This is a genomic window from Dyella sp. S184, from assembly GCF_009766065.1.
In the GTDB taxonomy this organism is placed as follows: domain Bacteria; phylum Pseudomonadota; class Gammaproteobacteria; order Xanthomonadales; family Rhodanobacteraceae; genus Rhodanobacter.
The window spans coordinates 361,731-419,401 of record NZ_LMUE01000002.1 but is presented as its reverse complement, the minus strand read 5'-3'; the positions used below and the strand labels follow the sequence as shown (position 1 = coordinate 419,401).

Sequence of the window (57,671 nt, the reverse complement as noted above, 5' to 3'; positions counted from 1 at the left end):
GATGGTACATGCGTGATTCGCACGAATGCTGCGGCGCGGCCTGCCTAAGTCTCGCATCCCTGTGTACAGTAGCGGCATGTACAGCATTGTTCTGGTCGATGACCACGCCATCGTTCGTGAAGGTTTCAAGCGGCTGATCGAAATGGAGCCTGATCTCGATGTGGTGGCTGAATGCCGCAACGCCGATGATGCGGTGGAGGCTGTTGGTCAGTGGCACCCCGACCTGGTGGCACTGGATCTGTCCCTGCCTGATGGCAGTGGATTGCCATTGATCGAACATCTGCTCAGCGTGTCGGCAGAGACGCGCATCGTGGTGTTGAGCATGCATGACGGCGAGCCGTATGTATCAGAGGCACTCCGCCGTGGTGCCAGTGGTTACGTCACCAAGGGCGTGGCGCCGGAAGAGCTGGTAGCTGGCCTGCGCGCGGTGATGCATGGGGAGTGCTTTCTCAGCTCGGACTTGCGCCAGCGCCGGGCCGAACGGCCGAACGCAGCGCTGGATCCGATCAATCGGCTGACCACGCGCGAACGCGAGGTGTTCCTGCTGCTGGCCGGTGGTCGCGCCCCCAAGCAGGTGGCGGCCGAGCTGGGGATTGGTCAGAAGACCGTCTATATCCATCGCGCCAGCCTGATGGGCAAGCTGGGTGCGGGTTCGGAACTGGATCTGTACCGGATGGCGAGCGAGCGCGGGTTGTTGCCGGTCAAAGGTTGAGCCGTGCATGAGCGCAATGCGCTCATGCCGATCAAGCGGTCTGTGCCCGTTCCAGCATCTGTTTTGCATGCGCGCGGGTTTCGCGGGTGATCTCGACGCCGCCCAGCATGCGCGCCAGTTCGTCACGACGGCCGCCGGCATCGAGCCGATCGATGCGCGTGTGGGTGGAGTCGCCATCGCTGTGCTTGCTCACCAGCAGATGGGCGTGACCTTGCGCAGCCACCTGCGGCAGATGGGTGACGCATAGCACCTGGCGTTGGCCGCCCAGCGCACGGAGCTTCTGTCCGACCACTTCGGCCACGGCGCCGCCGATGCCGGTGTCCACCTCGTCGAAGATCATGCTGCCGACGGTGTCCTTGCCCAGCGTGGCGACCTCGATCGCAAGGCTGATACGCGCCAGTTCGCCACCGGAGGCTACCTTGCGCAATGGCCGCGGAGGTTGGCCCGGATTGGCGCTGACCAGCAGTTCGCACCGCTCGCGGCCCTGCGGGTCCGGTTCGTCGCTGGCAACCGTCTCCAGCTCAATCTTCAACTGGCCACCAGCCATGCCCAGCTCGGCCATCAGGATGCTGACCTCGGTGTCCAATCGACTGGCGGCGGTCGCACGCGCCACGCTGAGCTCGGCCGCCGCGCTCGCGTGGTCGTGCTGCAGGCGCTGGCGTTGTGCGGCCAGTTGATCCAGTGCATCGCCAGCGCCCTCCAGTTCGGCCAGCTCCGTACGCAGCCCGGCCAACTTGTCGTGCAGTTCGGCAACCGGCAGCCGATGCCGGCGCGACAGCTCGTGCAGGCGGCCCAGGTGGTTGTCCACTTCCGTATAGCGTTCCGGGTCGAGGTCGACATCCTGCGCATAGCGGCCCAGGCCGTCCGCCGCTTCGCCAAGTTCGATGGTGGCGTTATCGAGGAGCTCCAATAGTGGCGACAGCTTGTCATCCAGCGCAGCGAGCTTGCCCAGCTCGGAGTGGGCGCGACCGAGTGCGCGCCGCAGTGCGAATTCGCTGTCGCCGTCGAGCAGTTCGACCACGCCGGCAGCTCCTTCGGCCAGTCGTCCGGCATTGGCGAGGCGCCGGTGGTTTGCCTCGAGCTCAGTCAGTTCGGTTGCCGGCAGCACCCATTTTTCGAGTTCGCCCAGTTCGTGGCGCAGCAGCTCGATGCGTTGTTCGCGATCCTCGCCACCGCTCAATTTGCGCATGCGTGCACCGAGCTCACGCCATTGCAGCGCACTGTCGCGCACCTGGGCCAGCAGCACTTCGTGGCCTGCATAGGCGTCGAGCAGGCTCATCTGGTGCGAACGCGACAGCAGCGCCTGATGCTCGTGCTGGCCGTGGATCTCGACCAGCAGCGAAGCCAGCTCACCGAGCTGACGGGTGTTCGCCGGGCGGCCGTTGATCCATGCCTTGGAACTGCCTTCGGTACGGATCACCCGCCGCAGCTGACACACACCATCCTCGTCCAGCTCCTCGCGTTGCAACCAGTCGCGGGCTTCAGGCAGCTCGGCCAGGTCAAACTCGGCGGCAAGCTCGGCCCGGTCGCTGCCGGCGCGCACCATGCCACTGTCGGCGCGAGCCCCAGCCAGCAGCATCAAGGCGTCGACCAGCAGTGATTTGCCGGCGCCGGTTTCGCCGCTGACCACGGTCAGGCCCGGGCCGAACGCGATCTCGGCGGCTTCGACGACGGCAAAATGACGAACGTAGAGCGAAGTGAGCATGGGCAGGCAGGTGGTGGGGTCGAGGGATTGTAACGGCAGGCCGGTGGCGCAAAACACAGCTTCCACTTGCAAGCCGCGCGCGCAGACCTTATTTCTGTCGGGTCTCAAGGATTGCAACACATGGATCACCGCAGCGCATGATCAACCCGCTTGGCCACGATCTCGATGCCCGTACGCGGCGCCTGTTGCGTACGCTGATCGCCCAGTATCTGGTCGACGGTGAGCCGGTAGGCTCACGCACGCTGTCGCGTTCGTCGGGGCTGGATGTCAGCCCGGCCACCATCCGCAACATCATGGCTGACCTCGAAGATGCTGGCCTGGTTTCCTCGCCGCATACCTCGGCCGGGCGCGTGCCGACACCGCGCGGGCTGCGTCTGTTCGTCGACAGCCTGCTCGAATTGAAACCATTGCCGCATGAGGAAATGGCGCGACTGCAGCGTGAACTGCCGCCGGGGCCGACCACCACGCTCGACCTGCTCGGCAATGCTTCAGCCCTGCTGTCGGCGATGACCCGCTTTGCCGGCGTGGTCACGGTGCCGCGTCAGGTCGATTTTCCGCTGCGTCACATCGATTTTGTGCCACTGCCGGATGCCCGAGTGCTGGTGATCCTGGTGTTTACCGACAACCAGGTGCAGAACCGTATCGTGCAACTGGCCAAGCCGCTGCACAGCCATGAGCTGGAGCAGGCCGCGAATTACCTCAACAGCCAGTTTGCCGGCTTGCGCGTGGATGACATCCGCGCCCACCTGCTGGCCGAATTGCGCGAGGCCGGCAGCGAGCTCAACCGGTTGCTTGCCAGCACGATGGAGCTGGCCACCGCCTCATTTGCACCGCAGGCAGGCGGCACGGACGTGCTGGTCAGTGGCCAGACCAACCTGATGGCCTATTCGGAACTGGCCGACCTGCAACGCTTGCGCGAACTGTTCGATGCGTTCCAGCAGAAGAATGAGCTGCTGCAATTGATGGAGGTCTGTGCCAAGGCGCCCGGCGTCAGGCTGTTCATCGGCGAGGAGTCCGGTTTCACGGCGCTCGATGGCTGTAGCGTGGTCACCGCCAGTTACGGCGCGCAGGGGCGTGTGCTGGGCGCGGTGGGGGTGATCGGACCGACCCGGATGGCTTATGAACGGGTGATCCCGGTGGTCCAGGCGACTGCCGGATTGCTCAGCGACGCCTTGAATCGCGCCGCCACGACCCTATAACCGCAACGGGAAGCGGGATTCTCGCAAAAAATGTAAGGCCGGCATTCGTGTTGGCCACGGACTTTCGTTTGGAGTGATGCATGCATAACAACGATCCTCAGTCGCACGAAGAGGCACACGATCAGGGTTCTTCGGCGGAATCTTCGACGAGCGAACTCAGCAGCTTGCAGGCTCGCGTGGCCGAGCTGGAAGCAGGCAATGCCGAGTTGCGTGAGACCGTGCTGCGCGAGAAGGCCGAGATCGAGAACCAGCGCCGTCGGCTGCATCGCGATGTGGAACAGGCGCGCCGCTTCGCCAATGAGAAGCTGCTGAATGAGTTGCTGCCGGTCTACGACGGGCTGGAGAGCGGCCTCGCAGTGGAGGGTGGCGATATCGCCTCGATGCGCGAGGGCATCAGCCTGACCTTGAAGTCGTTGCTGAAAGTGGCCGAGAACAACGGCATGTCGCAGATCGACCCGCTCGGCCAGCCGCTCGACCCGGACCGTCATCACGCCGTGAGCATGGTCGACGCACCAGGCAAGGCAGCGGGCACGGTGGTCAGCGTGCTGCAGAAAGGCTACGTGCTGAACGACCGGTTGCTGCGTCCAGCTCTGGTCGCGGTGGCCAAGGACTGAAATTTTCTTGCTGGCGCCAGCCTGAACGGGGCGCCGGTAAACACCACGAAATCGCATCCGGGGCCTGGTCGGCATTGAATCGGCAGACCAGACCCCCATCTGAAAACCATCGCGGCCACGGGGGCCGCAAAGACTTGGAGCTTACACATGGGCAAGATCATCGGTATCGACCTGGGCACCACCAACTCCTGCGTGTCCGTGATGGACGGCAGCACGGCGAAGGTCATTGAGAATTCGGAAGGCGATCGCACCACGCCGTCCATCGTCGCCTTCAACAAAGACGGTGAAGTCCTGGTGGGCGCCTCGGCCAAGCGCCAGAGCGTGACCAACCCCAAGAACACCTTTTATGCGGTGAAGCGCCTGATCGGCCGCAAGTTCACCGATGCCGAGGTGCAGAAAGACCTGCACATCGTTCCGTACAAGATCGTCGCGCACGACAACGGCGACGCCTGGGTCGAGACCTCCGACGGCAAGAAGATGGCGCCGCAGGAGATCGCCGCCAAGGTGCTGATGAAGATGAAGAAAACCGCCGAGGACTATCTCGGCGAGCCGGTCACCGAGGCGGTGATCACGGTGCCGGCGTACTTCAACGACAGCCAGCGCCAGGCGACCAAGGACGCCGGCAAGATTGCCGGCCTCGACGTCAAGCGCATCATCAACGAGCCGACCGCGGCCGCGCTGGCCTATGGCATGGACAAGAAGGGTGGCGACCGCAAGATCGCGGTGTACGACCTTGGCGGCGGCACGTTCGACGTGTCGATCATCGAGATCGCGGAAGTCGACGGCGAGAAGCAGTTCGAAGTGCTGGCGACGAACGGCGATACGTTCCTCGGTGGCGAAGACTTCGACATGCGCGTCATCGACTACCTCGTCGATGAATTCAACAAGGAGCAGGGCATCGACCTGCGCAAGGATCCGTTGGCACTGCAGCGCCTGAAGGATGCGGCCGAGCGCGCGAAGATCGAGCTGTCCTCCAATCATCAGACCGACGTGAACCTGCCGTACGTGACAGCGGACGCTTCCGGTCCGAAGCATCTGAACATCAAGCTGACCCGCGCCAAGCTGGAATCGCTGGTGGACGAGCTGATCAAGCGCACCATCGAGCCGTGCCGTACGGCACTCAACGATGCCGGTCTGCGTGTATCCGATATCAATGAGGTGATCCTCGTCGGTGGCCAGACCCGCATGCCGAAGGTGCAGGAGTCGGTGAAGGACTTCTTTGGGAAGGAGCCGCGCAAGGACGTCAATCCGGACGAAGCTGTCGCCGTCGGCGCAGCGATCCAGGGCGGTGTGCTGGGCGGTACCGTCAAGGACGTGCTGCTGCTCGACGTCACCCCACTGTCGCTCGGTATCGAGACGATGGGTGGTGTGATGACCAAGCTGATCGAGAAGAACACCACGGTGCCGACCAAGGCCGCGCAGACGTTTTCCACCGCCGATGACAACCAGACCGCGGTGACCGTGCACGTGCTGCAGGGTGAGCGCGAGCGCGCCAGCGCGAACAAGTCGCTGGGCAAGTTCGACCTGTCCGGCATCGACGCCGCACCGCGTGGCCAGCCGCAGATCGAAGTGACCTTCGACATCGACGCCAACGGTATCCTGCATGTGTCGGCCAAGGACAAGAAGACCGGCAAGGAACAGAAGATCGAGATCAAGGCCGGTTCGGGCCTGTCCGAGGACGAGATCCAGCGGATGGTTGCCGATGCCGAGGCGAACAAGGAAGAGGACAAGAAGTTCCATGAACTGGTAGCCACCCGCAACAAGGCCGATCAGTTGGTGCATGCCACCCGCAGCGCGCTGAAAGAGCATGGTGGCAAGGTGCCGCCCGATCAGCTCTCGGTGATCGAAGGCGCGTTGTCCGATCTGGAAAAGGTCAAGGACAGCGACGACAAGACTGCGATCGAGGCCAAGGTCGAGAAGTTGGAGCAGGCCGCGCAGGCACTTCAGGCGGCGGCACAGGGCGGCGGCCAGGCTGATGCCGGTCCGCAGGCAGGGCCGCATGGTTCGGCTCAACCGGACGATGTGGTCGACGCCGAGTTCACCGAGGTTAAGGACGACAAGAAGTAATCGATAGCGTTATTGACATGGTCGATTCGGCAGCCCGCGTCCGGAATTCCAGGCGTGGGCTGTTTGTTGAGAGAATGCAGGACATGGAACGACTGGTTCCATGCAGGGGCGTGACAAGCAGTGTGGATAGGTGAATGAGCAAGCGTGACTATTACGAAGTACTGGGTGTCGAACGTACCGTCACCGAGATCGAGCTGAAGAAGTCCTTCCGTCGGTTGGCGATGAAGTACCACCCGGACCGCTGCCCGGACGATCCGCACGCGCAGGAGAAATTCAAGGAGGCCAAGGAGGCCTACGAGGTGCTGTCCGACGCGCAGAAACGCCAGATGTACGACCAGCATGGCCACGCTGCGTTCGAACACGGCATGGGCGGCCGCGGTGGTGCCGGTTTCGGCGACGTTGGCGATATTTTTGGCGATATTTTTGGTGACATCTTCGGCAGGAACGGCGGCGGTCGCGGTCGCCCGCGGCGTGGTGCCGACCTGCGCTACATCATGGAGCTGGACCTGGAAGAAGCGGTCTTCGGCGTCAGCCGGCAGATCGAGATACCGACCCAGGTCAATTGCCACCATTGCAATGGCAGTGGCTCGGAAGACGGCAAAGTCAGCAAGTGCAAGACCTGCCACGGTCACGGCCAGGTGCGCATGCAGAACGGCATCTTCTCGATCCAGCAGGCTTGCCCGCATTGCGGTGGCACCGGCCAGGCGATCGAGAAGCCGTGCAAAAAGTGCCATGGCGAAGGTCGGATCGAGGAAACCCGTACGCTGTCGGTGCAGATTCCCGAAGGTGTCGACAACGGCGATCGCATCCGTCTGACCGGGCAGGGCGAAGCTGGCCCATCCGGTACCCCGGCTGGCGACCTGTATGTGGAAGTGCAGGTGCGCGAGCACGCGATCTTCCAGCGCGAAGGCAATGATCTGTACTGCGAACTGCCGATCCGTTTCTCCCAGGCTGCCCTGGGTGCCGAGCTTCCGGTGCCGACGCTGGAAGGCGAGGTACCCATCAGCATTCCGTCCGAAACACAGACTGGCACCCAGTTCCGCCTGCGCGGTCGTGGAGTCAAGTCGGTGCGCAGCAGCCGTCATGGTGATCTGATCTGTCGCGTGGTGGTGGAAACCCCAGTGCGGCTGACCAAGCAGCAGCGCGAGCTGCTCGAATCGCTGGAAGCCACCTTCGGCGGCAGCGATGCCGACAAGCACACCCCGCGCGCGAAAGGCTGGGTCGATGGCGTGAAGCAGTTCTGGTCCAAAGTTACTGCGTGATGCCAGCGGCGCACGCGGTAGCATGATGTGCCGATCGACGTTTCCGACTGGAGTTTGCTGATGTCCCGACCTCTTCGCCTCGCCATCAGTGGCGCCTCTGGCCGCATGGGGCGTGCGTTGCTGAGCCTGCTCGGTGACGACACGCGCTTCGAGCTGGTGCATGCGATGGTGGCGCCCGGTTCGGCCCACACGGGTCAGCCCGTGTTTGTGGGCCGTGCCGATTCATTGCGTTACGCGCATGACTGGATGCATGCGCCGGCGCCGGATGTCGTCATCGACTTCAGCGGACCGGCAGCTCTTGCGACGGCGCTGGACTATTGCCTGATGCACGGCACCGCCCTGGTGAGCGGCACCACGGGTATCGACGCTGCACTGGAAACGCGACTTGCCGACGCCAGCAAGCGGATAGCGATCCTGCGTGCGGCAAATTTCAGTCTCGGCGTGGTGCTGCTGAAGCGGCTGCTGCGTGAAGCTGCTGCCGCGCTGCCAGGTTGGGATCTGGAGATCGTCGAGGCACATCATGGCCGCAAGCAGGACGCGCCGTCCGGTACCGCGCTGGCGCTCGGCCATGCCGCTGCTGCTGCGCGCCACACCACGCTGGAAGCGGCGGCGGTGTACAGCCGCGAAGGCCAGACGGGCAAACGCGTCGATGGCAGCATCGGTTTCGCGGTGGTACGTGGCGGCGATATCGTTGGCGAGCATATGGCCATGTTGATCGGTCAGGGCGAACGGCTGGAGCTGGGCCATCGTGCCACTGACCGTTCGATTTTCGCGCGAGGCGCCTTGCAGGCGGCGCATTGGCTGGTGGGTCGTGCGCCTGGGCAATGGCAGCTGGATGACGTGATCGCCACGCCGCACTGAGTCACGGTTCGCCAGCATCAGCTTGTATCGCACCGTTGCTGCCGTTAGCATCGACGCGTTGTCATTGGGGAGTAGCCTGCCTCGTCCCCAGAGGCGTTCGCATCAACATACTTGGTCGCCAGCTGTTTCCGGTGCCATGGTGCGAACAGCAGTCGTCGCCGTCAGGCGGCGGTTCTGCCCGGCGAGACCTTTGGCCATCGACATGCTTACCCGGCCGGGCGAGCGGTGTCGTTGAGCCATCGGTTATCCCGCTCGCCCGGCCCGCGTGCATTCCATGTTGATTACCCTGTGTCTGTTCATCGGCTCCGCTGGCGCGATCTATCTCGCCTGCGAGTACTTCGTCAACGGGGTCGAATGGTTTGGGCAGAAGCTCAAGCTGGGTGCAACCGCGACCGGTACGGTGCTGGCTGCGTTCGGTACGGCACTCCCGGAAAGCGCGGTGACCTTTGTCGCGGTGATCTTCGGCAAAACGCCCGAAGCTCGCGATATCGGCGTAGGCGCAGCACTGGGTGGTCCCTTGGTGCTGGCGACGATCGCCTATGCGGTAGTAGGTGCGGCGCTATGGTTCAACTTGAGAAGACTCAAGCGCCCAGATCGCATCATTCGTGTCGATCATCGGCGACTGGCGCGTGACCAATCGTGGTTCCTCGCGATTTTCGTGGTCAAGATGGGTCTGGGGCTGGTCGTATTTGCGATCAAGCCGTGGTTTGGCGTGCTGTTTCTGGCCGCCTATGCGATGTACGTGTGGCGCGAGGTGCGCAGCAGCGACAGCGTGCCTGAAGAAGAGATACTCGAGCCGCTGAAGTTTCGCCCACAGGATGCTGATCCCGCACTGCGCTGGGTGGCGGGGCAGACCGTGGCAGCCTTGCTGGTGATTGCAGCTGCGTCGCGGTTGTTTGTCAGCCAGCTCGAGGCGATTGGCGTTGCATTCGCGCTGCCACCGCATCTGGTGGCGCTCGTACTGAGTCCCGTCGCGACGGAATTGCCGGAAACCATCAACGCGTTGATCTGGGTGCGCCAGGGCAAGGAGCGCCTCGCACTGGCGAATATTTCCGGTGCGATGATGATCCAGGCCACCATCCCCAGCTCGCTGGCCCTGTTCGCCACGCCATGGCTGTTCGATGCGCCATTGATCGTGGCTGGCGTGACGACTGCGATCGCCATCGTATATCTGTGGTGGCTGTTCCAGCGCGGCCGGGTCGATGCGCGCTGGTTGCTGCCGGTCGGCTTGCTGTATGGCGTGTTTGCCGCATTTGTCGGCTGGCATTTTGCCAGCCAGTGAAATCAGGCGCCGTATTCAGTCTCGATGCGAGGCGTTGCGGTCGCGCTTGGCTCCCAGCTTGGTGTCCAGATTGCCGAACAACTTCTTGAATGCCCGCGAGAACTTGCCGCGTTTCGTCTTGCGCAGCTTCTCTTCTTCGCTGGTGAGCCACGCGACCTGGATGACCCGCCGTTCACCCTCGTAGGGCAAGTGACCATGGAAAGAGTTTTCGCAGCGCTTGAAGACAGCAAACTCGCCGTAGAGCGGGATCAGTTCTGGCGTCACGATGCTGTCGATGTCGTCGATCTTGTGCAGGAAGCGCAGGCAGCCATCGCTGGTGTCAGGCCATTGCGTGTTCAGATAGATCAGCGCCGTGGCCACCTTGGACTTGCTGTCGGTATGGATGGTGCCGTGCCGCTTGTTGAGCAGGCGGCACAAGGTGACCAGGGTCGGATACTGGGCGAGGTTGTCGATGCCCAGGTGCTGGCCGACAGCACTGGCGAATGCCGGTGAAGTCATGCCATCGATCAGAGCATTGACCGACGGGCCGCAATCGCTCGGGTCGTAGGGGAAGAAGCCGGCGCTGCTGTAGCGTGGGAAATCGCGATCAAGGTCGCTGCGTGCCTCGTCCGGCAGCTGGCCGTGGGCAACCATGAACGGGAAGGGGTGTTGCTGTACCGTCGTGTCCGGGCGATCGAGCCTGGCGGGATCGAGCAGGACGGCGGCACTCATGACAGCAGCACTCATGGCGCATTCAACTCCATTGAAATGTTGCTTAGTGTAACGCCGGCAGATCGGCGTGTACTGGCGTTGAAACGCACGATTCATACTCCGTGAGGTGGACAGAAACGGCGCCGCCACTTATCATTTCCACCCGCCCTGATCCTTTCCTTTCCAAGCTCCACAAGCCAGCAATCGTGCGGCTTGCGGACTCTGCTGCATCTAAAAGGCGGTTACTGTATGCCTATTCCTGCTCTGCTCGCCCTCGAAGACGGCAGCCTGTTCCATGGTCATGCCGTTGGCGCGACTGGCGAAACCGTTGGCGAAGTGGTCTTCAACACCGCAATGACCGGTTACCAGGAGATCCTCACGGATCCTTCCTATTCGCGCCAGATCGTCACGCTGACCTATCCACATATCGGCAATACCGGCGTCAACGCCGAGGATGTCGAATCCACGGCCGTGCATGCCGCCGGACTGATCGTGCGTGATGTCCCGCGCCGGGCCAGCAGCTGGCGCAGCAACGAAAGCCTGCCCGATTACCTGAAGCGCCACGGCACAGTCGCCATTGCCGGCATCGATACCCGCCGGCTGACCCGTATCCTGCGCGACAAGGGTGCGCTGGCCGGCTGCATCGTGGCGGGCGAGCAGATCGACGCCGAAGCTGCATTCGCCAAGGCACGCGCCTTCCCTGGCTTGAACGGGATGGATCTGGCCAAGGTGGTCAGCACGGTCAAGCCGTATGTGTGGAAGCAGGGCGTTTATGACCTGGACCGCACCGAATTCAATCAACCGGCGACGCGTTTCAAAGTGGTTGCCTACGACTTCGGTACCAAACTCAACATCCTGCGCTTGCTGGCCGAACAGGGTTGCGAGGTCACCGTGGTGCCGGCGCAGACACCTGCGGCCCAAGTGCTGGCGATGAAGCCGGATGGGGTATTCCTGTCCAACGGTCCGGGTGATCCGGCGGCCTGTGATTACGCGATCGTTGCCACACGCGAGCTGCTGGACGCGAAGATTCCGCTGTTTGGCATCTGCCTCGGTCATCAGTTGATGGGTCTGGCGCTGGGCGCGAAGACGCTGAAGATGAAATTCGGCCATCACGGCGCCAACCATCCAGTGAAGGATCACGATGACGGCCGCGTGCTGATCACTTCGCAGAATCATGGCTTTGCGGTTGACCCGGTGACATTGCCGCCAAATGTGCGGGTGACGCATACCTCGTTGTTCGATGGCTCGCTGCAGGGCTTCGCGCTGACCGACCGTCCGGCGTTCTGCTTCCAGGGTCATCCGGAAGCGAGTCCCGGCCCGCTCGACATTGGCTACCTGTTCAAACGTTTCGCCGCACTCATGCAGGAGGCCCGCTGAGATGGCCAAGCGTACCGATATCAAGAGCATCCTCATCATCGGCGCTGGCCCGATCGTGATCGGCCAGGCCTGCGAGTTTGACTACTCCGGCGCACAGGCCTGCAAGGCGCTGAAGGAAGAGGGCTACCGGGTGATCCTGGTGAACTCCAATCCCGCCACGATCATGACCGACCCGGAGACCGCCGACGCGGTCTATATCGAGCCGATCAACTGGCAGACGGTGGAGCGCATCATCGCGAAGGAGCGCCCGGATGCGGTGTTGCCGACGATGGGCGGTCAGACCGGCCTGAACTGCGTGCTCGATCTGGCCGACCACGGTGTGCTGGAGAAGTACAACGTCGAGCTGATCGGCGCCTCGCGCGAAGCGATCCGCATGGCCGAGGACCGCGAGTTGTTCCGTGTGGCGATGGCCGAGATCGGGCTGGATTGCCCGAAAGCCGAAGTCGTGCGCACGTTCGAACAGGCGCTGGTGACACAGGCCAAGGTCGGTTTCCCGACTGTCATCCGCCCGAGCTTCACGCTCGGTGGCTCCGGTGGCGGCATCGCTTACAACAAGGAAGAGTTCGAGGAGATCGTCAAGCGCGGTCTGGAACTCTCACCGGTGGGTGAGGTGCTGGTCGAAGAGTCCGTACTGGGCTGGAAAGAATTCGAGATGGAAGTGGTTCGCGACACCGCGGACAACTGCATCATCGTCTGCTCGATCGAGAACCTCGATCCGATGGGCGTGCACACGGGCGACTCGATCACCGTGGCGCCGGCACAGACGCTCACCGACAAGGAATACCAGCGCCTGCGCGATGCCTCGATCGCGGTGCTGCGCAAGATCGGCGTGGATACCGGTGGCTCCAACGTGCAGTTCGGCATCAATGCCGAGAATGGCCGCGTCGTCGTCATCGAGATGAATCCGCGCGTGTCGCGTTCGTCCGCGCTGGCGTCGAAGGCGACCGGTTTCCCGATCGCCAAGATCGCCGCCAAGCTGGCTGTCGGCTACACGCTCGATGAATTGAAGAACGACATCACCGGTGGTCTGACTCCGGCCTCGTTCGAGCCGTCGATCGACTACGTGGTCACCAAGATTCCGCGTTTCGCGTTCGAGAAATTCCCGACCGCCGATGCCCGACTCACCACCCAGATGAAATCGGTGGGCGAAGTGATGGCGATTGGCCGCAGCTTCCATGAGTCATTGCAGAAAGCGCTGCGCGGGCTGGAGATCGGCAAGACCGGCCTCAACCCGACCGGGCTGGACATCACGACCGAAGATGGTCTGGCGGTACTCAAGCGCGAACTGCGCGAGCCGCGACCGGACCGCGTTTTCCATCTGGCCGATGCGTTCCGCGCCGGCCTGTCGCTGGAAGAAGTACACAACCTGAGCAGGGTCGATCCATGGTTCCTCGCCGCGTTCGAGGACATCGTGCTGACCGAGGCGGAAGTCATCAAGCAGGGGCTGACTGCGCTCGACGAGCCGCGCATGCGCGAACTCAAGCGGCTCGGTTTCGCCGATGCGCGGGTGGCCGAACTGCTCAATACCGATGAGGCCGCGGTGCGCCATCTGCGCCACACGCTCGGCGTGCGCCCGGTGTACAAGCGGGTGGATTCGTGCGCGGCCGAGTTCGCCACCAGTACCGCCTACATGTATTCGACCTACGAGGAAGAGTGCGAGGCAAATCCGACCGGTCGCGACAAGATCATCGTGCTCGGCGGTGGCCCGAACCGCATCGGCCAAGGCATCGAGTTCGACTATTGCTGCGTGCATGCCTCGCTGGCGCTCCGTGAGGATGGCTACGAGACCATCATGGTCAACTGCAATCCGGAAACCGTCTCGACCGATTACGACACCTCCGATCGTTTGTACTTCGAACCGCTGACGCTGGAGGACGTGCTGGAAATCGTCCATCTGGAAAAGCCGAAGGGCGTGATCGTGCAGTACGGTGGGCAGACCCCGCTGAAACTGGCGCGCGCGCTGGAAGCGGCCGGCGTGCCGATCATCGGCACCAGCCCGGACAGCATCGATCTGGCTGAAGATCGCGAACGCTTCCAGCAGATGATCGAAAAGATCGGCCTGAAGCAGCCGCCGAACCGCACTGCGCGCAATGCCGACGAAGCGCTGGCGCTGGCCCGCGAGATCGGTTATCCGCTGGTCGTGCGGCCGAGCTATGTGCTCGGCGGCCGCGCGATGGAAGTGGTGCATGACGACGCCGATCTGTCGCGTTACATCCGCGATGCGGTGAAAGTCTCCAACGATTCACCGGTGCTGCTCGATCGCTTCCTCGATCATGCGGTCGAGGTGGATGTGGACGTGATCGCCGATGCCGAAGGCAATGTCCTCATCGGCGGCATCATGGAGCATATCGAGGAGGCTGGCGTGCACTCGGGCGACTCGTCCTGCTCGCTGCCGCCGTATTCACTGTCGGCCGAGATCCAGGACGAGCTGCGCCATCAGGTGGCTGCGATGGCGAGGGAGCTGAAGGTCATCGGCCTGATGAACACGCAGTTCGCGATCCAAGGCGATACCGTGTTCATCCTGGAAGTGAATCCGCGCGCCTCGCGTACGGTGCCGTTCGTTTCCAAGGCTACCGGTGTACCGCTGGCCAAGATCGCTGCCCGCGTGATGGCCGGCCGCACACTGGCCAGTCTGGGAGCGACGCGCGAAGTGATCCCCGCGTATTACTCGGTGAAGGAAGCGATCTTCCCGTTCCTGAAGTTCCAGAACGTCGACCCGATCCTCGGGCCCGAGATGCGCTCGACCGGTGAAGTGATGGGTGTGGGTCGCAGCTTTGGCGCCGCGTTCGCACGCGGCCACGAGGCGGCCGGCATCAGGCCGCCGACCGTGGGCAAGGCATTCCTGTCCGTGCGGGATGGCGACAAGGATCGGCTGCTGCCGGTGGCCAAGGAAATCATCGCGCGCGGCTTCAACCTGGTGGCGACCGCAGGTACCGCCAGTTATCTGGCCGAACATGGTGTCGTCTGCGAGCGCATCAACAAGGTGCTCGAGGGGAGGCCGCACATCGTCGACCTGATCAAGAACGGCGAGATCGTGTATATCGTCAACACTACCGAGGGCAAGCAGGCGATCGCCGACTCGTTCTCTATCCGGCGCGAAGCCCTGCAGCATCGCGTCACCTATTCCACCACCGTGGCAGGCGCCCGTGCGCTCGTGCATTCGCTGGATTTCCACAGCGATGGCGAGGTGCACAGCCTGCAGGAACTGCACAAGGAGCTCCGTGCATGAGTCGTGCACCCATTACCAAGGCGGGTTCGGAGCGTCTGCGCGCCGAGCTTGAGCGGCTGAAGTCGGTTGATCGGCCGCGCATCATCGCGGCGATTGCCGAGGCGCGCGCACACGGCGATCTCAAGGAAAACGCCGAGTATCACGCCGCGCGCGAGCAGCAGAGTTTCACCGAGGGTCGTATCGGCCAGCTCGAGGCTCTGCTATCGACGGCCGAAGTGATCGATGTTACCCAGCTCAATCCCGGCAACCGCGTGGTGTTCGGTGCCATCGTCGATCTGGAAGATGAGGACAGCGGGACGGCGGTGACCTACCAGATCGTTGGCGATCTGGAGGCGGACATCAAGCAACGATGGATTGCGGTGTCTTCACCGATTGCCCGTGCACTGATCGGCAAGAGTGTGGGCGACAGCTTCGAGTTCACTGCGCCGAATGGCGTCAAGCATTACGAAATCACCGGTGTGCGCTATTCGTGAGAGTGTGAGTACGTGTTGAGGGAAATGCCGGTCGCTGCATGCGACCGGCATGATAACGAGCTGGCGGTGTAGCCGCCTCCGTCGATTGGCACCTGACCCTGGACCGCGACATGCCGCAGCAGAAGATCCTGTTCCTCAGCGTCTCGGCCGGTGCCGGCCACATGCGTGCGGCGGAGGCACTGCGCCTCACTGCCGAGGCAAGCTTGCCGGATGTCGAGACCAAGCATCTGGATGCGATGGACTACGTGCCGTCCGCATTCCGCAAGCTTTACACCGATTTCTATATCACGCTGATCAGCAGCTACCCGACACTGTGGGGCATGCTGTATCAGCGCAGTTCGGAGGCCGATCCCGACGGTCCGATGCAGAAACTGCGACGGGCGATCGAGCGACTGGGTACGGGTGATCTGCGCAAGGCGATCAACGCGTTTGCGCCTGATGCCATCGTCTGCACCCACTTCCTGCCTGCCGAAATGCTGATGCATGAGATCCGGCGCGAGCGGTTTACGGTACCGGTGTGGGTCCAGGTTACTGATTTCGACCTGCATGGCATGTGGGTGATTCCATGCATGACGGGCTTTTTCGCCGCCAGCGATGAAATTGCCTTCCGCATGAAGGCGAATCGCATCGAAGCGGGACGCGTCCATACCACCGGTATTCCGGTGATGCCCGAGTTCACCCAGCCGCAGGATCGCCAGGCCTGCGCCGAGCGCTTTGGCCTCGATCCGACCAAGCAAACCATCATGCTGATGGGCGGTGGTGCCGGCGTCGGCAAGCTCGACGAGGTGGCAGCTGCGCTGATGCGGCTCGAATACGACTTCCAGCTGATCGTGCTGGCCGGGCGCAACGAGGCAGCGCTGGCCAAGCTGAAAGCTTATGCAGCGGAATATCCAGGGCGACTGTTTCCGTTTGGCTTCACCAACGAAGTGGCGCTGCTGATGGCCTGCTCCAACCTGGTGATCACCAAGCCCGGTGGGCTGACCACCTCCGAGTGCCTTGCGATGGGCGTGCCGATGGTGGTCTATGCACCTGTTCCCGGCCAGGAAGAACGAAACGCGGACTACGTGCTGGAGCAGGGGGCGGCGCTCAAGGCGATCGACCTGATCTCGCTTGAATACCGGGTGCGTCAATTGCTGGCCGGGCCACAGCGGCTGGCGCGGATGCGTGAATGTGCGCGTCGTCTGGGTCAGCCGCAGGCAGCACAGCGTGTGCTGGAGATCGTGCAGGCCCAGCTTGCAGGCCAACAGTCAGCGACTACGTCGGTGGATCATTGAGCGTGCATCAGCTGGACCAACGACACTTGCCTGCAGGAGAAGCGCCAGTCTCCATGCGTCCCCTGGTACTGCTCCTGACGCTCGGCTGGACTATCCTGCTGGCTTTTTTCTTTGCCAACGTGGAGATCCAGATCGAGGGTGCTGCCGGTTGGGCGGCGAATCTGCCGACCTGGCGCATCGAGCATCACTGGCTGCTGGATATTTTCTGGGGCAGCCGGCCGATGACCGGTTATCACGCCTGGCTTTTCCCATGCATGGGACTGTTTTTCCATTTCCCGCTGATCTTCACCGGCCGCTGGAATTGGCGCGCCGAAGCGCGTGTGTTCGCCTGCATCATGTTGTTCTGGATCACCGAGGACTTTCTGTGGTTCGTGTTCAACCCGGCCTATGGTGTGGCGCATTTCGCGCCACGCTACATCCCGTGGCATATCCACTGGTGGGGCCCGGCACCCAGCGACTACTGGGTTTCGCTGTCCGTGTCAGGGGTGCTGTTCTGGTTGTCGTGTCGCCCGATACCATGGCGCCGCCAAGAGCCTGCCGCCGGATAGCGGGCACAAAAAAGGCCGCACATGTGCGGCCTTTTCATGACTCATTACGCTGGGATCAGCGCTGACGAGCCTTGAAACGGGGATTGCTTTTGCAGATCACGAACACCTTGCCGCGACGACGCACAATCTTGCAATCGCGGTGCCGCGCCTTGGCGGACTTCAAAGAGTTAAGCACCTTCACGGCCAGCTCCTGACACAAACGGGAAATTAAGCAGGCAATTGTAACTGCTTGAATGGGTTATCACAAGCCCGATGCGCCAGCCGACTCGGCGACCGTTGACAGGAACTGCAGTAGTGCTGGCGAGTGGTCGTCGCTGCGGCTGGCTACCGCCAGCAACAGGTAGGCATCGGCGTCTTCCAGCGGCACGTAGCTCACTCCGGACAGGCGCACCGCACGCATGCTGGCCGGCACCAGTGCCAGGCCCAGGCCTGCGGCGACCAGTGCCAGCAAGCCGTTGATCTGCTGCGCATGCTGGGTGATCGATGGCTGGAAGCCAGCCTTGTCCGCCAGTTTTACCAGCCGGTCGTAAAGTGTGGCGGCCAGTTCGCGTGGCTGCGAGACAAAGGCGTCGGCGGCCACCTCGGCGAGGCGCAGGCTGCTGCGGCCGGACAAGGGATGACCGGAGGGCAGGGCGAGCAGCAGGGGTTCGCGGTCGATCACACTCAAGCGCAGGTTGCGTGCATCTTGTGCATGGATCGGCTCATCGCGGACAAAGCCGACATCAATCTGCCCGGCCAGCAGCGCAGCGAATTGTGGCTCGGTGTACATCTCGCTGAGGTGCATGCGGACATTGGGCGCGATCTGGCCGTGACGCAGCAGGGCTTGTGGGAGTGCCGGGTGAAACGAGACCGAGACTGTATATGCCAGCCGCAACTGGCCACTGTAGCCGGCGGCAGCGGCAACCACCTGGCTGCGTGCCTCGTCGGCCTTGGCCAGAACCTGCCGGGCTTGTTCCAGGAAGATCCGGCCTGGTTCGGTCAGTGCCACATTGCGCTTGTTGCGGTCGAGCAGCCGCACGCCCAGATCCTGCTCCAGTGACTGGATCTGCTGGGACAAGGGCGGCTGGGAAAGATGCAGCCGTATGGCCGCACGGGTGAAGCTCAGCTCCTCGGCGACGGCGACGAAGTAGCGCAACTGGCGAAAATCAAACATATAGCGATATCGTATTAATGGCTCGCTAAATATATATTGGATACTCTATCGCGTCGATCATAAACTCTCTTCCGTCACGCCACTTCCCCTCCCCCTAGTGGCGGCGGCCCTCGCCCCGCAGCGACGCTAAATACGATATCCGGTTCAACTCCCCCCCTGAACCCATATTGATGCGTCTTCCTGCGGGGCGCTTTCTTTTATGTTCCCGACGCCGCTGCCTTCCTGACAGCGGCGTCGGCGTATCTGGCTTATGGAATCAGATCTGGCTGGCCAGCCGGGTGCCTTGGGCGATGGCACGCTTGGCGTCGAGTTCGGCAGCCACATCGGCGCCGCCAATGACGTGCACCTTCAAGCCAGCCGCGATCAACTCATCGGCCAGCCGCCGGTTCGGTTCCTGACCGGCACAGACCACCACGTGGTCGACCGGCAGGATTTGTGGGGCGCCATCGACGGTGATGTGCAGACCCTGATCGTCGAAACGCTGATAGCTGACCTTGCCCAGCATGCTGACCTGCTTGGCCTTGAGCGTGGCCCGGTGTACCCAGCCGGTGGTCTTGTTGAGCCGCGTGCCAGGACGCCCCTCGCTGCGCTGCAATAGCCAGATCTGCCGGGCCGGAGCTTCCGGTTTCGGCTTCTGCAGGCCGCCACGTTGCGCCAGCTGCATGTCCACGCCCCACTCGCGGGTCCAGCGGGCTACGTCGGTGGTGGGCGAGGGCGCGTGCTCGACCAGGAATTCGGCCACGTCGAAGCCGATGCCGCCGGCGCCAATGATCGCCACTTTCGCGCCAACGCTCTGGTGACGGGCAAGGACATCCAGATAACTCAGCACACGCGGATCATCGCTGCCAGGGAAGCTCACCGTGCGCGGCGTGATGCCGGTGGCGATCACCACTTCGTCATAGCCACCAGCATGCAGTGACGCCGCATCTGCGGTCTGGCCCAGCTGCACGTCGACGCCGGTGTCGCTCAGTTGATGGCGGAAATAGCGCAGTGTCTCGTGGAATTCTTCCTTGCCCGGGATCTGCTTGGCGTAGTTGAACTGGCCGCCAATCTCGTTGGCTTTGTCGATCAGCGTCACCGCATGGCCGCGCTCACCCAACGTGCTGGCGCAGGCCATGCCGGCCGGTCCGGCACCAATGACCGCGATGCGCTTGCGCACACTGGCTGGTTCAATCTTCAGCTCGGTCTCGTGACAGGCGCGCGGGTTGACCAGGCAGCTGGCCCGCTTGTTCTGGAACACATGGTCGAGGCAGGCTTGGTTGCAGGCGATGCAGGTGTTGATGCGTTCGCTGCGCCCGGCCTTGGCCTTGTTGGCCCAGGCGGGATCGGCCAGCAGCGGGCGCGCCATCGAGACCATGTCGGCCTCTCCATCGGCCAGGATGCGTTCGGCCACCTCAGGCATGTTGATGCGGTTGGTGGCGATCAGCGGGATCGCCACTTCGCCCTTGAGCTTCTTGGTGACCCAGGCAAAGCCGGCGCGCGGCACGCTGGTGACGATGGTCGGTACGCGCGCCTCGTGCCAGCCGATGCCGGTATTGATGATCGAGGCGCCGGCCGCTTCGATCGCCTTGGCCAGCTTCACGATCTCGCTCCAGTCCTGGCCACCCTCGACCAGATCGAGCATCGACAGCCGATAGATGATGATGAAGTTGCGCCCGACCGCTGCGCGCGTGCGGCGCACGATCTCGATCGCGAAGCGCATGCGGCGGGTGGCGTCGCCGCCCCAGGCGTCATTGCGGTGGTTGGTGCGCTCGGCGATGAACTGGTTGATCAGATAGCCTTCCGATCCCATCACCTCGACACCGTCGTAGCCGGCATCCTGGGCCAGTTTCGCGCAATGCACGAAGTCGTGGATGGTGCGCTCCACGCCGCGCGAAGACAGCGCTCGCGGTGTGAACGGAGTGATCGGCGACTTGATCTTCGACGGCGCCACCGACAGCGGGTGATAGCCATAGCGCCCGGCATGCAGGATCTGCAGGCAGATGCGGCCGCCTTCGGCATGCACGGCATCGGTGAGCTTGCGATGGCGCGGCTTGTGCCATGGCATCGTGAGGCGGCCGCCAAACGGTTTCAGCCAGCCCTGGATGCTCGGCGCAATGCCACCGGTGACCATCAGTCCGACGCCGCCGCGTGCGCGCTCGGCGAAATAGGCCGCCAGTTTGTCATAGTCGCTAGCCTTGTCCTCCAGCCCGGTGTGCATCGACCCCATCAGGATGCGGTTGGGCAGGGTGACGTGGCCCAGATCGAGCGGAGCGAACAGCTTCGGGTAGTTCATGCGACCTGCACCGGATCAAACGATCGTATGAATGTGCCGGTGTTGGGCATAGGAAAGCAAGCGCTGCGTATGCACCGCGGCAAACTCAGGCCGGGAAACTCACGCCAGCAGCTGATGCACCAGCGCGATGTAACGGCGCATGGCTTCCTCTTCGGGCACGCCGTTCAATTGTGCCCATGCCTCGTGTTTGGCGGTGCCGACAAAGTCGAAGAAGCCTGGCTGGGTTCGGCGCAGGTCACCCTCCGAGCCTTGCTTGTACAGGGCATAGAGCTTCAGCAAGGTGTCGTTGTCGGGGCGCAAACCCAATTGCTGGATGTCCTCGGCGGCTTGTTCGAACTCGCGGCGAAGATCGGTCATAAGGCGGATTGGGCTGACTTGAGTGCAAGGAGACCGGCTAGATAGCACGCGTTCCCAGTGGGGTCAACGCGTTAAACTTCCGCTTTCGACCGCCCAGCCAGGAATCATCATGAGTCATGCCCCGCCTGTACCCGTACTTACCATCGACGGGCCGTCGGGATCGGGCAAGGGCACGATCAGCGCCTTGGTGGCCGAGCATCTGGGCTGGCGGTTGCTGGATTCCGGGGCGCTGTACCGGGCGGTGGGCTATGCCGCCGGCATGGCCGGGCTGGATCTGTCCGATGTGGAGGCGGTGACCCGTTGCGCCCACAGCACGAAAATCCAGTTTCGCGCGGCCACCGACGGTGGTGCGACACGGGTCGTGGTCAACGGACACGATGCTACCGACGAGCTGCGCACCGAAACCGCCGGTGCAGCGGCCTCGGCGATTGCCTCGATGCCGTCGGTGCGCGAGGCCTTGGTGGCGCTGCAGCTGGGCTTTCGCAAGTCGCCCGGGCTGGTCGCCGACGGGCGGGACATGGGGACGGTGATCTTCCCGGACGCCGCGTTCAAGGTGTTCCTTACCGCGAGCGCCGCCGAACGCGCGAAAAGACGCTATAAGCAGTTGAAGGAAAAGGGACTCAGCGTTACACTTGGCGGCCTTCAGCGCGAAATTGAAGCGCGTGACAGCCGTGATGCATCGCGTGCGGTCGCGCCGCTCAAGCCTGCCGAAGATGCCTTGCTGATAGACACCACCGGCATGGGCATCGACGAGGTTGTCGCGAAAGTACTTGCCGTCGTGCAGCCATAGATCATCAAGGATCCGGTTGCGCGGCGGTTTCTGCGCTCCTGCTGCGGCAGGGGATTTTGACCCACGGTGACGACGGTCGGTTCCGAGGAACCACCTGAAGACACCCCCGACCGGTGGACCGGAAAGTTCGTGCGCAACACGTCAGCAAGCGCAACGGATCACGGTCTTTTCCCACTATGGAATCAACATGACTGAAAGTTTTGCCGAACTGTTTGAACAGAGCCAACAGGCTATCTCCAAGCTGAAGCCCGGCGCCATCGTCACCGGCATCGTTGTGGAAATCCGCAATGACGTCGTCGTGATCAATGCTGGCCTGAAGAGCGAAGGCATCGTCCCGATCGAGCAGTTCAAGAACGAAGAGGGCGTACTGGAGGTGCAGGTAGGCGACGAGGTGAAGGTTGCCCTCGAAGCTTTGGAAGACGGTTTCGGCGAAACCAAGCTGTCACGCGAGAAAGCCAAGCGCTCGATGGTGTGGGACGACCTCGAGCACGCGTTCGACAAGGAAGAGACCATCGTTGGCCTCATCTCCGGCAAGGTCAAGGGCGGTTTCACGGTCGACATCAAGGACGTCCGCGCATTCCTGCCGGGCTCGCTGGTCGACGTGCGCCCGGTACGCGACCCTGTGTTCCTCGAGGGCAAGGAACTCGAGTTCAAGATCATCAAGCTCGACCGCAAGCGCAACAACGTGGTGGTCAGCCGCCGCGCCGTCGTCGAGACCGAGTTCTCGGCCGAGCGCGAGCAGCTGCTTGAGCGTCTGACCGAGGGCGCCGTGGTCAAGGGCACCGTCAAGAACCTGACCGACTACGGCGCGTTCGTGGATCTGGGCGGTATCGACGGCCTGCTGCACATCACCGACATGGCGTGGAAGCGTGTGCGTCATCCGTCCGAAGTGGTCAACGTCGGCGACGAGCTGGACGTGCGTGTGCTGAAGTACGACAAGGAGCGCAACCGCGTTTCGCTCGGCCTGAAGCAGCTGGGCGACGACCCGTGGGTCGCGATTGCCCGCCGTTATCCGGTCGGCAGCCGCCTGTTCGGCAAGGTTTCCAACGTCACCGATTACGGCTGCTTCGTCGAGATCGAGCCGGGCGTGGAAGGTCTGGTGCACGTGTCCGAGATGGATTGGACCAACAAGAACGTCAATCCGGCCAAGGTGGTTCAGGTCGGTGATGAGACCGAAGTCACCGTGCTGGACGTGGATGAGGAGCGTCGCCGCATCTCGCTGGGTATCAAGCAGACCCGCTCGAACCCGTGGGAAGCCTTCGCAGCGATGCACAAGAAGGGCGACAAGGTCTCCGGTCAGATCAAGTCGATCACCGATTTCGGCGTGTTCATCGGCCTGGACGGCGGCATCGACGGTCTGGTGCACCTGTCCGATATCTCCTGGCAGATGTCCGGCGAAGATCTGGTTCGCAACTTCAAGAAGGGTGACGAGATCGAGGCCGTGGTGTTGGCCGTTGATCCGGAGCGCGAGCGCATCTCGCTCGGCATCAAGCAGATGGAGCAGGATCCGTTCGGCCAGTTCATGGCGGCGAATCCGCGCGGCACCATCGTCAACGGCACCGTCAAGGAAGTCGATGCGAAGGGTGCAGTGATCGATCTGGGCGAGGGCGTCGAGGGTTACCTGCGCGCCAACGACATCGCCAAGGAGCGCATCGAGGATGCCACGCTGCATCTGAAGGTGGGCGACAAGGTCGAAGCCAAGTTCACGGGCATGGATCGCAAGGGTCGCCAGCTGGCACTCTCGATCCGCGCGAAGGACGAGGAAGATGTGCCTGAGGTGGCTGCTGTCGACTACGCGTCGGCATCGACCGGCACGACCAAGCTTGGCGCGTTGCTCAAAGAGCAGTTCGACAAGGCTGATTGATCTCACGTTGCAGACGGATGCGGGGCGGCACATCGCTGCCCCGCTGTTTCATGTCACGGACATTGGGGTCCCATGACCAAATCCGAATTGATCGAGGCGCTGGCGAAGCGTCAGACCCATCTTGCGTTTGCTGACGTCGAGATGGCCGTCAAGAGTGTGATCGAGCAGATGAGCCATGCACTGGCTCACGGCGAACGCATTGAGGTGCGCGGTTTCGGCAGCTTCGCGTTGCATTACCGTCCACCACGGATGGGGCGCAACCCGAAGACGGGCGACGCCGTGGCGCTGCCAGGCAAGCACGTGCCGCATTTCAAGCCAGGCAAGGAATTGCGCGAACGCGTCAATCTTGATCTGGATCAGGAAGCCGGCTGAGTCGGTAACCGAGGTTTACCGAAGGCAGGCGACGCAAGTCGGCCTGCCTTCTTTTTGCCTGCAGATCCGGCACGACTGCGGGCCTGTTCTGAATCGCCACCACATTGATGGCACGCATTGTCTGTGCCCGCCGCGGCCAATCGGGTAAAGTCTGGGCATGCGACTGCTCGCCATACTCATCCTTGTGATCTTCATCGCTGCCGGCGTGGTGCTGGGTGCGCTCAATGCCGACCTGGTCGGTTACGACCTCGCGTTCGCGCAAGTGCGGCTGCCCAAGGGTGCTGCCTTGCTTGGTGCCGTGGTGATCGGCTGGCTGCTTGGCGGCCTTACCGCATGGATTGGTGTGAGTTCGCGCCAACGTCGCCTGCATCGTCAGCAACTGCGTGTCGAAAAGAAGTTGCCGCCCAAGCCATGAATTTTCCGTCTGTGCTGGTTCCGCTGGTGCCAGCTGCCTTCGCTCTGGGCTGGTGGGCTTCCCGCCGTATCGGCGCGCGTCGTTCCGGCGCCGAAGTCAGTGAGCTTTCCTCGGACTACTTCCGCGGCCTGAATTACCTGCTCAACGAGGAGCAGGACAAGGCGATCGAGGTTTTCCTCAAGCTGGCCGAATACAACCGCGATACAGTGGAAACCCATCTGGCGCTGGGCAACCTGTTCCGTCGCCGTGGCGAAGTGGATCGGGCAATCCGCCTGCATCAGCACTTGGTTTCCCGGCCCGGCCTGTCCGACGCCATGAAGACGGTGGCGCTGCTGGAGCTGGGTGAAGACTATATGCGCGCTGGTTTGCTGGATCGTGCCGAAGCGCTTTTTTCCGACCTGGTGGCGATGGATGCGCATGCACCGTCGGCGTTGCGCCACCTGATCGCTATCTACCAGCACGAACGCGATTGGCACAAGGCAATCGAGCATGCGCGCCGGTTGGAGATCATGACCGGCGAAGACGAGACGCCGATGATCGCCCAGTTCTATTGCGAACTTGCCGACCGCTCACGCCAGCATGGTGCCCGCGCCGAGGCGCGCGATTATCTGCGTCAGGCATTCGACTGTCAGCCGGATTGTGTGCGCGCGTTCATGCTGACCGGCCGGCTGCATGCCGAGGATGATCAGCATGTCGAGGCGGTCACTGCCTATGAAGCGGCCGTCCAGGCTGACATCGCGTTCACCCCGGAGATCCTGCCGCCACTGCTCAACAGCTATGCCCGTTCGCAGCAGATGGAACGCGCCGAAGTTTTCCTCAGAGAAATGCTGGTGCGTTACCACGGCATCTCGCCCGTGCTGGCCTTGACCCAGATCTACCGGCAGCGTGATGGCGAGCGGGCGGGGATCGACTTCCTGACTTCGCAACTGCGCCAACGGCCGTCCGTGCGCGGCCTGATGGCACTGATCGACGCGACCATGGACAAGATCGAAGGCGAGGCGCGCGAGAATTTCCTGATCCTGCGTGATCTCACCAAGAAACTGCTGGAAGGCCAGGCGATGTATCGCTGCAGTCGCTGCGGCTTCGGTGCCAAGGCACATCACTGGCAATGCCCCAGTTGCAAGAGCTGGAGCACGATCCGTCCGATCCATGGCGTCGCCAGCGAGTGACATGAGGATCGCCATGGCCATTGGATGGTTGTTCACAGCGTTGCTGATTACACTGTTGCTGGTGCGTGGTGCGATCGGCTATGCACATCGGCGCGGAATGCTCGATCACCCGGGACAGCGTCGTTCGCATAGCCTGGCTACCCCGCGTGGTGGTGGCATCGGTATTGTGGTGGCGATGCTCGTCTGTCTGCCTGGCACATTGTGGAGTTTGCCGGGGGCATGGCCGGCCAGTGTGATCGCAGGACTGCTCGGCGCGCTGGTGCTGGTGGCACTGGCAGGCTGGTGGGACGATCACCAGTCGCTGCCGGTGTTGCCGAGATTCGCAGCACAACTGTTGGCAGTATTCGGGTTTTCTCTCGCGTTGCTGGCGACGGGTTTGTCGATATGGTGGCTGCCGCTGTTGCTGATCGGCGGTGCCTGGAGCATCAACCTGCACAATTTCATGGACGGGATTGATGGTTTGCTGGCACAACAGGTGATGTTTGTCGCCAGTGGGCTGGCGCTCCTTGCGTGGGCGGTGGCACAGCCTGCACTCGCGTTGGCGGCCGCGACGTTGGCGGCGGCGGCGCTGGGTTTCTGGTACTACAACCGCTCACCGGCACGGATTTTCATGGGCGATGTCGGCAGCGGCAGTGCCGGCCTGTTGATCTTTGCGTTCAGCGCGATGCTGTGGCGTATCGAGCATGCCTTGCTGTGGCCGGCGCTGACTCTGTCGTCGGCGTTCCTGGTGGATGCCAGCCTGACCCTGTTGACGCGCATGTGGCGTGGGCGCCGCTGGTACACTGCGCACCGCGAACATCTGTACCAGTGGCTGGTACGCCATGGTGGCTCCCATGCAGGGGTAGGGGGCGGTTACCTGGCCTGGAACCTGCTGGTCGCGGCACCGTTCACCTGGTTGGCCTGGAGTCATCTGGAGTTGGCGTTGCCGATTACCATGCTCGTTTATTCGGCGGCTGCAGCCCTGTGGCTGGCGCTGAAACGTCGCTGCCTGCGACGTCATCTTTCCAAGGACCGCCATGTCGCTGCGTAAACTTGTCGGTTTCATTCACCCGCGTATCGCGGTTGTACTCCATGACCTGACCATGGCGGCATTGGCGTGGTGGATCGCCAAGCTGTTGCGTTATGAGTTGAAGCCGGACGAGATCGTCAGTTATCAACTGTTCGAATTCCCGATCGTGCTGCTGGTGCAAGGGCTGATCTTCCGCTGGACCGGGCTGTACAAGAGCGTCTGGCGCTTTGCCAGCATGCCGGATCTCTGGAACATCCTTCGCGCGGCGGTAACAGGGGCGGTAGCGATTTATCTCGCGCTGTTCCTGTACAACCGGCTCGATGGCGTGCCGCGTTCGGTCCTGCTGCTTTACCCCATCTTGCTGGCGGCGCTACTTGGCGGACCGCGGCTGATCTACCGCTACTGGAAGGACAGCCGCAACGACCTGTTGCATAACCAGACCGTGAAGCGGGTTCTGATCGTGGGTGCGGATCGGGCTGGCGAAGTGCTGTCACGTGACCTGCGCCACGACAGCCGCTATGCCGTGGTGGGTTTTGTTGATGACAAGGCCAGCCTGCGCGGCGCCAGTATCAATGGTCACCCGGTGCTGGGTCGTTTCGACCAATTGCCTGAGATGGCACGTGAGGCAGCAGTCGACATGTTGCTCATCGCCTTGCCCGGCGCATCGACCACCGAGATGCGGCGCGTGGTGTCACTGTGCGATGTCACCGATCTGCCCTATCGAACGGTGCCGCGGCTGGAGGACGTGGTTGCCGGTCGGGCACAGTTCAACCAGATCAAGGAAGTGGCGATCGAGGATCTGCTAGGGCGCGACGCGGTGGAGCTGGACTGGACCGCGATCCGCGAGACCCTGACCGCGCGTCGCGTGCTGATCACTGGTGGTGGTGGTTCGATCGGCTCGGAACTGTGCCGACAGGTTGCCCGGCTGGGCGCGCAGTCGCTGATCGTGGTCGAGCAGAGCGAATACAACCTCTATCGGATCACCCAGGAACTGCGCGCGGATTTTCCGGAGCTGATCCTCGAAGGCATCCTGGCCAACTGCGGTGACCAGGCCGCGATGCACAAGGTATTCGCGGAAGCCAAGCCGCAGGTGGTTTTCCATGCCGCGGCCTACAAGCATGTGCCGATGCTGCAGGGGCAACTGCGCGCGGCGTTCCGCAACAACGTGCTGGGTACGTGCACGGTGGCTGACGCCGCACGCGAGGTCGGTGTCGAGTGTTTCGTGCTGATCTCAACCGACAAGGCGGTCAACCCGACCAGCGTGATGGGTGCGTGCAAGCGTGTCGCCGAGATCTATTGCCAGAACCTCAATGCGCATGCCGATACGCGTTTCATGACGGTGCGTTTCGGCAATGTGCTGGATTCGGCCGGATCCGTGGTTCCGCTGTTCCGGGAGCAGATCCGCGCAGGCGGCCCGATCACCGTGACTCATCCGGAGATCTCGCGCTATTTCATGACGATTCCCGAGGCCTGCCAGTTGATCCTGCAGAGCGCGAGCATCGGCAAGGGTGGCGAGATCTTCGCGCTCGACATGGGCGAACCGGTGAAGATCCGCGATCTGGCCGAACAGATGATTCGTCTGGCCGGCAAGAAGCCGGGCAGCGAAATCCCGATCGTCTACACCGGTCTGCGTGCCGGCGAGAAGCTGTTCGAGGAACTGTTCCACCCGCTGGAAAACTACAGTGCCACCGAACACGCCAAGATCTTCCTGGCGCAGCATCGCGAAGTATCGTGGGAGCTGCTGCAGGCGCTGTTGAGCAAGGCCGCCGAGGCCGTCGATGTATTCGATGAAGAAGAACTTCGGCGCTGTGTATCCAGTCTGCTACCTTCGTTCCGCTGGAGCGAGTCGGCACAACCGGACAACGTGGTGTCGATCCGCCCTGTAACGAAACTGGAGAGCAATGAGTGAGCAAGCCTCTGCGCAAGGTGGTGTTTCCCGTAGCCGGACTCGGCACGCGTTTTCTGCCGGCGACCAAGGTGGTCGCCAAGGAAATGCTGCCGGTACTCGACAAACCGCTGATCCAGTATGCCGTTGACGAGGCGGTGGATGCCGGTGCGGATACGCTGATTTTCGTCACCAATCGTTACAAGCACGCGATCGCCGATTACTTCGACAAGGCCTACGAACTGGAGGCGAAGCTGCAGGAAAAGGGCAAGGACGAGTTGCTGGCCCTCGTGCAGGGCACCTTGCCACGGCACGTGCGGGCGATCTTCGTGACCCAGCCCGAGGCACTTGGCCTTGGCCATGCCGTGCTGTGTGCCAAGCCGGTGGTCGGTGACGAACCCTTCGGCGTGGTGTTGCCTGACGACCTGATCTGGAACGGTGCGATCGGCACGGGCAAGGGCGCGTTGCGGCAGATGGCCGAACTCGCCGAGTCGCAGCATGCTGGCGTGATCGCGGTCGAAGAAGTACCGCACAACGACACCGACAAATACGGCATCGTCGATGCGCAGAAGATCGACGAGCGTAGCGCACAGATCCGCCATATGGTGGAGAAGCCCAAGCCTGCCGATGCGCCGTCCAACCTGGCGGTGGTCGGCCGCTATGTGCTTCCGGGTCGGATTTTCCAGTTGCTGGAACAGACCACGCCAGGCGCCGGCGGCGAGATCCAGCTCACTGATGCGATCGAAGCACTGCTGAAGGAGCAGGGCAAGGTGCTGGCCTATCGCTTCGAAGGTATCCGTTTCGACTGTGGCAACAAGGCTGGTCTGGTGCGCGCCACCATGCATATGGCGATGCAGGATCCGAAGCTTGCCAGCGTGGTGCGCGAATTTATCGGCAAGCTCTGAAGCAACGTTAAAAGTTGCACTGAAGGCGCCCTCGTGGCGCCTTCTTGTTTCATGCCGACGGTATGTCAGAATCTGCGCCGTGTTCTGCCATGTTTGTCAGGCAGCATGACGTTGGGGAAACCGGTATTCGAACAAGCGCTCCTCCGGGGCCGCTTTGCCGTATCCGGTGCCGGTTCGTTCATTGGATGATCATCGGGAAGCGTTATGGATCTGTTGCGGTTTCTGCTGTTGTTGCCAGTGCGTCTCGTGCGCGGGTTGCTTTACGGGGTCGCGCTGATTCTCAGGCCGTTGATCGGCAACGTGAGCTGGTCGGCACCAGCGTGGATGCCAGCCACCGGGGCGGCGGTGCGGCGCCGTCCGCTCCATTTCGCCGGCAGCCTGCTGACGGTGCTGATCGTGGCAACGGCCGGCTGGTACGGCTGGCACTGGTACAAGAACCTGCCTGTACCGGTCGAGCCGGACAAGATCACGTTCCAGGTGCAGGCACCGGAGCTGACCGACTACACCACCAAGCCGATTGCGATTCGCCCCTTGCTGGTGACGTTTTCCGGTTCGGCCGCACCGATCGAGCTGGTGGGCAAACCGGTAACCGAAGGCATCGTGATGTCGCCGGTCATGAAAGGGCAGTGGAGCTGGAGCAGCGATCGCGTCCTGCGTTTCGTGCCTGCGGAAGACTGGCCGGTCGGAATGCATTACGAAGTCCGCTTCGACAAGGTCAAGGCGTTCGCAGCCAAGGTGCTGATGGACGAGGACAGCTTCACTTTCGACACGCAGCAGTTCACGGCCACGGTCGTCAATTCGGAGTTCTATCAGGATCCGCAGAACCCCACCGCCAAGAAGACCATCGTGCAGGTGAGCTTCAATTATCCGGTGGACACCGGCCAGTTCGAGAAGCGCATCAATCTTGCGTTGTATGACGCCAAGGGCCTGAAGGTCGGTGATGCGCTGACCTACACGGTCAACTACGACGCCAACAAGCTCAACGCGTGGGTGCACTCGCAGCCGCTGGCCTTGCCGCGCGACGATGGCAGTGTGCAGTTCAAGCTGGACAAGGGCGTCGCCAGCGTACGTGGCGGCGATCCGACCAAGGATGCGCTTGCTGCCAGTGTGCGTGTGCCGGGCCTTTACAGCCTGACCATTGGCGATATCCAGCCGACCCTCGTCAACAACGACAAGTACGAGCCGGAGCAGGTGCTGGTGATGAACGTGGACGGCACGGTACGCGATACCGAGCTGGCCGGCCTTACCAAGGCGTGGATTCTGCCCAGGCGCAATCCCAAGCAAAAGCCGCCGCAGGCTGACGACGAGCCGCCCTACGAATGGGGCGAGAGCGAGGTGAGTGAGTCCGTACTGAGCCAGTCGCAGCCGTTGAAGCTGGAACTGGTGCCGGCGGAAAACGATTACCAACAGATGCAGAGCTTCAAGTACCACGCCGATCCGGGACAGCAGATCTATGTCCGGGTGAGCGCGGGGCTGAAGTCCTATGGCGGTTACGTGATGGGTCATCCACGCACCGCATTGTTCCGCGTACCGGACTATCCGAAGCTGCTCAACTTCATGGCTGACGGCTCATTGCTGCCTTTATCGGGCAGCAAGCGGGTGTCGGTGGTCTCGCGGAACGTGCCTGGCCTGCGCATGGTCATCGGCCGTGTGCTGCCGGATCAACTGCAGCATCTGGTCAGCTTCACCTCCGGCAAGTTCAGCCAGCCGGACATGGACGCGAACTTCAGCGAAGACCACATCGTCGACCGCTTCGTGCAGAAGATCGGCTTTCCGGAAGCCGATCCGACCAAGGCACACTACGAGGGTGTCGACCTGGGCCAGTACCTCAAGGACGGCAAGCGCGGCGTATTCCTTTTGCACCTGTCCGCTTACGATCGCCAGGCCGAATTGAAGCAGGCTGAAGAGTTGAAGAAGGCCAGGGATGCCGAGGCCGGCGAAGCACATGGCGCCGCCAGTGCGACGGACGATACGGCCGCCAGCGACGGCAGCGAGGCAGACAACAGCGACAGCAGTGATGATGCCGGCAATGCCGATGGCACCAGCGATACGCGACTGGTGGTGGTAACCGACCTGGGCTTGCTGGTAAAGCGTGCGCTCGATGGCAGCCAGGACGTGTTCGTGCAGTCGATCAGCACCGGAAAGCCGGTCGATTCGGCCACCGTATCGGTGCTGGCGATCAATGGGCAATCTCTGTTCTCGCAGACCACCACCGCCGACGGGGTGGTGCATTTTCCTTCGCTGAAGGGGCTCGGTCACGAGAAAACACCCGTGATGTATCTGGTGAAGAAGGGCGACGACCTGTCGTTCCTGCCACTGGGCCGCGACGATCGCCAGATCGACTACTCGCGCTTCGATGTCGGTGGCGAGCGCAACGCGGTCAACCAGGGTGAGTTGTCGTCGTACCTTTTCTCCGACCGCGGCATCTACCGGCCGGGCGATACTTTCCACATTGGCCTGATCGTGCGCGCTGCCAACTGGACCCACAGCGTGGTCGGTGTACCGATGCAGGCGGAAATCGTTGACCCACGCGGTGTCACCGTAAAGCAGTTGCCGCTGTCGATAGACGCTTCCGGCTTTGGCGAGCTGGCCTATGCACCGGCCGAAACGGCGCCTACCGGTACCTGGACGGTGAACCTCTACATCACCCGCAAGAACGGTGATATCGGTGACCAGATCGGCAGCACCACGGTGCAGGTGAAGGAGTTCCTGCCCGACCGCATGAAGGTCAATGCCAAGCTGTCACAGCAGGTCGCCGAAGGTTGGGTAAAGCCCGATCAACTGAAGGCGCTGGTCGATGTGCAGAACCTGTTCGGCACGCCAGCGGCAGCGCGCCGGGTGGAGGCTACGCTGACCCTGCGCCCGGCATGGCCGGAGTTCCACAGCTGGCCCGAGTTCCACTTCTACGACACCCGTCGCGCCAAGGAAGGGTACGAGGAGAAGCTGCAGGATGGCACCACCGACGACAAGGGGCATGTCGAATTCGCGCTGGATCTGAAGAAATACGCCGACGCCAGCTATGAACTCTATTTCCTGGCCAAGGCCTACGAGGCCGACGGCGGACGCAGCGTGGCGGCAGCAGCGCAAACACTGGTGTCCGCGAACGAGTGGCTGGTCGGTTACAAGTCGGTGGACAGCCTCGAATACATCCGCCATGGCGCCGTACGCCATTTGCAGCTGGTGGCGATCGACCCGCAGGCGAAGTCGATCGATCTGAAGGGACTCAAGGCACGTCTGCTCGAACATCGCTACGTATCGGTGCTGACCAAGCAGGATTCGGGTGTCTACAAGTACGAATCGAAGCTCAAGGACATCACGGTCAGCGAGCAGCCGCTTGCGATCGTTCATGGCGGAACGGACTACGCACTGAATACCGACAAGCCCGGCGACTACTCACTGCAGATACTGCGTAGCGACGACACTGAGGTGAACCGTGTCGATTATTCGGTGATGGGTGACGGCAACGTCGCCCGCGCACTGGATCGCAATGCCGAACTGCAGATCAAGCTGGACAAGCAGGACTATGTGCCGGGCGAGCCAGTGGAGGTCTCCATCCGCGCGCCGTATGCCGGCAGCGGCGTGATCACCATCGAGCGCGACAAGGTCTACGCGTATACGTGGTTCCATGCCGACAGCACCAGCTCCGTGCAGCACATCAGCGTGCCTGCCGATTTCGAGGGCAACGGTTACATCAACGTGCAGTACATCCGCGATCCATCCTCGGACGAGATCTTCATGAGTCCGCTGAGTTATGGGGTGGTGCCGTTCTCGGTCAACCTCGACGCGCGCCGCAATGAGGTCAAGGTGGAATCGCCGGCGGTGGTGAAGCCGGGCGAGACAGTCACCTTCAAGCTCACTTCCGCACATCCGGCCAAGGCGGTGGTATGGGCCGTGGACGAGGGCATCCTGCAGGTGGCGCGCTACAAGCTGGGTGACCCGCTGAAGTATTTCTTCCGCAAGCGCATGCTGGAGGTGCAGACCTCGCAGATCCTCGACCTGATCCTGCCGGATTTCGCCAAGCTGGTGGCGATGGCGGCACCCGGTGGTGACGCGAACGCGGCGATCGGGCGTCAGCTCAACCCGTTCAAGCGCAAGCGCGACAAGCCGGTAGTGTTCTGGTCCGGCATTGTCGACGTGGATGGCGAGAAGGATCTGCAATACCAGGTGCCGGACTATTTCAATGGCAACCTGCGGGTGATGGCGATGACCGTGTCGTCCGAGCAGATCGGCACCTTCGAAGGTGCCACCACCGTGCGCGGCGATTTCGTGCTCTCGCCGAACGTGCCTACCACGGTGGCACCGGGCGATGAGGTGGAAGTCAGTGTCGGCGTGGCCAACAACCTCACGGGCCTGGGTGGCAAGGCAGTCCCAGTCAAGGTGACGCTGAAGACCGGCCCGCAACTAAAGGTACTCGGCAGTGACAGCCAGTCGCTGAGCCTGGGCGAAATGCGTGAGGGCGTGGCGAAGTTCCGGGTCAAGGCGACCGGCGTGCTCGGTTCCGGCAACCTCAGCTTCTCGGCCAACTATGGCGACAAGTCGGCACGGCAGAGTGTGGATCTGTCGGTACGTCCGGCGGCCACCTATCGCACGGTCGTGGATGCCGGTGAAATCAACGCGGGCAACAAGACCGATCTGCCAAACCTGCGCCAGATGTACGACGAGTATGCCAAGCGCGATGCGGCGATTTCCAATCTGCCGCTGGTACTCAGCCGTGGCCTCACGGCCTATCTGGTGGATTTCCCGCACTTCTGCACTGAGCAGATCCTGAGCCGTGCGATGCCGGCGCTGGTCTTCGGCCAGCGGCCGGAGTTCAAGGCACTGCTCAAGGCATCCACCGACACCAACGACTTCAGCGAGGCGGATGCGCTGAGCGCGCTGTTCGACACCTTGCACAGCCGGCAGAACAGCAAAGGCGGCTTCGGCGTGTGGGAAGCCACGCCGGATGCGGATGCGTTCCTCAGCAACTATGCGATGCACTTCATGCTGGAGGCGCGCGATCGCGGCCAGAGTGTCCCGCAGGACATGTTCGATGCCGGCAACAACTACCTGCGCCAGATCGCTGCCAGTGAAGGCGATGACTCGCTGGCGTCGCTGCGCCAGCGCGCGTATGCCATCTATCTGCTGACCCGCCAGGGTACGGTCACCACCAACTATCTGGCCTCGGTGCAGAAGCGGCTGGATGCTGCCTATCCGGATGACTGGAAGAACGACGTGACCGCAGCATGGCTGGCTGCGTCCTATCAGCTGCTCAAGCAGGACCACGAGGCGGCGCGATTGATTGCCGGCCCGCAGAAGCTGCTGGTGCGCGAGGCCAAGGACAAGGACTGGAGCTATGACTACTACTACGACCCGCTGATCCGCGACAGCACGGTGCTGTACCTGCTGGCCAAGCACTTCCCCGACCGGGTCAGGGATCTGCCGCCACAGGCCTTGGTCAATATTGTCACGCCGTTGCAGGAGGGTCGTTACAACACCTTGTCCTCATCGATGACGATCCTGGCGCTCGATGCCTATGCCAATCTGGCCAAGGACGAGACGGCCAAGCTCGCCATCAACGCTGTGAAGCCCGATGGCAGCCTGCAGGCGGTGGGCAAGCTGGATGGCTTGCAGCAGACGGCCACGTGGGGCAACGGCATTCCACGCCTGCGCTTCTTCAACGGCAGCAGCCTGCCGTCGTGGTATGTAGCCAGCCAGGGTGGTTACGACAACGATGTGCCGACCACGCCGATCAAGAATGGCTTCGAGATCGTCCGCGAGTACACCGACGTCGATGGCAAGGCGCTGGACAAGATCGAGGTCGGCCAGGAGATCGACGTCCATATCAAGATCCGCTCGACCGACAACCATGATGTTGCCAACGTGGCCATTGTCGACCTGCTGCCGGGTGGTTTCGATCCGGTGATCCAGCCGCCGCCGGTAGTGACTGACAAGCAGGACGATGGCAGCGGCGCCAGCGATCAGGGTGGCGACAGCAATGCAGCACCTTCAGAGTGGCGTTCGCCGGTCGGTCTGGGCAGTTCCACCTGGCGGCCCGAATATGCGGACATCCGCGAAGATCGTGTGGTGATCTACGGTACCGCTACCGCGGATGTGCGCGAATTCGTCTATCGCATCAAGGCCACCAATGCCGGCAAGTTCGTGATACCGCCGGCCTACGGCGAGTCGATGTACGAGCGCAATATCCAGGCGCGCTCGATCGCTGGCGGGACGCTGACCGTGGTCGATCCCAAACCGTGAACCAGGCGCGATGCATGCCTTCTCCCCCGTGGGGAGAGGGCTGGGTGAACAGCCGGTGTTCGTGAAGACATGTCATCGACGGCCGACATGACGAGCTTGCCTGCTGCGTTGATGCATGGAGTGATCGGCTGGCTGCGGCGCTGGCAGAACTGGCTGGTCGGCGCGATGCTGGTGGTTGTCGTGCTGGCCGGTTGCCGGTTGTGGCCGCATCGTGCGCTGCGTGACTGGCAGCCATCGTCCACAGCTGTCTATGACGATCACGGCCGATTGTTGCGACTCACGCTCGCCAGCGACGACCGTTATCGGTTATGGGTGCCTCTGAAGGATATTTCACCGCAGCTGGTGGACGGCGTGCTGCTGCATGAGGACCGCTGGTATCGCTGGCATCCGGGCTTCAACCCCTATGGCCTGTTGCGTGGCGCGTGGATCACCTATGCGCGGCACGGCAATCCGCAGGGCGGTTCGACCGTGACCATGCAGTTGGCGCGCCTGTTGTGGCGACTCAATACACGCACGCCCGCAGGCAAGCTGCGTCAGGTGGGCAGAGCCATCCAACTGGAGCTGTTCTACTCCAAGCAACAGATACTCGAGGCCTACCTCAACTACGCGCCGTATGGCCGCAATGTCGAAGGCGTGGGTGCCGCGAGTCTGGCGTATTTCGACAAGCCTGCCGCTGCGCTGAATCTGCCCGAGGCACTGACCCTGGCCGTGATCCCACAGGATCCCAGTCGGCGCCTGCAGGCCGCACAGGCGCAAGGCGGCATGGTGATCAATGCGTGGCTGGCCGAATCGCGCAATCGTCTCTTTACGCGCTGGCTGAAAATCCATCCTTCGGATGCGGAGTTCAAGCCACTGTTTGCGCTGCCGCTCAGCCTGCGCCCATTGTCGCAGTTGCCGTTCGAGGCGCCACATCTGGTCGAGCAGGTACTCGCGGCGCGCGGCGTGCTTGACGACAACGCCGACACACGCGTCACTACCACGCTTGATCTCACCTTACAGCACGCGCTGGAACGGCAGATCGGGCAGTTTGTCGCGCGCAACGACAGCCGTGGCATCCGCAATGCAGCTGCAATCCTGATCGATACCCGCGACATGGGCGTCAAGGCGCTGGTCGGCTCGGCGAATTATCGCGATGCCAGCATTGATGGCCAGGTGAATGGCACCCTGGCCAAGCGTTCGCCCGGGTCGACCCTGAAGCCCTTCATCTACGCGTTGGGTTTCGATGAGGGCGTGCTACATCCGCAGACCGTATTGCGCGATGTGCCCACCTCGTTCGGTCCGTACACGCCGGAGAATTTCGATGGCCACTTCCTTGGCCCGATCACCGCTACCGATGCGCTGATCCGCAGCCGCAACATTCCCGCGGTCTGGGTCGCCTCGCAATTGAAGCAGCCCAGCCTGTACCAGTTCCTGCACGATGCCGGCATCAGCCGCATGGCCAGCGAGAAGCATTACGGTCTGGCGCTGGTACTCGGCGGCGGTGAAGTGACCATGCAGGAGCTCGGGGGACTTTACGCGATGCTGGCCAATCGTGGCGAGCTCAGGCCGCTGCGCCTACTCGCCGATGATCCGCAAGTCGCCGGCACGCGCATGCTCAGCGACGAAGCCAGCTTCATGGTGATGGACATGCTGCGGCAGAACCCGCGGCCGGACGAAACCACCGGCGCGCAGCCTACCCATCTGCCGGTGTACTGGAAGACCGGTACGTCGTGGGCCTTCCGCGATGCATGGACAGCCGGCAGCTTCGGTCCGTATGTGCTGGTGGTCTGGGTGGGCAATTTCGACAGCACCGGCAACCCGGCCTTCGTTGGCGCGGAGGCGGCGGCACCGCTTTTTTTCCAGATCGTCGATGCGATCCAGGCCGAACAGCCACGTCTGGCCGAGCCGGTCCGGCACATGCCAGCCAACCTCAAGCGCGTGGAGATCTGTCTGGCCAGTGGCGAGTTGCCGAATCAATGGTGCCCGCAGAAGGGCTGGACCTGGTTCATTCCCGGCAAGTCGCCGATCCAGGTCAGCAACGTGCATCGTCCAGTGGTGATCGACGATGCCAGTGGCCAACCCGCGTGTCCGCCGTATGCCGGCAAGCATACCCATGTCGAGGTCTATGAATTCTGGTCATCGGATCTGCAGCAGGTCTTCGCGCAGGCCGGCATCCCACGGCGCAAGCCACCGCAGAATCCGGACTGCCGCGACGCGGGTACGCCCGATGGCGATCCACCGCAGATCACCTCGCCATTGCGTGGCAGCACTTATGCCTTGCGCCTGAAGCAGCTGGGGCAGGAGCGCATCGCTTTCATGGCCACCACCGATGCCGACGCACATGCGTTGTACTGGTTCGTCAATGACGCTTATGTCGGTCGTAGTGCGCCCGGTGAGTCACTGTTCTGGCAGCCGCAGACGGCAGGCAGCTACAGCGTGCGCGTCGTCGACGATCATGGTCGCAGTGACCAGCGGCCGCTGGCAGTCAGCCTGGTCGAGTAGCCGCCGACCTGCTGCGCTATGCTCGCTTTCCAAACGCAGACCTGCAGGTATTCGTTGCCGAAATGCCACCGTCCTTGTCCACGTCCTATTACCGCGCAACGGCCACGCCGTATCAGCCATATGCCCCATTGCAGGGGCGCACGCATGCACGCGTAGTGATCATCGGCGGTGGCTATGCGGGCCTGAACACGGCGCTCGGCTTGGCTGAGCGTGGTGTACGCGACGTCGTGCTGCTGGAGCGCGAGCAGATCGGCTTTGGTGCCTCCGGCCGCAACGGCGGTTTCGTATTCGGCGGTTATTCGCTGGGCGAGCAATCGCTGCTGACCCAGTTGGGTGATGCGCGTGCGCGGGAGCTGTTCAAGCTCACCACCGAGGCTGTGCAGCGCATCCGCCAACGCATCGCCGATTACTCAATTGCTTGCGACGCGGTCGACCAGGGCGTGATCTGGGCCAACTGGTTTCGTGATCCGGCGGTATTGCGCCAGCGCCAGCAATTGCTGGCCGAGCATTACGGCGTGCACTGGCAATGGCTGCCGCAGGACGAACTACGCGAGCGTGTTCGCAGTGAGCGTTATCACGACGGTCTCTACGAGCGAGACGCATTGCACCTGCATCCGCTCAACTATGCGATCGGTCTTGCGGCTGCCGCTGCCGGGCAGGGCGTGCATATTCATGAAGGAAGCGGCGTACGCGGTCTCGCCCGCGAGGGCCGTCAATGGCGCCTGCGCACGGCGCAAGGTGAGCTGCTGGTCGATCAGGTGGTGCTGGCCTGCGGCGGTTACCTGGCCGGCCTGCTGCGGTCGATCGACCGTGCGATCCTGCCGATCGCCACCTATGTGATGGTGACCGAGCCGCTGCGCGAGCGGATGGACGAGTGCCTGCATACCCGCGCCGCGGTCTACGACAGTCGCTTCGCCTTCGACTATTACCGGCCGCTGCCGGATACGCGGCTGCTGTGGGGTGGGCGCATTTCCATCCGCAACCGTTCGCCGCAGGCGGTGCAGCGATTGCTCACGAAGGATCTGTTGCGCGTGTTTCCGCAGCTGCAGGGAGTGAAGGTCGATTACGCGTGGTCGGGCCTGATGAGTTATGCGCGCCATCAGATGCCGCAGGTCGGCGGTAATGGGAATGGTTTATGGTGGGCACAGGCATTTGGCGGGCATGGTCTAGCGCCGACCTGTGCTGCAGGCGAGCTGCTGGCGGCGGCGATTGCCGATGGCGATGACGGTTGGAAACAGTTTGCCGACTACGGGCTGAGCAGTACGCACCGACCCTTGGGCTATCTCGGGGCGCAGGCAAGTTACTGGTGGCAGCAAGGGCGCGATTGGTTGAAGACGAGGCTGGAAGGATGATTGAGCAGGTCAGTGAAATCAGCTGGAGCGATTTCGAGAAAGTATTGATCGTCGCCGGCACGGTGACACGGGTGGAACCGTTTCCCGAGGCGCGCAAGCCGGCGTGGAAGATCTGGGTGGATTTCGGCCCCTATGGCGAGAAGAAGACCAGCGCGCAGATCGCCGCGCTGTACAGCGCCGAGCAGTTGCTTGGGCGGCAGATCGTCGGCGTGATCAACTTCCCGGAGAAGCAGATCGGCCCGTTCCGTTCGCAGTTCCTGCTCACCGGGTTTCCCACCGATGCGGGCGTAGTGGTCACTGCGATCGAGCGTCCGGTACCGAATGGTACAAGGCTCGCCTGAGGTGGCGGATTCGTTCCATCTGCGCAATGCACGGGTCGATGCTGCTGCGGAGATCGCCCGCCTGGCAGATGAACTGGGTTATCCCGCCACGGCAATGGAAATTGCTGCACGGCTCGCGCTGCTGCTGCCGCAAACCCATCACCACGTGATGGTGGCTGAAGCTGATGGCGCACTGCTTGGCTGGATCGCCGTCGAGCGTCGCTTGACGCTGGAGTCGGGCGAACGGATCGAGATCGTGGGTCTGGTTGTGAGTACAGCTATCAAACGCGGTGGTATCGGGCGTGCACTGGTGACTGACGCCGAGCGCTGGGCATTGGGGCAGGGATTTGACTCGATCACCGTACGTTCCAATGTAGCGCGCACCGAATCGCACCCATTCTACGAGCGCCTTGGCTATGTGCGTCGCAAGACCCAGCACGCCTACAGCAAGTCGCTTGGCGTGATGAACTAGCGGCGGCTCTGATCCAGCCATACCGCCAGACCCTGCGCATTCAGCTCGATATCCATGTGCAGCAGTTGAGCCAGCGCGTTGCGCCCTTGCGTCCAGCCGTGGGCTTCCGCACGACCCGCGTAAAGCCCGGTCAGCGCTTCAATCAGAGCGGCATGGCGATCTTGCTGTCCATCCGCGGCGCGGGCGAGTGCCACCATCGCGTCGATCTGCTGATGCAGGTCGGCGGCCAGCTTTTCGATATTCTCCACGCGGCCGTAATGGGTGAGATACATCCCGCTGGGGTGCAGCGTGAGCAGACGTTTGATGGATGCGTGCAGAGCCTCGGGATCGAACTGCACCGGTGAGGTGGTGGGCAGGATGAACGGCCCGTTCGCCGTGTCGAATTCCCGATAAGACAGGCCGAACACGTCGCCGGTGAAGCACACGTTGGCGCGCTCGTCGTACACCGTGAGGTGGTGCTTCGCGTGGCCTGGTGTATCGATGCACAGCAAGAGTCGCCCCGCGAGATCTACGACGTAGTTGTCCGGGGCCTCGATGACGCGCTCGGGCGGAATCGGCCGCAGCCGCCCGTACGTCGCTTCCATCACCGCTTCGCCGTACACCGCACTGGCACCGGCCCACAGCGCCGATGGGTCGATCATGTGTCGCGCACCACGCGGATGCACCACCAGTTTCGCATTCGGCAATTGCGCGATCAGCTCGCCGGCACCGCCGGCGTGATCCAGGTGGACGTGGGTGAGTATCAGCCAGTCCACCTCGGCCGCGGTGATCCCAGCTTCATCCAGCGCGGCCAGCATGCGTGGCACCGCATGGTTGGTGCCGCAATCGATGAACGCACCGCGCCCGTTCTCGACGACCAGGTATGCGGCGTCGAACTGCGGTCGCACGAAGCCGGTATCGATGGTGTGGATGCCGTGGGTGGTAGCCATGTCGGTCTCGCGTTGAATCGATCCGGCGAGGGTAGCAAGTCATCGGGTCATCGGCACTTGCACCATCGTCGAGTCCGAATTTGCTTGCTTCGTCGTGAACGATGAAACCGTTTGCTAGCCGGCCCGACGAAACGTCAGGTTGATGCGAGAGCTGCCCAGCGCATCGTGATGGTTCGGCTTGAGCGGCAGCACACCGTGATAGCGCAGTCGCGCCGGACCGCCCCAGACCACGACGTCGCCATGTCCAAGCGGAACCCGGATCTGCGGGTCAGCACGCTGCATGCCGCCGAACAGGAATACGGCGGGAATGCCCAGTGACACCGACACGATCGGCTGATCGAAGTCTCGCTCATTGCGATCCTGGTGCAGGCTTAGCCGCGTGCCTGGTTCGTAGCGGTTGATCAGGCAGGCATCCGGCACGAAACCGGCGTAACCGGCCTGCGCTGCAGCCGAGCCGGCCAACCTCAGGAAAATATCCGGCATCGATGGCCAGTACTTGCCGCTATCCGGGTCAATCGGATCATAGCGATAACCACGCCGATCGCTGACCCAGCCCAGCGTGCCGGCGTTGCTCATGCCCACCGACATGCGGAAACCGCCTGGTGTGATCAGGTGACGGAACGGTGCCTGCGCGACCACCATGTCGATCGCCTGCAGCAGCATGGTCTCGTTCGGTAGCGCAAATCCACGCAAGACCACGGCGCCGTCGCACAACGGTTCATCCCGGCGCTCGGGATGAATCGCATTGCGGAAGAGATCTGCCGTATTCATATCGCGCTGTGACAGTCGATACCAAACTTGCAGCGATGGTTGGAATGGAACAGCTCCATCATGCCTGCGCCTCGCGTTTCAGCAAGGCACGCTTGCGTTCCACGCCCCAGCGGTAACCGGACAGGGCGCCGTCGTTGCGCACCACGCGATGGCAAGGGATCGCCACTGCCAGCATATTCGCTGCACAGGCTCCGGCTACCGCACGCACGGCCTTGGGCGAACCGATGCGCTGGGCGACTTCGCTGTAGCTGGCGGTGACGCCGGCCGGTATCTCCCGCAGCGCCTGCCATACGCGCTGCTGGAATGCCGTGCCGCGCACGTCCAGCGGCAGGTCGAGCCCGATCGCCGGCGCTTCGACGAAACCGACCACCTGCGCCACCAATTGCTCGAACGCATGATCGCCACCGATCAGGTTCGCCCTGGGGAAGCGATCCTGCAGGTCGCGGGCCAGTGCATCCGGATCATCACCGAACAGGATTGCGCAGACGCCGCGCCCGCTCTGTGCGACCAGGATCGCACCCAGCGAGCATTCGCCGATCGCGAAGCGGATGTCATGGTCGATGCCGCCGGCGCGATAGCTGGACGGCGTCATGCCGAGCACCTGGTTCGACGTCTCGTAGAAACGGCTGCTGGCGTTGTAGCCGGCGTCGAAGATCGCTTCGGTCACACTGCCGCCGCGATCCAGTTCGCTACGCATGCGGCTGGCGCGATGTGCTGCGGCGTACTGCTTCGGCGTCACGCCGGTAACGGCCTTGAATACACGGTGGAAGTGGAACGGGCTCAGGCCAGTCGGTTTCGTCAGCTGCTCGAGCGTGGGCGGCGTCTCTGCGTTCTCGATCAACCGACAGGCTTCAGTGACCATCGCCGCGTGCTGTTCCTGCAGCGACGGTTGATCGGGCTTGCAACGCTTGCATGGGCGAAAACCGGCCCGTTCCGCGGTGGCAGCGGAGTCGTGGAACGCCACATTTTCGGGCCGGGCAGGGCGCGACACGCAGGATGGGCGGCAGTACACGCCCGTGGTTCGCACGGAATAGAAGAACCTGCCATCGGCGCGTGCATCGCGCGCCTGCACCGCGACCCAGCGCGGGTCGTTAAGCGTGTCGGCAACAAGTGCAACATGTCTCTCAGGCGTTTTCATGGGAGTTCCTTCCGGTAGATTATCGCGTGCTGCCCAATCTACGGACCACTGGCGTCGGCGACACTCCGGGTCTTGCGCTTGAATTCGCGCGGTTCACCACTGCAGCACGAGCTTGCCGATATGCGCGCTGCTTTCCATCAGCACGTGCGCCTGGGCCGCTTCGGCAGCCGGGAACACCTGATGGATCACTGGCCGCAGCTTGCCCGCTTCCAGCAGTGGCCAGACCTTGTCGTGCAGCTGACGCGCCAAGGCGCCCTTGAACGCAATGGGGCGGGCACGCAAGGTGGAACCGGTAAGCGTGAGCCGACGACGCATGATCGTCGCAGCATCGATGCTGGCCTTGCTGCCACCCAGCGTGGCGATGAAGACCAGGCGACCGCCTTCAGCAAGTGCATCGAGTTCGCGCGGGATGTAATCGCCTGCAACCATGTCGAGGATCACATCGACGCCACGGCCGCCGGTGGCCTGCTTCACCGCGGCCACGAAATCCTGCTCGCGATAGTTGACCGTCAGCTCCGCGCCAAGCTTTTCGCACGCCGCGCATTTCTCTGCGTTGCCAGCAGTGGCGAATACACGATGGCCGAACGCGTGCGCCAGCTGGATCGCGGTGACGCCTATGCCGCTGGAACCACCCTGCACCAGCAGGGTTTCGTGCGCACCGCCTTCACCACGACCGAGTAGGCCACGATCGAACACGTTGCTCCACACGGTGAAGTAGTTCTCCGGCAGCGCAGCGGCCTCGACCAGCGAAAGTCCGTCCGGCACCGGCAGGCATTGCGCCAGCGGTGCCACCGCGTATTCGGCATAACCGCCACCGGCGAGCAGGGCGCAGACGGGATCACCGCGCTTGAGGCCGAACGGGTTGTCGCCAGCCAGATCGCCTTCGACCAGGGTGCCGGCCACTTCCAGGCCGGGTAGATCGGACGCGCCGGGTGGTGGCGCGTAATGGCCCTGTCGCTGGAACACGTCGGGCCGGTTGACCCCGGCAGCTGCCACCTTGATCAGCACCTCGCCCACGCCGGGTTGCGGTATCGGTCGCTGGGTCAGCTGCAGCACGTCCGGGGGGCCTGGATGGATGATCTCGATGGCTTGCATATTGGGCATCACGTGGCTCCGCGGTCGCGTGACCGTCGTGTTTTGATCAGGGCGCTGTGTCGACCAGCACCAGCTCGGCGTCTTCCAGTGCTGTCAACCGCAGCAAGGCTTCGTCGCGTATCGCCGCGCCGTCGCGGGCATCGAGCTTCACGCCGTTGAGTTCGACTGATCCCCTCGCGGGGACCAGATAGCCGTAGCGACCCTCAGCCATTGTGTATTCGGCCGTTTCTCCCGCTTTCAAGGTGGCGCCGAGCACGCGCGCATCCGTGCGCAGGGGTAGGGCGTCGGTGTCCTGCTTGAAACCACTGGCCAACGCCACGAAGCGGCCAGAACGATCGCCGACCGGAAACGATCTTTCGCCCCACGACGGCGGCTGGCCCTGCTGGTCGGGGATGATCCATATCTGAAAGATGCGGGTGGTGCCCGGTTCAACGTTGTATTCGGCATGGGTGATGCCGCTACCTGCGCTCATGACCTGCACATCACCGGCCTTGGTACGGCCCTCATTGCCCAGGCTGTCGCGATGACTGATCGCACCCTCGCGGACATAGGTAATGATCTCCATGTCCGAGTGCGAATGTGGTGGAAAGCCGCTCTGCGTGGCGATGGTGTCGTCGTTCCACACGCGCAGCGCACCCCAGCCCATGCGCTTCGGGTCGTGGTAGCCGGCAAACGCAAAATGATGTTTTGCGTCGAGCCAGCCGTGGTCGGCTCCGCCCAGGCTGCCGAAGGGTCTGCGTTCAATCATGGTGGTTACTCTCGTGGCGATACGCGGGGCATGGTCATTGACGCCACGATAGACCGGCCGCGTGGACGAACACAGAGGCCATGGTGGAACGGACTGTTGCCGGATTGCGTCATTCACATCTTGCCAAGGGACGCAGGACGATATTTTTTCGCAAATAATTGCGGTTCTTGTGGGGGACGCCGAGACAAGCACGAGCGAATCTCGAATTCTGCAAGCGGACGCACACTTTCATGGCATGCGATATGCCAAGGTGGCATTGCAGCCATCCGGACTGGATGGTAAGTGACGTAGCAAACGGAATGTGATGCTTGCGGAGATGGGCGTTGCAACCGTATCGGCGATGAAGGGCGTAGTGTGCAAGTAACAGCAGTAGATGTGAGCATGCAAGAGCAAGAGGCCGTACTGGCCCGATCCGCCGTCATTTCGCTGCCCACCATCGACGCGATGCTGGGGAACCTGCCTACCGCGCATCGTGCCCTGCCTATCGGGCACCGCGGCGCTGCGTTCGGCATGGGGCGGTCCGCAAAGATCGTACGTGGTCGCCGGCTCCGTTTCGTCTATTTCGCCGTGCTTGATGACGACCGGCACGATACCTACCACCAGCACCTGGTTACGGCCGAGGTTCTGCTTGGCCGCGTGTTGACAGCTCGTTCCGCCGGGCTTCGTCCGATGGCGCCTTCTCTCGATTATGCTGCCGAGGCGCGTGCCACAGTGCGACCGCCGCGGGCACTTTTTCATGCGGCTACGCTGGAATACCGTCGCTGGTACCACCAGGACGGCTCTGCACGTGCGGAACCCCTGACCCAGGAAGCGCTCACCACACAACTGCTGGCCGATGGCCTATCGATCGAAGATGCGCGGCATCGCGCTGCCCATCGGTCGCATGCTCTTCCTGCAGCCGACCAGGCGTGGTTAATCGATCGCCGCAAGACCCACTTGGACAAGCGCCCGCTCAACCAGTCGGAATTCCAGACTCTCATCGAGGCCATCGAAGGCGCCTATCAGGGGGCGACCGGCACATCGCACGCGGAGCGTGCGAACCGCCAGATCGCGCTGCGCGTTGCCGCCATGCTGGGCAGCCTGCTGGACGAATTCGTCGCATCGCCCTTCAAGGTCGCTGCTTTGGGTCATGCCTTCAGCGAAATCCATCTTGCCCATCTTCGTCGCACCATCGAGAGCTCGCGCCAGGCGGAATCCGCTACGGGTGCGCTGCTGGCCGGTCCCAAGGCCTGGTTCGCGGCAAAAGCGGCAAGAATGCGTGCCGAGCACCAAATTGGCCTGGCCATGTCGCCGGGTGCCTTCCCTGCGATGCACCTGAAGGCGTACCCCGTGGTTGCCGTCGTGGGTGGCAAGCTGCGGACATTCGTAGGTGGGTTCAGTCGCGGCCGTGGCCGCTCTCGCGCTGAGGACTCCGTCTCGGCGGCATTTGCAGCCATCGGCTGAACGATGGCTGCCGACCTGGCAGGCATCCTTTGCTTTTTTGATCCGGCGATGGCAAATGGCCGTGATCCTTATGCCCGTCGAGAAACCTTGAGCATCATGGCATAATCGCAAGTTCCAACGATTGCGCATGCCTTGTTGCTAGCGATGGCGACACCTGAGTACATTCGCGCCCTTGTCTCTCGGGGGAGTGCCAGTGCACCGCTTGCTGTTGATCACCGCCATCAGTCTGCTGCTCGTTGGTTGCCATCATCATTCGGGTGGCAGCAAGGACGATGGCCGCGAAGATGTGACGTTCTCACCCGGCATCACCGAAGCGGATGTAAGCGAACACGTGAAGGTGCTGGCCTCCGACGCGTTCGAAGGTCGCGCACCCGGCAGCAAGGGTGAGCAGCGCACCACCGGTTATCTGATCGAGCAGTTCAAGCGCATCGGCCTGCAGCCCGCCAACCGCGGAAGCTGGCTGCAGGCTGTGCCTTATGTGGAGGCCACGCTGCAGCATGCCGACCAGGCGAAGCTCGTCATCGATGGTGGCAAGGACAAGTCCGAACTGGCCTTTGGCAGCGAGATGGTGGTTGGCTCGCCGGCGAACGAGGCGCATGCCGAGATCAAGGATTCGCCGATCATTTTCGTCGGCTACGGTGTCGATGCGCCCGATCAGCAGTGGAACGATTACGCGGGCATGGACCTCAAGGGCAAGACGGTCGTGATGCTGGTCAATGATCCGGGCTGGAACGACCAGGATCCGATGCTGTTCAAGGGCCGCGAACTGACCTGGTATGGCCATTGGGCCAGCAAGTTCGAGGAGGCCGCGCGCCGTGGCGCCGCCGCAGCCTTCATCGTGCATGATGCAGCGGCGGCCGGTTATCCGTGGAACGTCGTGCAGACCGGTTGGAGCGCCCCGCAGTTCAGCCTGCCGACCGGCGAAGATCCAACGCCACGCCTGTCGGTCGCCGGCTGGCTGACCACGGCAGCCGCGAGGAAGCTGTTCGCCGATGCGGGTGCCGATTTCGATGCGCAGAAGAAGAATGCCGACATGCGCGGCTTCAAGCCGGTCGAGCTCGACGCCAGGGCCAGCATCGCGATCGACAGTACGATCAGCCACGGCCAGTCGAACAACGTGGTTGGCGAGCTACCTGGCAGTCTGCGTCCCTACGAAGCGGTGATCTATTCCGCACACTGGGATCATCTTGGTCGCGATGGTAACAAGATCTACCACGGCGCCGTGGATAACGCCTCGGGCGTGGCAGGCCTGCTGAAGATTGCCGAGGCATTCGCACATCGCAAGCCCAAACCGGTGCGCACCATCCTGTTCCTGGCATTGACGATGGAGGAGTCGGGACTGCTCGGCTCGCATTACTACGTCAACCATCCGCTGGTGCCGCTGGACCTGACCATGGCGGATATCAACGTGGACGCCTTGACCGTCATCGGCCCCAGCCACGACATCGCAGTCATCGGCTACGGCCAGTCGCAGCTCGATAACTACCTGGTCGAGGCGGCCAGAACGCAAGGGCGTGCCTTGACGCCGGACAAGGTGCCGAAGGGTTTCTTTGCACGCTCGGAGCAGTTCAATTTCGCCAGGGCCGGCGTGCCGGTGTTGTATGCGCGCTCAGGCCTCGACTTGTTGGATGGTGGCGTGACCGCCGGCCGCAAAGCCTACGATGACTACATCACGAACCGCTATCACCAGCCTGGCGATGCGTTCGACCCGAACTGGGACCTGAGCGGGATGGTGCAGGATCTGCGGCTGCTCTACATGGTCGGCAGCAAGCTCTCCACGGGAACCACGCCGTTCCCGCAGTGGAAGCCGGGTAGCGATTTCAGTCGGCCCGGCACTGAAGCGAAATAATCCTGACGCTGGATCACAGCGGCTCGGCTGAAGCTCACCAGTCGGTCGGTCGATAATCCTTCAGGAACTGTCCCCACACGTGCTCGCCGCTGTTGATGCCGCTGATGATCGGGTCGACGATGCGCGCGGCGCCGTCGACAATGTCCAGCGGCGGATGGAAGCGTTCCTCGGCTACCTTGCGTGCGGCCAGTGCCGCTGGATCCTCGTCGGTCACCCAGCCGGTGTCGACGCTGTTCATGTGGATGCCGTCGTTGTGGTAATCGGTGGCCGAAGTGCGCGTCATCATGTTCAGCGCGGCCTTGGCCATGTTCGTGTGTGGATGCCGCGTGGTCTTGAAGTTGCGGTAGAACTGGCCTTCCATCGCCGACACGTTGACGATGTGCTTGTCGCGTTCGGGCGTACGCAGCATCAGCGGCTTGAGGCGCGCGTTGATGATGAACGGCGCGATCGCATTGACCAGCTGAACTTCCAGCAATTCCACCGATGGTACTTCGGCCATCAGCAACCGCCATGAATTGCGCTCGCGCAGGTCGACCTGCTGCAGGTCCTGGTCGAGCCGGCCTTCGGGGAACAGATGGCTCTGCGCCAGCAGTTCTTCCGGCAGCAAGGGTACTTGCGACAGCTCGGCGGCGCGGGTCAGTCCGGGGACATGCGAGTCACGACCAGTGAGCGCCATCGCCGGCGCTTCGACTTCCGGCAGGATATGCGAGCTGCGCAGACCCTCGTAATGGCCGACCAGCTTGCGCACGTGTTCCGGCATGTCATGCAGGGCGGCCGTCTCGCCTTCCATCATGTGCGCGTAGAAGTCCGGCGGACGGCGCACGGTCTGGCAGGCGTTGTTGATGATGAAGTCCAGCCGCGGCCGCGTGGCGACCAGTTCCTGGCAGAAAGCCTCGACGCTGGGCGTATGGCGCAGGTCGAGTCCATACACCTGCAGGCGATGGCCCCATTCGCCGAAGTCAGGCTCCTCGGTGTAACGCGCCGCCGAGTCGCGTGGAAAACGCGTGGTCACGATCAGCTCGGCTCCCGCGCGCAACAGCTTCAGGCCAGCCTGATAGCCGATCTTCACGCGACCACCGGTCAGCAGCGCGACGCGGCCACGCAGGTCGACCAGTTCGGTGCGCTTGGCATAGTTGAACGCAGCGCAAGCGGGGCACAGCTGGTCGTAGAAGAAATGGATAGTCGAATACTTCTGCTTGCACACATAGCAATGCTTCGGCTCGATCGATTCGCGTGGCTGCGCAGCGTCGGCATCGGGGCTGATGTCGTGCGGCTCGAAATCCAGCGGCGCATGCACATTCGGTGTGGTGAACACCGGCCGCCGGCGCAGCTCGCGGATGCCGGTCTGGTTGAGCACCGCGTCCTCGGCCTGGATCTTCGACGCATGCCGCGCCTTCTCGGCCGCCTTCAGCTTGATCCGGCGCGCGCCAGGATCGGGGTGGTAAAGCTGTGCTACCGCCTGATGCAGGCGCTGGCGATCATCCGCCGGCAGCTGGTCCAGCAGTTGCCGATCGGCAGCGACCGATTCAAGCAGTTCCGCTGCGGCGCGCAGGCGCTCAAGCAGGGCGGTATCTGCGTCGTCCGGTAATGGCACGGTGGCCGTGGTGGTGGTCAAGAGCGTTATCCGTCATCGAGTAGGGCGGTGCGCTGGGCGCTACCGCATCAGGCTGCGCATGCAGGTCATGCGTCGTCAACCGTGTATTTTGCCTGTTTTTGGCCCGGTTTCGGGGATTGCTCACCAACGAGGGGCAGCACCCGGCTATTTCCCGCTTATTTCGCGACGTTCACTCGCAGGACATCTGCAACGAAAGACACTGCCGGGTCGGAACTTCAGGAGCGACAGTGCAAGACAGAAACGCTGACAGGAATCCTCTTTGCTGGACAGGAGGGCGCTCGTGCTCCTTGTGGGGCGTCTTGCTGCTGCTCGCTGGCATCGGTGCCACATCGCCGATTCACGCCCATGGCGCTGCGCCGCCCGCGGAGCACACGCAGACCGCGAGCCAAATGGCGATCCAGCTCAACAATGACAAGATGACCCTTGCCATCACCAAGGTTCCGCAGATCTATCTGTATGGCGTCATCGACGCCGGCGCGCCGCAGCGGTTCGAGGCGCTGGTGCGGTCTGGAAAGATCCCCAGTGGGTCCGATATCTACCTGAACTCGTCGAGTGGCGATCTGCGTGCCGGCCTGGCGCTGGGACGGCTGTTCCGGGCAGGTTCGATGGTGACGCACCTGGGGACGCCACGACGCCCTCTGCAATCGTCGGTGTACACCAGCAAGACGGCTGTCTGCGTGGATGCATGCACCTATGCGTATTTTGGCGGCCTTTATCGTTGGGCACCCACCGGCAGTGACCGCATCGGCCTTTCCCCGAATGGCGCGATGGATCCACCAAAGACAATCGGCATGGGGCAGGCCCAGCCGGCTTCGGGCGACGTCGATGCATACCTGAAGGATATGGGCGTCGACCTGGGCGAGTTCGCGCCGACTCTGAAAACTTCGCACGATCCGGTGGTCTGGCTGACCGCCGAGCAAATGATGTCGATGGGACTTGCCAACAATGGAGGCCTTCCGATCACGGTGAAATCCGAGCTTACGTCGGCGGCACCCTATCTGGTGCTCAGTCAGGTTGATCGTAACGGCGAACATCGGATAACCCTGCAGTGCCAGCCCTCTGGCGTCACGCTCACCGCGTACGATCTGGTCGGCGCTACGCGTGCACGGGAGATCGTTTCGCATGGAACCCGGTCGTATTTCGAGATTGACCGCAAGGAGACGCTGACGCAACAGCATGACGGCGCCAGCGTCGCCAGCCAGTCGGTGATGATCACGCGGCCATATCCGGCCACGCAGCTGGAGCAGTTGCTATTTGCACACTCCATTGGTGCATGGGTCGGCGGCAGGACCAGCGCCTTCCGTTACGGCTTTGTCTTCCAGCTTTATCCGGTCAGGAATGCGCTCAAGGATTATTACCTCGCCTGTTGGCGCGCCGCACCGTGGCCGCTCAAGTAGTCGCCAGGGGATAGGATGCCGAGTGGGTTGACCCGGGTTCGGCGGTACTTTTGAGATCGTTTCTTCCGGACTGATGCCAACCACGTTCAGTGATCGGACGCGGCTGCATGGGTACACGCTATACCCGCGCACCGTGGAACCGGACCGAATACACGATTTTCCTTCTCAAGCTGGTAGTAGCTGTCGATGAGTTTCTTGCCATCGGAGAACTGCGCTTCGTATTTTTTTGGCACGTTGCTTTCTGGATATACGCCATTCGAATCCGTTGCGAAGAACTCGTTGCCGATGGCTGCGAATCCAATGGATTCCGGACTTTTCTCGAAGAGCGATGTTCCCAGGAAGCTGTTGTCGGCGTCCTTGATGCCAAGCAGTTGCAGCAAGCTTGGCGCGAAGTCGATCGATGTCCTTCCCTGCGCGTCGTAGGTCGCCGGAAGCTGGTGAGAGGGGTCGTAGATGATCAGTGGAATGCGGTCCACAAACAAAGGCTCAAAGCCTTTGTCGGCAATTGCCTTGTACGACTTGTCCGGGTAGTCGGCATGATCGGCGGTCAGTATCAGAATGGTGTTTTTGGAATATGCGCTGGCAAGGAAGTAGTCCAGGAACCTGCCGAATTCATAGTCGAAATTGTGGAGTCGGTTGAGTACGGGATTGGAGCCGTCCCCGTATTTGACGCCATACGGCATGATGTCGAGAAAGGCGTGGGTGCCGAAATTGTAGAGTCCCATGAAAAACGGGTGCGCGGGGCTGGCGATCGTCTTCTTCGATAAGAGGATCTGCAGGGCATTGAATATATCCCCGTCGCTCAATGCGCCTTCCACGGAATACATCCCGTTTCCGGGAGCGACATCCTGACTGATGCTTTCGAACGACAAAACCTTGTCGAAGCCCAGCGAGCGCAGCAGGGTATTGAGCCCGACCGAGTCGTGGTGCGGCGATATGAAATACGTCCGGTAATTCACGCCCCTGAGTATCATCGGCAGGCTTTGGTAGCGAATCGACGAGAGCGATTTCTTTCCGTTCTCGCTCTCCCAGGCAGAACCATCGCCTTCGTCGCCTCCGGCCGAGGGATAGCCGGACGTCATCTGCCCCTGCAGGCCCCGGTAGGTCGCTGCCGTGTGGTTGTAGTAATTGACCACACGCATGGATATGTGTGCCAGGCGATCGATGTTTGGCGTAAGTCCAGGGTATTTTCCACCGTAAGATCCCAGGAGTCTTGCCGAGGTACCCTCGGTAAATATCACGATGACATTCATGGTTTCGCCGGGGTCGCCCGTTCTCTTGAACGGGAGGTTTTCGCTGTATGTGTAGGTTTTTTCCAGCGGGAATTCCGTGCCCGGCCTGCCGATGCCAGCAGCAAATCCATGCTGAGCCGAATCAGTATTTGAGTTCCCCGGTTTCATGGACACGTAGTAGTTGTGCGCAAGGGCGACGATGGGGGTCTGGCGATAGTCGGCCTCGATCAGTCCGGTATCTTCCTGCGCATTGATCTGGCCGATGAGGGTCAGCAGCAGGGCCAGGGCTGCTAGAAGCCGCCACCTGACCGGAGGCAACTGCCAGTCGCTGTCCGTACGATTTGCATGCTGTCCTCTTCGGCTCAGCAGGTAGCCCAGCAGGAAAAGCAGCCACCACACCAACGCAACGGACAGGGCGGCGTAGAGCGAAGAGTTCCGGATGATCCGGCTTTCTGCGCTGTTCTCGATGGCAAGCACCGTAATGAAATTTCCAGAGAGGTAGAGCGAATAGACCTGCGCGGCATAGACGAGATTCACCAGCAGCGGAATGGCGACGTAGAAGAATCCCGCGGCTATGCTTTTTTTTCGCTCCGCGCTGCGAGACAGCAAGGAACACAGAACATAAAAAAAGCCGAGCTCGATGACGGGCGCGACGATCCTGGTCAGCAGCTTGAAGATGCTTTCATCGTGGATGTTCACCGAGCCATACAAAACGACGAGATAGGCGAGGTAGAGCCCGGCAAAGAATACGGGTCTGTGCTTTCTCGCAAACCATATTGAAGTCATGGTCGGATTCGTTCCGGATGGCGTCGGTTTCGAGTCGGATCATGCCTTGTAGGGATGCTCGCCGCTACTCGATGCAGCCTGTGCCGATCAAACAAACGGTGCCGTATCGCTATGGCGCTGTTTTCGCCCGATGCCCACTCAACTCATGTCCCGCATTGGGTGCGAAGGCCACGTGCCAGCGCGTTGAACTCAGCGAGATCAGGCTGACCAGCAGGAAGGCGATGGAGAAATCCATGATCCGCGGCTCGGCATGGTGTTCGAAGCCCATGCTCAGTTTCAGGATCAGCGCACCGCTGCACACGCCGACGGAAAGCATCAGTTGCTGCAAGGTGGTGTACAGGCTGCTGGCGGCGCTCATGCGGGATGACGGCACCGCCTCGTAAGCCACTGTGTTGTAGGCGCCGAACTGGAACGACATGAAGGCGCCGCAGCAAACCAGCAGCGCGAACATCAGGCCGAACGGCCAGTCCGGGCGGAAGAAGGCGCAGACCGCGTAGCCCAGGCTGGACAGCACGCCGTTGACGACCATGCCACGGCGAAAGCCGACCAGGCGCAGCAGCCGCGGCGTGGCGGTACGCATCAGCAGCGCACCCAGCGAAGTCGCCAGGATCAGCTGACCACTGCGCATCGCCGACAGGCCGAAGCCGATCTGGAACATCAGCGGCAGCAGAAACGGCTGCGCGCCTTGGGTCACGCGCATCAGCGAACCGGAGATCACCGACAGGCGGAACGAGTCGATTTTCAGCAGGGAAAGGTCGACCAGCGGGGCCGGATGTTGCCGCGCATGCCATAGATAGCCTGCGCCGGCGAGGCTGCCCACCGTGAACAGGGCGATGGCGCTCAGCAAGGCGGTGTTTTGTCCGATCGTCTCGAAGCCGAACAACAGGCAGCCGAGCGCGATGCCGCACAGCGCGAAGCCGAGGAAATCGAAGCGCGCCGGGGCCGATTCGTTGGGTATCTCGGGGATCAGGCGGCGCACCAGCACGAAGCCGAGCAGGCCGATCGGCACGTTGAGGTAGAAGATCCAGCGCCAGTCGAGGTAAGTGACGATGAAGCCGCCCAGTGGCGGGCCGATCAGTGGTCCAAGGAAAGCCGGCACCAGCGACCACGACATCGCCGAAACGAGGTTGCGCCGATCCACCATGCGCAGCAGGATCAGCCGGCCGATCGGCGCCATCATCGCGCCACCCGCGCCTTGCAGCAGGCGCGCAGCGACCATGAAGGGCAGGCTGCTGGTCCACGCGCACAGGATGGAGCCGGCGACGAATACGCCGATCGAGGCACTGAACACGCGCTTCACGCCGAATCGATCGGCCATGGCGCCGCTGGCGGGAATCAGCACCGCCAGCATGAGCAGATACGAGGTGATCGCGATGCTCATCGACGGCGCGGTGACATGGAAGTCGCGCGCCATGGTGGGCAGTGCGGTGGCCAGCACGGTGGCGTCCATCTGCTCCATGAAGATGGCGCAAGCCACGATCAGGGAGGTCACGCGGTAGTCGGGAAATGCCTGCACCGGTGAAGCCGGTACGGAAATTTCAGCCTGTCTCAACAGAGTCACTACGACAAATCCTTCGGCAGGCGCCTCGCAATGGCACCGGCATGGAGCGTGTGGAACGGGGCGGCGTCAGCATGAAGTGGCGCGCATTGTGCGATGCAACATGCGGATTATTCGCCTCCTTGTCGGACGTGGCAATAGCTGTCGCGACATGCGTTTAAGCCCGGTTACGATCACGGCGATGCGCATGATGGAGGTCACGGATGTGCGCAGGTCGCACTCCATCGGGTCATGAGTGGCGGCAGGATCAACGCAGTTACCATCATCAGACTGACACCAAGAATCGCCCCAATATCAGGGCACTGAATACAAAGGAAAGGATGAACAAAGTGCAAGCGGTCCCGCATGTGGTGATACTCGGGGGTGGATTCGGTGGGCTATGGGCGACGCGTGCGCTACGTTCGGCACCTGTGCGTATCACCATGGTGGATCGCACCAACCATCATCTGTTCCAGCCGTTGCTGTACCAGGTGGCCACCGCCGGATTGTCGGGGCCGGATATCGCGGCACCGCTGCGTCATATCCTGCGCAAGCAGCGCAATGTCACCGTGCGCATGGACGAGGCGCGCGGCATCGATGTGCAGCAGCGACGGGTGACGCTAGCCGGCGGTACGCTGGAGTACGACTACCTGCTGGTGGCAACCGGTTCGAGTCACGCCTATTTCGGTCATGCCGAGTGGGAGCGCCACGCGCCCGGCATGAAGACCATGGACGATGCGCTGGCGATCCGCCGGCACATCCTCGATGCGTTCGAGTCCGCCGAGCGCGAGCCTGATCTCGCGCGGCGCGCGGCATGGCTCAGCTTCGTGGTGATCGGTGCCGGCCCCACCGGCGTCGAACTGGCTGGCACGCTGGCGGAGATCGCGCACCACACCTTGCCGGGCGAGTTTCGCGTGGCCGATCCGCGCACGGCGCAGATCCATCTGGTCGAAGCCGGCGCGCGCGTGCTGTCCTCGATGCCGCCGTCGCTGTCCGCGAAAGCGCAACGCCAGCTCGAACGCATGGGCGTGCATGTGCATTTGAACGCAGCGGTCACTGCCGTCAGCGACACCGGTGTGCAGATGGGAGATCAGCGCATCGAGGCGCGCACGCTGCTGTGGGCCGCCGGTGTCGCCGCTTCGTCGCTGGGCGCGCAACTGGGTACGCCGTGCGATCGCGCCGGACGCGTGCTGGTCTCACCCGATCTGTCGCTGCCGCAGCATCCCGAAGTGTTCGTGATCGGAGACCTTGCGCACGTGGAGCAGGGCGACAAGCCTGTGCCGGGTCTCGCGCCGGCAGCCAAGCAGATGGGCGCGTACGCCGCGCGGGCGATCCGCAATCGTCTGGCCGGACGCAGCACGCCCGTTTTCCATTACAGCGACTATGGCACGCTCGCCAGCATCGGCCGCGGTGCCGCCGTGGTCGATCTTCGCGGCATCCACCTGTCCGGCGTGGCCGCCTGGTGGTTCTGGCTGATGACGCACATCCTGTTCCTGATCGGCTTCCGCAACCGACTGGTCGTGATGCTCGACTGGGCGTGGTCGTACTGCACCTGGCAGCGCAGTGCACGGATCATCGTCGGTGGTCAAAGAGATAAATCTGGTGATAAGGGGCTATGACTCGGTTATCTCCGGGACATAGGCCTTTCATAGTAGTGGCTGCTTCGTTGAAGTTGGTTACAAGGATCAGATTGCGATCACGCGATAAGTCAGTGGCATGTTGAACAAGCTCGTTAGCGTTTCAAGATACTGACGATCTTCTGCGTCAAGCTTGTTCCGGCCAACTGCGACCATGCTCACAGGTTTGCTGTGTTGCTGAACAGGATGGAATGCGTACTCAAGGAGCTGCCCTATCGCTTGGCGCAAAACTGACCGTGGTTTGAGATCGCTCTTGATCTCGAAAAGAATGACTTGATCGTCTGTCTCGACCTTCACGTCAACGAAGTTCTCCTCAAAGACGATCCGTGCGCGAGGGTATTCGGCCTCAAGCAAACGGCCTAGCGTCGCTTGCATCTTTGCGTGCTCGGGGGTCACTTCGATTACTGCGCTTGCAGAGCGAAGATGCGCGTTGCTCTGCGGCGGCTCGGTAGTGCCGCGGCGACGTGCGTTCAAGGTTGTGCTGATGTATTGCGATTTCAGCTTGTCGAGATACTGCAGGCTGTACCGTGCTCGGCCAGGAGCATAGATGCCGTCGGTAGCCGACATGACCGGTGCGGGCGAATACAGCTGGCAGTTTTCGATGCGGAATCTAACGTTGAGAACATGCTTTGCCTGTTTCGACATTTCCAGCACGGATGCGTCGCCGCCTGCTTGCGCGATTTCCGAACGCATGATGTCGATCCATCCGCGGTCTCGGAAGGCTTCGACCGCCTCATGTGCCTGGGCATCGTCCAAAGCTTCCACCTGATTGATGGTGCCGACGAGCAAGCGCGCCTTGTCGGGCCTGACGGCGAATAGGGTTACGTCCACCGGCTCGCCAGCGGCGACGAGCAAGCGATTGCTCTTGTTGAAGCCTTGAATGAAAGCGTAACGCCATCCGTCGATCACCCACTCGTTTCGGAACAGCCAGTCCTCATGCCCGAAACCGTACTGACCGTTGTAGGTATCGCTGCCTTCACTTTGACGAGCTTCACTAGTGGGTCTTGTCCAGCCGGAAGTGTTGTATGCCAAGCGTGCAATTCGATGCATCGGCTATCTCCGAAGGCTGATGTTGGTGGAGCTAAAGAATCATAACCACTTACAAGAACGGCGCCGTATTCCTACGGCGCCGTTCTTGTTTTAAG

At 62.3% G+C, this 57,671-nt stretch carries 44 protein-coding genes and 1 riboswitch; of the genes, 29 read left to right on the top strand and 15 right to left on the bottom strand.

All coding sequences use genetic code 11. The features are described from left to right. Positions 1-76 precede the first annotated feature (76 nt). On the top strand, positions 77-712 hold the full coding sequence (locus GSQ75_RS01795) for a response regulator transcription factor (protein ID WP_158752821.1): 636 nt from the start codon (positions 77-79) through the stop codon (positions 710-712). Between the two features lie 31 nt (positions 713-743). Here GSQ75_RS01795 and recN read toward each other — a convergent pair whose 3' ends face one another. Continuing rightward, on the bottom strand, positions 744-2,417 hold the full coding sequence (gene recN / locus GSQ75_RS01790; protein WP_158753860.1) for a DNA repair protein RecN: 1,674 nt from the start codon (positions 2,415-2,417) through the stop codon (positions 744-746). A gap of 137 nt (positions 2,418-2,554) precedes the next feature. Between recN and hrcA the strand changes: the two genes are divergently transcribed. From hrcA to GSQ75_RS01760, 6 genes are all read left to right on the top strand, one after another. Continuing rightward, a complete protein-coding gene (hrcA, locus tag GSQ75_RS01785; RefSeq protein WP_158752820.1) occupies positions 2,555-3,616 on the top strand; it encodes a heat-inducible transcriptional repressor HrcA in 1,062 nt (353 codons plus the stop codon). An 80-nt stretch (positions 3,617-3,696) separates the two neighbouring features. After that, positions 3,697-4,230 carry a nucleotide exchange factor GrpE gene (gene grpE / locus GSQ75_RS01780; protein ID WP_158752819.1) on the top strand — a complete coding sequence of 178 codons (534 nt, stop codon included), beginning with the start codon at positions 3,697-3,699 and terminating at the stop codon, positions 4,228-4,230. A gap of 147 nt (positions 4,231-4,377) precedes the next feature. Then, on the top strand, positions 4,378-6,297 hold the full coding sequence (gene dnaK / locus GSQ75_RS01775; RefSeq protein ID WP_158752818.1) for a molecular chaperone DnaK: 1,920 nt from the start codon (positions 4,378-4,380) through the stop codon (positions 6,295-6,297). Between the two features lie 134 nt (positions 6,298-6,431). Next, on the top strand, positions 6,432-7,559 hold the full coding sequence (gene dnaJ, locus GSQ75_RS01770) for a molecular chaperone DnaJ (protein WP_158752817.1): 1,128 nt from the start codon (positions 6,432-6,434) through the stop codon (positions 7,557-7,559). 60 nt (positions 7,560-7,619) lie between these two features. Continuing rightward, positions 7,620-8,420, top strand: a complete 801-nt coding sequence (gene dapB, locus GSQ75_RS01765; RefSeq protein WP_158752816.1) for a 4-hydroxy-tetrahydrodipicolinate reductase — start codon at positions 7,620-7,622, stop codon at positions 8,418-8,420. Positions 8,421-8,474: 54 nt separating this feature from the next. Next, a riboswitch (yybP-ykoY riboswitch) is annotated at positions 8,475-8,627 on the top strand. 67 nt (positions 8,628-8,694) lie between these two features. Next, on the top strand, positions 8,695-9,702 hold the full coding sequence (locus GSQ75_RS01760; protein ID WP_158752815.1) for a sodium:calcium antiporter: 1,008 nt from the start codon (positions 8,695-8,697) through the stop codon (positions 9,700-9,702). 15 nt (positions 9,703-9,717) lie between these two features. Here GSQ75_RS01760 and GSQ75_RS01755 read toward each other — a convergent pair whose 3' ends face one another. Next, on the bottom strand, positions 9,718-10,413 hold the full coding sequence (locus GSQ75_RS01755) for a 2OG-Fe(II) oxygenase (RefSeq protein WP_158753859.1): 696 nt from the start codon (positions 10,411-10,413) through the stop codon (positions 9,718-9,720). Between the two features lie 228 nt (positions 10,414-10,641). Here GSQ75_RS01755 and carA point away from each other — a divergent pair, with 228 nt between their 5' ends. The 5 genes from carA (at position 10,642) to GSQ75_RS01730 (ending at position 17,293) form a co-directional block, all read left to right on the top strand. Beyond that, positions 10,642-11,769, top strand: a complete 1,128-nt coding sequence (gene carA / locus GSQ75_RS01750; RefSeq protein ID WP_158752814.1) for a glutamine-hydrolyzing carbamoyl-phosphate synthase small subunit — start codon at positions 10,642-10,644, stop codon at positions 11,767-11,769. A 1-nt stretch (position 11,770) separates the two neighbouring features. Further along, positions 11,771-14,998, top strand: coding sequence for a carbamoyl-phosphate synthase large subunit (gene carB, locus GSQ75_RS01745; protein WP_158752813.1), 3,228 nt, complete (start codon positions 11,771-11,773; stop codon positions 14,996-14,998). After that, the gene (greA, locus tag GSQ75_RS01740) at positions 14,995-15,471 is read left to right on the top strand and encodes a transcription elongation factor GreA (protein ID WP_077444260.1); all 477 of its coding nucleotides are present in this window, start codon (positions 14,995-14,997) and stop codon (positions 15,469-15,471) included. Before carB ends, greA begins: the two co-directional genes overlap by 4 nt. Before the next feature lie 110 nt (positions 15,472-15,581). Then, positions 15,582-16,745 (top strand): glycosyltransferase, encoded by a 1,164-nt coding sequence (locus GSQ75_RS01735; protein WP_158752812.1) that lies wholly within the window; start codon positions 15,582-15,584, stop codon positions 16,743-16,745. A 53-nt stretch (positions 16,746-16,798) separates the two neighbouring features. Then, positions 16,799-17,293: a hypothetical protein gene (locus GSQ75_RS01730; RefSeq protein ID WP_158752811.1), complete on the top strand. Its 495-nt coding sequence runs from the start codon at positions 16,799-16,801 to the stop codon at positions 17,291-17,293. 55 nt (positions 17,294-17,348) lie between these two features. Here the strand turns inward: GSQ75_RS01730 and ykgO are convergent, their stop codons facing one another. From ykgO to GSQ75_RS01710, 4 genes are all read right to left on the bottom strand, one after another. Further along, positions 17,349-17,474, bottom strand: a complete 126-nt coding sequence (gene ykgO / locus GSQ75_RS01725) for a type B 50S ribosomal protein L36 (RefSeq protein ID WP_007080705.1) — start codon at positions 17,472-17,474, stop codon at positions 17,349-17,351. Between the two features lie 60 nt (positions 17,475-17,534). Continuing rightward, positions 17,535-18,446 (bottom strand): LysR substrate-binding domain-containing protein, encoded by a 912-nt coding sequence (locus GSQ75_RS01720; protein WP_158752810.1) that lies wholly within the window; start codon positions 18,444-18,446, stop codon positions 17,535-17,537. Between the two features lie 256 nt (positions 18,447-18,702). Then, entirely contained in the window at positions 18,703-20,721 is a 2,019-nt protein-coding gene (locus GSQ75_RS01715; protein ID WP_158752809.1) for an NADPH-dependent 2,4-dienoyl-CoA reductase, read from the bottom strand. Positions 20,722-20,820: 99 nt separating this feature from the next. Beyond that, positions 20,821-21,078, bottom strand: a complete 258-nt coding sequence (locus GSQ75_RS01710) for an acyl-CoA-binding protein (RefSeq protein ID WP_077517930.1) — start codon at positions 21,076-21,078, stop codon at positions 20,821-20,823. A gap of 109 nt (positions 21,079-21,187) precedes the next feature. Between GSQ75_RS01710 and cmk the strand changes: the two genes are divergently transcribed. The 13 genes from cmk to GSQ75_RS01645 all read left to right on the top strand — a co-directional run bounded on the left by cmk (position 21,188) and on the right by GSQ75_RS01645 (position 40,349). After that, positions 21,188-21,868, top strand: coding sequence for a (d)CMP kinase (gene cmk / locus GSQ75_RS01705; protein WP_174236682.1), 681 nt, complete (start codon positions 21,188-21,190; stop codon positions 21,866-21,868). Positions 21,869-22,055: 187 nt separating this feature from the next. Beyond that, positions 22,056-23,732: a 30S ribosomal protein S1 gene (gene rpsA, locus GSQ75_RS01700; protein ID WP_077517932.1), complete on the top strand. Its 1,677-nt coding sequence runs from the start codon at positions 22,056-22,058 to the stop codon at positions 23,730-23,732. A gap of 72 nt (positions 23,733-23,804) precedes the next feature. Further along, entirely contained in the window at positions 23,805-24,104 is a 300-nt protein-coding gene (locus GSQ75_RS01695) for an integration host factor subunit beta (RefSeq protein WP_158752808.1), read from the top strand. A gap of 157 nt (positions 24,105-24,261) precedes the next feature. Beyond that, positions 24,262-24,519, top strand: a complete 258-nt coding sequence (locus GSQ75_RS01690) for a LapA family protein (RefSeq protein ID WP_158752807.1) — start codon at positions 24,262-24,264, stop codon at positions 24,517-24,519. Further along, entirely contained in the window at positions 24,516-25,688 is a 1,173-nt protein-coding gene (gene lapB / locus GSQ75_RS01685) for a lipopolysaccharide assembly protein LapB (protein WP_158752806.1), read from the top strand. Before GSQ75_RS01690 ends, lapB begins: the two co-directional genes overlap by 4 nt. A 7-nt stretch (positions 25,689-25,695) precedes the next feature. Further along, positions 25,696-26,718: a glycosyl transferase family 4 gene (locus GSQ75_RS01680; RefSeq protein WP_158753857.1), complete on the top strand. Its 1,023-nt coding sequence runs from the start codon at positions 25,696-25,698 to the stop codon at positions 26,716-26,718. Continuing rightward, positions 26,705-28,606, top strand: a complete 1,902-nt coding sequence (locus GSQ75_RS01675; protein ID WP_158752805.1) for a nucleoside-diphosphate sugar epimerase/dehydratase — start codon at positions 26,705-26,707, stop codon at positions 28,604-28,606. The genes GSQ75_RS01680 and GSQ75_RS01675 overlap by 14 nt, the downstream gene beginning before the upstream one ends. Continuing rightward, positions 28,603-29,487 carry a UTP--glucose-1-phosphate uridylyltransferase GalU gene (gene galU / locus GSQ75_RS01670; protein ID WP_158752804.1) on the top strand — a complete coding sequence of 295 codons (885 nt, stop codon included), beginning with the start codon at positions 28,603-28,605 and terminating at the stop codon, positions 29,485-29,487. Before GSQ75_RS01675 ends, galU begins: the two co-directional genes overlap by 4 nt. A 204-nt stretch (positions 29,488-29,691) precedes the next feature. After that, a complete protein-coding gene (locus tag GSQ75_RS01665; protein ID WP_158752803.1) occupies positions 29,692-35,724 on the top strand; it encodes an alpha-2-macroglobulin in 6,033 nt (2,010 codons plus the stop codon). A gap of 87 nt (positions 35,725-35,811) precedes the next feature. Next, positions 35,812-38,205 carry a penicillin-binding protein 1C gene (gene pbpC / locus GSQ75_RS01660; protein WP_254058403.1) on the top strand — a complete coding sequence of 798 codons (2,394 nt, stop codon included), beginning with the start codon at positions 35,812-35,814 and terminating at the stop codon, positions 38,203-38,205. Positions 38,206-38,267: 62 nt separating this feature from the next. Beyond that, a complete protein-coding gene (locus GSQ75_RS01655; protein ID WP_158752802.1) occupies positions 38,268-39,557 on the top strand; it encodes an FAD-binding oxidoreductase in 1,290 nt (429 codons plus the stop codon). Then, a complete protein-coding gene (locus GSQ75_RS01650) occupies positions 39,554-39,898 on the top strand; it encodes a tRNA-binding protein (protein ID WP_158752801.1) in 345 nt (114 codons plus the stop codon). Before GSQ75_RS01655 ends, GSQ75_RS01650 begins: the two co-directional genes overlap by 4 nt. A gap of 1 nt (position 39,899) precedes the next feature. Then, on the top strand, positions 39,900-40,349 hold the full coding sequence (locus tag GSQ75_RS01645) for a GNAT family N-acetyltransferase (RefSeq protein ID WP_158752800.1): 450 nt from the start codon (positions 39,900-39,902) through the stop codon (positions 40,347-40,349). Here GSQ75_RS01645 and GSQ75_RS01640 read toward each other — a convergent pair. The 5 genes from GSQ75_RS01640 to GSQ75_RS01620 all read right to left on the bottom strand — a co-directional run bounded on the left by GSQ75_RS01640 (position 40,346) and on the right by GSQ75_RS01620 (position 45,030). Beyond that, positions 40,346-41,278 carry an MBL fold metallo-hydrolase gene (locus tag GSQ75_RS01640; protein ID WP_158752799.1) on the bottom strand — a complete coding sequence of 311 codons (933 nt, stop codon included), beginning with the start codon at positions 41,276-41,278 and terminating at the stop codon, positions 40,346-40,348. The genes GSQ75_RS01645 and GSQ75_RS01640 overlap by 4 nt on opposite strands. A 114-nt stretch (positions 41,279-41,392) precedes the next feature. Next, positions 41,393-42,049, bottom strand: a complete 657-nt coding sequence (gene alkB / locus GSQ75_RS01635) for a DNA oxidative demethylase AlkB (RefSeq protein WP_158752798.1) — start codon at positions 42,047-42,049, stop codon at positions 41,393-41,395. A 58-nt stretch (positions 42,050-42,107) separates the two neighbouring features. Beyond that, on the bottom strand, positions 42,108-43,187 hold the full coding sequence (gene ada / locus GSQ75_RS01630; RefSeq protein WP_158752797.1) for a bifunctional DNA-binding transcriptional regulator/O6-methylguanine-DNA methyltransferase Ada: 1,080 nt from the start codon (positions 43,185-43,187) through the stop codon (positions 42,108-42,110). A 93-nt stretch (positions 43,188-43,280) separates the two neighbouring features. After that, positions 43,281-44,282, bottom strand: coding sequence for an NAD(P)H-quinone oxidoreductase (locus tag GSQ75_RS01625; protein ID WP_158753855.1), 1,002 nt, complete (start codon positions 44,280-44,282; stop codon positions 43,281-43,283). A 46-nt stretch (positions 44,283-44,328) separates the two neighbouring features. Further along, positions 44,329-45,030, bottom strand: a complete 702-nt coding sequence (locus GSQ75_RS01620; protein WP_158752796.1) for a pirin family protein — start codon at positions 45,028-45,030, stop codon at positions 44,329-44,331. Positions 45,031-45,411: 381 nt separating this feature from the next. Here GSQ75_RS01620 and GSQ75_RS01615 point away from each other — a divergent pair, with 381 nt between their 5' ends. Together GSQ75_RS01615 and GSQ75_RS01610 are read left to right on the top strand one after the other, a co-directional pair. After that, the gene (locus GSQ75_RS01615) at positions 45,412-46,473 is read left to right on the top strand and encodes a hypothetical protein (RefSeq protein ID WP_254058402.1); all 1,062 of its coding nucleotides are present in this window, start codon (positions 45,412-45,414) and stop codon (positions 46,471-46,473) included. A gap of 193 nt (positions 46,474-46,666) precedes the next feature. Then, complete coding sequence (locus GSQ75_RS01610) at positions 46,667-48,322, top strand: M20/M25/M40 family metallo-hydrolase (protein ID WP_158752795.1); 1,656 nt, start codon at positions 46,667-46,669, stop codon at positions 48,320-48,322. Positions 48,323-48,356: 34 nt separating this feature from the next. Here GSQ75_RS01610 and GSQ75_RS01605 read toward each other — a convergent pair whose 3' ends face one another. After that, the gene (locus tag GSQ75_RS01605) at positions 48,357-49,937 is read right to left on the bottom strand and encodes an SDR family oxidoreductase (protein ID WP_158752794.1); all 1,581 of its coding nucleotides are present in this window, start codon (positions 49,935-49,937) and stop codon (positions 48,357-48,359) included. A 116-nt stretch (positions 49,938-50,053) separates the two neighbouring features. Here GSQ75_RS01605 and GSQ75_RS01600 point away from each other — a divergent pair, with 116 nt between their 5' ends. Next, positions 50,054-51,334, top strand: coding sequence for a hypothetical protein (locus GSQ75_RS01600; RefSeq protein ID WP_254058401.1), 1,281 nt, complete (start codon positions 50,054-50,056; stop codon positions 51,332-51,334). A gap of 86 nt (positions 51,335-51,420) precedes the next feature. Here GSQ75_RS01600 and GSQ75_RS01595 read toward each other — a convergent pair whose 3' ends face one another. Together GSQ75_RS01595 and GSQ75_RS01590 are read right to left on the bottom strand one after the other, a co-directional pair. After that, the gene (locus tag GSQ75_RS01595; RefSeq protein WP_158752793.1) at positions 51,421-53,352 is read right to left on the bottom strand and encodes a sulfatase-like hydrolase/transferase; all 1,932 of its coding nucleotides are present in this window, start codon (positions 53,350-53,352) and stop codon (positions 51,421-51,423) included. 109 nt (positions 53,353-53,461) lie between these two features. Beyond that, positions 53,462-54,889, bottom strand: coding sequence for an MFS transporter (locus tag GSQ75_RS01590; protein WP_254058471.1), 1,428 nt, complete (start codon positions 54,887-54,889; stop codon positions 53,462-53,464). 341 nt (positions 54,890-55,230) lie between these two features. On the opposite strand from GSQ75_RS01590, the gene GSQ75_RS01585 reads away from it, so the two are divergent. Beyond that, entirely contained in the window at positions 55,231-56,508 is a 1,278-nt protein-coding gene (locus tag GSQ75_RS01585; protein WP_158752792.1) for an NAD(P)/FAD-dependent oxidoreductase, read from the top strand. Between the two features lie 66 nt (positions 56,509-56,574). Here GSQ75_RS01585 and GSQ75_RS01580 read toward each other — a convergent pair whose 3' ends face one another. Then, entirely contained in the window at positions 56,575-57,576 is a 1,002-nt protein-coding gene (locus GSQ75_RS01580; RefSeq protein WP_158752791.1) for a hypothetical protein, read from the bottom strand. Positions 57,577-57,671 lie beyond the last annotated feature (95 nt).

Excerpts from the sequence above, each read along its gene's own strand:
- GSQ75_RS01795 (WP_158752821.1), top strand. The coding sequence starts at position 77 with ATGTACAGCATTGTTCTGGTCGATGACCACGCCATCGTTCGTGAAGGT.
- recN (WP_158753860.1), bottom strand. The coding sequence starts at position 2,417 with ATGCTCACTTCGCTCTACGTTCGTCATTTTGCCGTCGTCGAAGCCGCC.
- hrcA (WP_158752820.1), top strand. The coding sequence starts at position 2,555 with ATGATCAACCCGCTTGGCCACGATCTCGATGCCCGTACGCGGCGCCTG.
- grpE (WP_158752819.1), top strand. The coding sequence starts at position 3,697 with ATGCATAACAACGATCCTCAGTCGCACGAAGAGGCACACGATCAGGGT.
- dnaK (WP_158752818.1), top strand. The coding sequence starts at position 4,378 with ATGGGCAAGATCATCGGTATCGACCTGGGCACCACCAACTCCTGCGTG.
- dnaJ (WP_158752817.1), top strand. The coding sequence starts at position 6,432 with ATGAGCAAGCGTGACTATTACGAAGTACTGGGTGTCGAACGTACCGTC.
- dapB (WP_158752816.1), top strand. The coding sequence starts at position 7,620 with ATGTCCCGACCTCTTCGCCTCGCCATCAGTGGCGCCTCTGGCCGCATG.
- GSQ75_RS01760 (WP_158752815.1), top strand. The coding sequence starts at position 8,695 with ATGTTGATTACCCTGTGTCTGTTCATCGGCTCCGCTGGCGCGATCTAT.
- GSQ75_RS01755 (WP_158753859.1), bottom strand. The coding sequence starts at position 10,413 with ATGAGTGCCGCCGTCCTGCTCGATCCCGCCAGGCTCGATCGCCCGGAC.
- carA (WP_158752814.1), top strand. The coding sequence starts at position 10,642 with ATGCCTATTCCTGCTCTGCTCGCCCTCGAAGACGGCAGCCTGTTCCAT.
- carB (WP_158752813.1), top strand. The coding sequence starts at position 11,771 with ATGGCCAAGCGTACCGATATCAAGAGCATCCTCATCATCGGCGCTGGC.
- greA (WP_077444260.1), top strand. The coding sequence starts at position 14,995 with ATGAGTCGTGCACCCATTACCAAGGCGGGTTCGGAGCGTCTGCGCGCC.
- GSQ75_RS01735 (WP_158752812.1), top strand. The coding sequence starts at position 15,582 with ATGCCGCAGCAGAAGATCCTGTTCCTCAGCGTCTCGGCCGGTGCCGGC.
- GSQ75_RS01730 (WP_158752811.1), top strand. The coding sequence starts at position 16,799 with ATGCGTCCCCTGGTACTGCTCCTGACGCTCGGCTGGACTATCCTGCTG.
- GSQ75_RS01720 (WP_158752810.1), bottom strand. The coding sequence starts at position 18,446 with ATGTTTGATTTTCGCCAGTTGCGCTACTTCGTCGCCGTCGCCGAGGAG.
- GSQ75_RS01715 (WP_158752809.1), bottom strand. The coding sequence starts at position 20,721 with ATGAACTACCCGAAGCTGTTCGCTCCGCTCGATCTGGGCCACGTCACC.
- GSQ75_RS01710 (WP_077517930.1), bottom strand. The coding sequence starts at position 21,078 with ATGACCGATCTTCGCCGCGAGTTCGAACAAGCCGCCGAGGACATCCAG.
- cmk (WP_174236682.1), top strand. The coding sequence starts at position 21,188 with ATGAGTCATGCCCCGCCTGTACCCGTACTTACCATCGACGGGCCGTCG.
- rpsA (WP_077517932.1), top strand. The coding sequence starts at position 22,056 with ATGACTGAAAGTTTTGCCGAACTGTTTGAACAGAGCCAACAGGCTATC.
- GSQ75_RS01695 (WP_158752808.1), top strand. The coding sequence starts at position 23,805 with ATGACCAAATCCGAATTGATCGAGGCGCTGGCGAAGCGTCAGACCCAT.
- GSQ75_RS01690 (WP_158752807.1), top strand. The coding sequence starts at position 24,262 with ATGCGACTGCTCGCCATACTCATCCTTGTGATCTTCATCGCTGCCGGC.
- lapB (WP_158752806.1), top strand. The coding sequence starts at position 24,516 with ATGAATTTTCCGTCTGTGCTGGTTCCGCTGGTGCCAGCTGCCTTCGCT.
- GSQ75_RS01675 (WP_158752805.1), top strand. The coding sequence starts at position 26,705 with ATGTCGCTGCGTAAACTTGTCGGTTTCATTCACCCGCGTATCGCGGTT.
- GSQ75_RS01665 (WP_158752803.1), top strand. The coding sequence starts at position 29,692 with ATGGATCTGTTGCGGTTTCTGCTGTTGTTGCCAGTGCGTCTCGTGCGC.
- pbpC (WP_254058403.1), top strand. The coding sequence starts at position 35,812 with ATGACGAGCTTGCCTGCTGCGTTGATGCATGGAGTGATCGGCTGGCTG.
- GSQ75_RS01655 (WP_158752802.1), top strand. The coding sequence starts at position 38,268 with ATGCCACCGTCCTTGTCCACGTCCTATTACCGCGCAACGGCCACGCCG.
- GSQ75_RS01650 (WP_158752801.1), top strand. The coding sequence starts at position 39,554 with ATGATTGAGCAGGTCAGTGAAATCAGCTGGAGCGATTTCGAGAAAGTA.
- GSQ75_RS01640 (WP_158752799.1), bottom strand. The coding sequence starts at position 41,278 with ATGGCTACCACCCACGGCATCCACACCATCGATACCGGCTTCGTGCGA.
- alkB (WP_158752798.1), bottom strand. The coding sequence starts at position 42,049 with ATGAATACGGCAGATCTCTTCCGCAATGCGATTCATCCCGAGCGCCGG.
- ada (WP_158752797.1), bottom strand. The coding sequence starts at position 43,187 with ATGAAAACGCCTGAGAGACATGTTGCACTTGTTGCCGACACGCTTAAC.
- GSQ75_RS01625 (WP_158753855.1), bottom strand. The coding sequence starts at position 44,282 with ATGCAAGCCATCGAGATCATCCATCCAGGCCCCCCGGACGTGCTGCAG.
- GSQ75_RS01620 (WP_158752796.1), bottom strand. The coding sequence starts at position 45,030 with ATGATTGAACGCAGACCCTTCGGCAGCCTGGGCGGAGCCGACCACGGC.
- GSQ75_RS01615 (WP_254058402.1), top strand. The coding sequence starts at position 45,412 with ATGCAAGAGCAAGAGGCCGTACTGGCCCGATCCGCCGTCATTTCGCTG.
- GSQ75_RS01595 (WP_158752793.1), bottom strand. The coding sequence starts at position 53,352 with ATGACTTCAATATGGTTTGCGAGAAAGCACAGACCCGTATTCTTTGCC.
- GSQ75_RS01585 (WP_158752792.1), top strand. The coding sequence starts at position 55,231 with ATGAACAAAGTGCAAGCGGTCCCGCATGTGGTGATACTCGGGGGTGGA.
- GSQ75_RS01580 (WP_158752791.1), bottom strand. The coding sequence starts at position 57,576 with ATGCATCGAATTGCACGCTTGGCATACAACACTTCCGGCTGGACAAGA.